The sequence below is a fragment of the Mycobacterium sp. NGS56 genome, from assembly GCF_059812425.1.
The window spans coordinates 55,406-111,403 of sequence record NZ_JCALCQ010000009.1; the positions used below are offsets into that span (position 1 = coordinate 55,406).

Annotated in this window: 53 protein-coding genes, 1 tRNA gene, 1 other RNA gene and 1 pseudogene (2 of these 56 only partly in view); 23 read left to right on the forward strand and 33 right to left on the reverse strand. The window is 67.4% G+C overall.

The genetic code is table 11. The features are described 5' to 3' along the window. The 3 genes from AC5Y4F_RS19555 to AC5Y4F_RS19565 form a co-directional block, all read right to left on the reverse strand. On the reverse strand, nucleotides 1-330 hold the 5' portion of the coding sequence (locus AC5Y4F_RS19555; RefSeq protein ID WP_499997936.1) for a malate dehydrogenase. The gene continues 84 nt to the left of window position 1, outside the view; 330 of the gene's 414 nt are visible here — the first part of the coding sequence; the start codon lies at nucleotides 328-330; its stop codon lies beyond the left edge, outside the window. Between the two features lie 187 nt (nucleotides 331-517). Next, entirely contained in the window at nucleotides 518-1,504 is a 987-nt protein-coding gene (locus AC5Y4F_RS19560) for an LLM class F420-dependent oxidoreductase (RefSeq protein ID WP_067933154.1), read from the reverse strand. A 260-nt stretch (nucleotides 1,505-1,764) separates the two neighbouring features. Beyond that, nucleotides 1,765-2,229: a GatB/YqeY domain-containing protein gene (locus AC5Y4F_RS19565; protein ID WP_067933105.1), complete on the reverse strand. Its 465-nt coding sequence runs from the start codon at nucleotides 2,227-2,229 to the stop codon at nucleotides 1,765-1,767. On the opposite strand from AC5Y4F_RS19565, the gene AC5Y4F_RS19570 reads away from it, so the two are divergent. Genes AC5Y4F_RS19570 through AC5Y4F_RS19590 form a run of 5 tightly spaced genes read left to right on the forward strand, consistent with a single transcriptional unit; the run spans nucleotide 2,228 to nucleotide 7,714 of the window. After that, complete coding sequence (locus AC5Y4F_RS19570; RefSeq protein ID WP_499997937.1) at nucleotides 2,228-3,601, forward strand: DUF7847 domain-containing protein; 1,374 nt, start codon at nucleotides 2,228-2,230, stop codon at nucleotides 3,599-3,601. The two genes, AC5Y4F_RS19565 and AC5Y4F_RS19570, sit on opposite strands and share 2 nt — an antisense overlap. A 24-nt stretch (nucleotides 3,602-3,625) precedes the next feature. Further along, on the forward strand, nucleotides 3,626-4,279 hold the full coding sequence (locus AC5Y4F_RS19575; protein WP_067933103.1) for a DUF4129 domain-containing protein: 654 nt from the start codon (nucleotides 3,626-3,628) through the stop codon (nucleotides 4,277-4,279). Further along, entirely contained in the window at nucleotides 4,279-5,418 is a 1,140-nt protein-coding gene (locus AC5Y4F_RS19580; RefSeq protein WP_067933152.1) for a DUF4350 domain-containing protein, read from the forward strand. The genes AC5Y4F_RS19575 and AC5Y4F_RS19580 overlap by 1 nt, the downstream gene beginning before the upstream one ends. After that, nucleotides 5,415-6,392, forward strand: a complete 978-nt coding sequence (locus AC5Y4F_RS19585; protein WP_067933100.1) for an AAA family ATPase — start codon at nucleotides 5,415-5,417, stop codon at nucleotides 6,390-6,392. Before AC5Y4F_RS19580 ends, AC5Y4F_RS19585 begins: the two co-directional genes overlap by 4 nt. Next, complete coding sequence (locus tag AC5Y4F_RS19590; RefSeq protein WP_067933098.1) at nucleotides 6,392-7,714, forward strand: DUF58 domain-containing protein; 1,323 nt, start codon at nucleotides 6,392-6,394, stop codon at nucleotides 7,712-7,714. The genes AC5Y4F_RS19585 and AC5Y4F_RS19590 overlap by 1 nt, the downstream gene beginning before the upstream one ends. 35 nt (nucleotides 7,715-7,749) lie before the next feature. On the opposite strand, the gene AC5Y4F_RS19595 is transcribed toward AC5Y4F_RS19590, so the two are convergent. Further along, complete coding sequence (locus AC5Y4F_RS19595) at nucleotides 7,750-8,742, reverse strand: stage II sporulation protein M (RefSeq protein ID WP_067933096.1); 993 nt, start codon at nucleotides 8,740-8,742, stop codon at nucleotides 7,750-7,752. 67 nt (nucleotides 8,743-8,809) lie between these two features. Here AC5Y4F_RS19595 and AC5Y4F_RS19600 point away from each other — a divergent pair, with 67 nt between their 5' ends. Next, nucleotides 8,810-9,757, forward strand: coding sequence for an RDD family protein (locus AC5Y4F_RS19600; protein ID WP_499997946.1), 948 nt, complete (start codon nucleotides 8,810-8,812; stop codon nucleotides 9,755-9,757). Between the two features lie 50 nt (nucleotides 9,758-9,807). Here the strand turns inward: AC5Y4F_RS19600 and AC5Y4F_RS19605 are convergent, their stop codons facing one another. Further along, complete coding sequence (locus AC5Y4F_RS19605; protein ID WP_067933091.1) at nucleotides 9,808-10,191, reverse strand: hypothetical protein; 384 nt, start codon at nucleotides 10,189-10,191, stop codon at nucleotides 9,808-9,810. Between the two features lie 203 nt (nucleotides 10,192-10,394). Here AC5Y4F_RS19605 and AC5Y4F_RS19610 point away from each other — a divergent pair, with 203 nt between their 5' ends. Further along, nucleotides 10,395-11,099, forward strand: a complete 705-nt coding sequence (locus tag AC5Y4F_RS19610; protein WP_499997949.1) for a PadR family transcriptional regulator — start codon at nucleotides 10,395-10,397, stop codon at nucleotides 11,097-11,099. A gap of 31 nt (nucleotides 11,100-11,130) precedes the next feature. Here AC5Y4F_RS19610 and glpK read toward each other — a convergent pair whose 3' ends face one another. After that, on the reverse strand, nucleotides 11,131-12,657 hold the full coding sequence (gene glpK, locus AC5Y4F_RS19615) for a glycerol kinase GlpK (RefSeq protein ID WP_499997951.1): 1,527 nt from the start codon (nucleotides 12,655-12,657) through the stop codon (nucleotides 11,131-11,133). A 134-nt stretch (nucleotides 12,658-12,791) separates the two neighbouring features. Here glpK and AC5Y4F_RS19620 point away from each other — a divergent pair, with 134 nt between their 5' ends. Both AC5Y4F_RS19620 and AC5Y4F_RS19625 read left to right on the forward strand, forming a co-directional pair. Then, entirely contained in the window at nucleotides 12,792-14,264 is a 1,473-nt protein-coding gene (locus AC5Y4F_RS19620) for a glutamate-cysteine ligase family protein (RefSeq protein WP_499997952.1), read from the forward strand. 10 nt (nucleotides 14,265-14,274) lie between these two features. Next, on the forward strand, nucleotides 14,275-14,952 hold the full coding sequence (locus AC5Y4F_RS19625; protein ID WP_499997954.1) for a class I SAM-dependent methyltransferase: 678 nt from the start codon (nucleotides 14,275-14,277) through the stop codon (nucleotides 14,950-14,952). On the opposite strand, the gene egtE is transcribed toward AC5Y4F_RS19625, so the two are convergent. The 9 genes from egtE to AC5Y4F_RS19670 form a co-directional block, all read right to left on the reverse strand. Continuing rightward, nucleotides 14,949-16,055, reverse strand: coding sequence for an ergothioneine biosynthesis PLP-dependent enzyme EgtE (gene egtE, locus AC5Y4F_RS19630; RefSeq protein WP_499998074.1), 1,107 nt, complete (start codon nucleotides 16,053-16,055; stop codon nucleotides 14,949-14,951). The genes AC5Y4F_RS19625 and egtE overlap by 4 nt on opposite strands. Before the next feature lie 47 nt (nucleotides 16,056-16,102). Further along, nucleotides 16,103-17,068, reverse strand: a complete 966-nt coding sequence (egtD, locus tag AC5Y4F_RS19635) for an L-histidine N(alpha)-methyltransferase (RefSeq protein ID WP_067933082.1) — start codon at nucleotides 17,066-17,068, stop codon at nucleotides 16,103-16,105. Continuing rightward, nucleotides 17,068-17,790, reverse strand: coding sequence for an ergothioneine biosynthesis protein EgtC (gene egtC / locus AC5Y4F_RS19640; RefSeq protein ID WP_067933080.1), 723 nt, complete (start codon nucleotides 17,788-17,790; stop codon nucleotides 17,068-17,070). The genes egtD and egtC overlap by 1 nt, the downstream gene beginning before the upstream one ends. Further along, nucleotides 17,790-19,106 (reverse strand): ergothioneine biosynthesis protein EgtB, encoded by a 1,317-nt coding sequence (gene egtB / locus AC5Y4F_RS19645; RefSeq protein WP_499998076.1) that lies wholly within the window; start codon nucleotides 19,104-19,106, stop codon nucleotides 17,790-17,792. The genes egtC and egtB overlap by 1 nt, the downstream gene beginning before the upstream one ends. A 44-nt stretch (nucleotides 19,107-19,150) precedes the next feature. Beyond that, entirely contained in the window at nucleotides 19,151-20,464 is a 1,314-nt protein-coding gene (egtA, locus tag AC5Y4F_RS19650; protein WP_067933077.1) for an ergothioneine biosynthesis glutamate--cysteine ligase EgtA, read from the reverse strand. A 179-nt stretch (nucleotides 20,465-20,643) separates the two neighbouring features. Further along, nucleotides 20,644-21,285, reverse strand: a complete 642-nt coding sequence (locus tag AC5Y4F_RS19655) for a sensor domain-containing protein (RefSeq protein WP_369829689.1) — start codon at nucleotides 21,283-21,285, stop codon at nucleotides 20,644-20,646. A 62-nt stretch (nucleotides 21,286-21,347) separates the two neighbouring features. Next, complete coding sequence (locus tag AC5Y4F_RS19660) at nucleotides 21,348-22,796, reverse strand: catalase (protein ID WP_067933073.1); 1,449 nt, start codon at nucleotides 22,794-22,796, stop codon at nucleotides 21,348-21,350. 227 nt (nucleotides 22,797-23,023) lie between these two features. Continuing rightward, nucleotides 23,024-23,560 (reverse strand): hypothetical protein, encoded by a 537-nt coding sequence (locus AC5Y4F_RS19665; RefSeq protein ID WP_499997956.1) that lies wholly within the window; start codon nucleotides 23,558-23,560, stop codon nucleotides 23,024-23,026. Nucleotides 23,561-23,714: 154 nt separating this feature from the next. Further along, on the reverse strand, nucleotides 23,715-24,158 hold the full coding sequence (locus tag AC5Y4F_RS19670) for a hypothetical protein (protein ID WP_499998080.1): 444 nt from the start codon (nucleotides 24,156-24,158) through the stop codon (nucleotides 23,715-23,717). A gap of 231 nt (nucleotides 24,159-24,389) precedes the next feature. On the opposite strand from AC5Y4F_RS19670, the gene AC5Y4F_RS19675 reads away from it, so the two are divergent. Continuing rightward, the gene (locus AC5Y4F_RS19675; protein ID WP_499997957.1) at nucleotides 24,390-27,062 is read left to right on the forward strand and encodes a winged helix-turn-helix domain-containing protein; all 2,673 of its coding nucleotides are present in this window, start codon (nucleotides 24,390-24,392) and stop codon (nucleotides 27,060-27,062) included. 80 nt (nucleotides 27,063-27,142) lie between these two features. Here AC5Y4F_RS19675 and AC5Y4F_RS19680 read toward each other — a convergent pair whose 3' ends face one another. From AC5Y4F_RS19680 to AC5Y4F_RS19695, 4 genes are all read right to left on the reverse strand, one after another. Further along, nucleotides 27,143-28,372, reverse strand: a complete 1,230-nt coding sequence (locus tag AC5Y4F_RS19680; protein WP_499997958.1) for a hypothetical protein — start codon at nucleotides 28,370-28,372, stop codon at nucleotides 27,143-27,145. A 162-nt stretch (nucleotides 28,373-28,534) separates the two neighbouring features. After that, entirely contained in the window at nucleotides 28,535-29,692 is a 1,158-nt protein-coding gene (locus AC5Y4F_RS19685) for a DUF4185 domain-containing protein (RefSeq protein ID WP_067932389.1), read from the reverse strand. A gap of 7 nt (nucleotides 29,693-29,699) precedes the next feature. Further along, complete coding sequence (locus tag AC5Y4F_RS19690) at nucleotides 29,700-30,743, reverse strand: aspartate-semialdehyde dehydrogenase (protein WP_499997960.1); 1,044 nt, start codon at nucleotides 30,741-30,743, stop codon at nucleotides 29,700-29,702. Then, nucleotides 30,744-32,009 carry an aspartate kinase gene (locus AC5Y4F_RS19695; protein ID WP_067932393.1) on the reverse strand — a complete coding sequence of 422 codons (1,266 nt, stop codon included), beginning with the start codon at nucleotides 32,007-32,009 and terminating at the stop codon, nucleotides 30,744-30,746. Nucleotides 32,010-32,300: 291 nt separating this feature from the next. On the opposite strand from AC5Y4F_RS19695, the gene leuA reads away from it, so the two are divergent. Beyond that, a complete protein-coding gene (gene leuA, locus AC5Y4F_RS19700) occupies nucleotides 32,301-34,166 on the forward strand; it encodes a 2-isopropylmalate synthase (RefSeq protein WP_067932395.1) in 1,866 nt (621 codons plus the stop codon). Here leuA and AC5Y4F_RS19705 read toward each other — a convergent pair whose 3' ends face one another. Then, complete coding sequence (locus AC5Y4F_RS19705) at nucleotides 34,167-35,159, reverse strand: DEDDh family exonuclease (protein WP_067932397.1); 993 nt, start codon at nucleotides 35,157-35,159, stop codon at nucleotides 34,167-34,169. A gap of 160 nt (nucleotides 35,160-35,319) precedes the next feature. On the opposite strand from AC5Y4F_RS19705, the gene AC5Y4F_RS19710 reads away from it, so the two are divergent. From AC5Y4F_RS19710 to AC5Y4F_RS19720, 3 genes are all read left to right on the forward strand, one after another. Further along, complete coding sequence (locus AC5Y4F_RS19710) at nucleotides 35,320-36,549, forward strand: Mur ligase family protein (protein WP_499997964.1); 1,230 nt, start codon at nucleotides 35,320-35,322, stop codon at nucleotides 36,547-36,549. Continuing rightward, the gene (locus tag AC5Y4F_RS19715; RefSeq protein WP_499997966.1) at nucleotides 36,542-37,249 is read left to right on the forward strand and encodes a type 1 glutamine amidotransferase; all 708 of its coding nucleotides are present in this window, start codon (nucleotides 36,542-36,544) and stop codon (nucleotides 37,247-37,249) included. The genes AC5Y4F_RS19710 and AC5Y4F_RS19715 overlap by 8 nt, the downstream gene beginning before the upstream one ends. 107 nt (nucleotides 37,250-37,356) lie before the next feature. Then, a complete protein-coding gene (locus AC5Y4F_RS19720) occupies nucleotides 37,357-38,676 on the forward strand; it encodes an MFS transporter (RefSeq protein ID WP_067932403.1) in 1,320 nt (439 codons plus the stop codon). Nucleotides 38,677-38,695: 19 nt separating this feature from the next. On the opposite strand, the gene recR is transcribed toward AC5Y4F_RS19720, so the two are convergent. Both recR and AC5Y4F_RS19730 read right to left on the reverse strand, forming a co-directional pair. Further along, nucleotides 38,696-39,307: a recombination mediator RecR gene (gene recR / locus AC5Y4F_RS19725; protein WP_067932405.1), complete on the reverse strand. Its 612-nt coding sequence runs from the start codon at nucleotides 39,305-39,307 to the stop codon at nucleotides 38,696-38,698. 14 nt (nucleotides 39,308-39,321) lie between these two features. After that, on the reverse strand, nucleotides 39,322-39,666 hold the full coding sequence (locus AC5Y4F_RS19730) for a YbaB/EbfC family nucleoid-associated protein (protein ID WP_067932407.1): 345 nt from the start codon (nucleotides 39,664-39,666) through the stop codon (nucleotides 39,322-39,324). A 98-nt stretch (nucleotides 39,667-39,764) separates the two neighbouring features. On the opposite strand from AC5Y4F_RS19730, the gene AC5Y4F_RS19735 reads away from it, so the two are divergent. Beyond that, the gene (locus AC5Y4F_RS19735; RefSeq protein ID WP_067932409.1) at nucleotides 39,765-40,526 is read left to right on the forward strand and encodes an Rv3717 family N-acetylmuramoyl-L-alanine amidase; all 762 of its coding nucleotides are present in this window, start codon (nucleotides 39,765-39,767) and stop codon (nucleotides 40,524-40,526) included. A gap of 15 nt (nucleotides 40,527-40,541) precedes the next feature. On the opposite strand, the gene AC5Y4F_RS19740 is transcribed toward AC5Y4F_RS19735, so the two are convergent. Then, entirely contained in the window at nucleotides 40,542-40,979 is a 438-nt protein-coding gene (locus AC5Y4F_RS19740) for an SRPBCC family protein (RefSeq protein WP_067932410.1), read from the reverse strand. 80 nt (nucleotides 40,980-41,059) lie between these two features. On the opposite strand from AC5Y4F_RS19740, the gene AC5Y4F_RS19745 reads away from it, so the two are divergent. Both AC5Y4F_RS19745 and AC5Y4F_RS19750 read left to right on the forward strand, forming a co-directional pair. Then, complete coding sequence (locus AC5Y4F_RS19745; RefSeq protein WP_197520505.1) at nucleotides 41,060-42,451, forward strand: FAD-binding oxidoreductase; 1,392 nt, start codon at nucleotides 41,060-41,062, stop codon at nucleotides 42,449-42,451. Then, a complete protein-coding gene (locus tag AC5Y4F_RS19750) occupies nucleotides 42,448-43,758 on the forward strand; it encodes a class I SAM-dependent methyltransferase (RefSeq protein WP_197520500.1) in 1,311 nt (436 codons plus the stop codon). Before AC5Y4F_RS19745 ends, AC5Y4F_RS19750 begins: the two co-directional genes overlap by 4 nt. 58 nt (nucleotides 43,759-43,816) lie before the next feature. Here the strand turns inward: AC5Y4F_RS19750 and AC5Y4F_RS19755 are convergent, their stop codons facing one another. The 3 genes from AC5Y4F_RS19755 to ffs form a co-directional block, all read right to left on the reverse strand. Beyond that, entirely contained in the window at nucleotides 43,817-45,679 is a 1,863-nt protein-coding gene (locus tag AC5Y4F_RS19755; protein ID WP_499997973.1) for a DNA polymerase III subunits gamma/tau, read from the reverse strand. 87 nt (nucleotides 45,680-45,766) lie between these two features. Continuing rightward, nucleotides 45,767-47,062: an aspartate aminotransferase type Ic gene (locus tag AC5Y4F_RS19760; protein WP_499997975.1), complete on the reverse strand. Its 1,296-nt coding sequence runs from the start codon at nucleotides 47,060-47,062 to the stop codon at nucleotides 45,767-45,769. Nucleotides 47,063-47,147: 85 nt separating this feature from the next. Further along, nucleotides 47,148-47,244: signal recognition particle sRNA small type (gene ffs, locus AC5Y4F_RS19765), an RNA gene on the reverse strand. A gap of 76 nt (nucleotides 47,245-47,320) precedes the next feature. Between ffs and AC5Y4F_RS19770 the strand changes: the two genes are divergently transcribed. After that, nucleotides 47,321-47,409, forward strand: a tRNA-Ser gene (locus tag AC5Y4F_RS19770). A gap of 88 nt (nucleotides 47,410-47,497) precedes the next feature. After that, nucleotides 47,498-48,397 carry a lipid uptake coordinator LucA gene (gene lucA, locus AC5Y4F_RS19775; RefSeq protein WP_499997978.1) on the forward strand — a complete coding sequence of 300 codons (900 nt, stop codon included), beginning with the start codon at nucleotides 47,498-47,500 and terminating at the stop codon, nucleotides 48,395-48,397. Here the strand turns inward: lucA and AC5Y4F_RS19780 are convergent, their stop codons facing one another. Continuing rightward, nucleotides 48,398-49,138 (reverse strand): enoyl-CoA hydratase/isomerase family protein, encoded by a 741-nt coding sequence (locus AC5Y4F_RS19780; RefSeq protein WP_499997979.1) that lies wholly within the window; start codon nucleotides 49,136-49,138, stop codon nucleotides 48,398-48,400. It lies immediately after the preceding gene. Between the two features lie 14 nt (nucleotides 49,139-49,152). After that, complete coding sequence (locus AC5Y4F_RS19785) at nucleotides 49,153-49,533, reverse strand: hypothetical protein (protein ID WP_067932422.1); 381 nt, start codon at nucleotides 49,531-49,533, stop codon at nucleotides 49,153-49,155. A gap of 146 nt (nucleotides 49,534-49,679) precedes the next feature. Between AC5Y4F_RS19785 and AC5Y4F_RS19790 the strand changes: the two genes are divergently transcribed. Next, nucleotides 49,680-50,738 (forward strand): NAD(P)H-dependent amine dehydrogenase family protein, encoded by a 1,059-nt coding sequence (locus tag AC5Y4F_RS19790; protein ID WP_067932423.1) that lies wholly within the window; start codon nucleotides 49,680-49,682, stop codon nucleotides 50,736-50,738. A gap of 5 nt (nucleotides 50,739-50,743) precedes the next feature. Here AC5Y4F_RS19790 and lipL read toward each other — a convergent pair whose 3' ends face one another. Continuing rightward, a complete protein-coding gene (gene lipL, locus AC5Y4F_RS19795) occupies nucleotides 50,744-52,045 on the reverse strand; it encodes an esterase/beta-lactamase LipL (protein WP_499997982.1) in 1,302 nt (433 codons plus the stop codon). Nucleotides 52,046-52,084: 39 nt separating this feature from the next. Beyond that, on the reverse strand, nucleotides 52,085-52,237 hold the full coding sequence (locus AC5Y4F_RS19800) for a hypothetical protein (RefSeq protein WP_499998093.1): 153 nt from the start codon (nucleotides 52,235-52,237) through the stop codon (nucleotides 52,085-52,087). Between the two features lie 60 nt (nucleotides 52,238-52,297). Between AC5Y4F_RS19800 and AC5Y4F_RS19805 the strand changes: the two genes are divergently transcribed. Genes AC5Y4F_RS19805 through AC5Y4F_RS19815 form a run of 3 tightly spaced genes read left to right on the forward strand, consistent with a single transcriptional unit; the run spans nucleotide 52,298 to nucleotide 54,206 of the window. Continuing rightward, a complete protein-coding gene (locus AC5Y4F_RS19805) occupies nucleotides 52,298-52,471 on the forward strand; it encodes a CsbD family protein (RefSeq protein ID WP_499997984.1) in 174 nt (57 codons plus the stop codon). Between the two features lie 12 nt (nucleotides 52,472-52,483). After that, on the forward strand, nucleotides 52,484-53,194 hold the full coding sequence (locus AC5Y4F_RS19810) for a cutinase family protein (RefSeq protein ID WP_499998082.1): 711 nt from the start codon (nucleotides 52,484-52,486) through the stop codon (nucleotides 53,192-53,194). A 25-nt stretch (nucleotides 53,195-53,219) separates the two neighbouring features. Beyond that, nucleotides 53,220-54,206, forward strand: coding sequence for an SDR family NAD(P)-dependent oxidoreductase (locus AC5Y4F_RS19815; RefSeq protein WP_499997986.1), 987 nt, complete (start codon nucleotides 53,220-53,222; stop codon nucleotides 54,204-54,206). 12 nt (nucleotides 54,207-54,218) lie between these two features. On the opposite strand, the gene AC5Y4F_RS19820 is transcribed toward AC5Y4F_RS19815, so the two are convergent. The 3 genes and pseudogenes from AC5Y4F_RS19820 to AC5Y4F_RS19830 form a co-directional block, all read right to left on the reverse strand. Further along, nucleotides 54,219-54,608 carry a PPOX class F420-dependent oxidoreductase gene (locus AC5Y4F_RS19820; RefSeq protein WP_067932432.1) on the reverse strand — a complete coding sequence of 130 codons (390 nt, stop codon included), beginning with the start codon at nucleotides 54,606-54,608 and terminating at the stop codon, nucleotides 54,219-54,221. 94 nt (nucleotides 54,609-54,702) lie between these two features. Further along, nucleotides 54,703-55,168: pseudogene (locus tag AC5Y4F_RS19825) on the reverse strand (aldehyde dehydrogenase family protein); the annotation flags it as partial. 404 nt (nucleotides 55,169-55,572) lie between these two features. Next, nucleotides 55,573-55,998, reverse strand: the 3' portion of a protein-coding gene (locus AC5Y4F_RS19830) for an SDR family NAD(P)-dependent oxidoreductase (RefSeq protein WP_067932570.1). Its footprint extends 279 nt past the window's final position; only the last 426 of its 705 coding nucleotides appear in the window; the start codon falls outside the window, past its right edge — the gene reads right to left on this strand; its stop codon occupies nucleotides 55,573-55,575.

Below are 55,998 nucleotides of genomic sequence, written 5' to 3' on the forward strand. Positions count from 1 at the left end.
TCCGGAAAGCAGTACCGCCGAAACCGTGCCCTGCTGCCGTCGGCCGGGCCCACGGGCAACGACGCTCGCGATCAACAGCGCCATGTCCAGGACGTCGCCGGCCACCCGCGTCCACACCAGCTTGGGGGGACCGCCCAGCAGCGCCGCGCCATGGCCGCATTCGCGCGCGCCGAGTCCGCGGATGACCCGCCGCGACCGGCTGGTGTCGTCCACGCCCGCAATAGCGGCGACCTTGCCCGGGGCAACCAGTTCCCCCACGCCCAGGCCGAAACTGGCGGCGGTGAGCGCCCTTACCAGAGTGGTTGTGGTGTCACCGTAGCCATCGCTCATGGTTCGCTCCCCCTGCTTAGCCGAAATGCGCATACCTGCGAGTCGGCTGGGCGGCAGCAGTTCGAATGGACCAACGCGCGCCGGAACGCCTGTTCACGTCCCAGCTCCACCGACGTCCGGCCGCGCGTTGGTTGGCTGCCCACGACTGCGACCCGGATACCCGGGCGCAACACGGTCAAACCTGCGATCAGTTCGCTGCGTCACGCAGCGCCGCCAGCAACGGCTCGGCGGCTTCGGAGAGGAACCTCTCCTGGGTGTCTCCCCCGATCTGGACGAGCGCGATGTCGGTGAAGCCGGCTTCCCAGTAGGGCCGGACGCCTTCGACAATGGCGTCCAGGTCAGGACCGCACGGGATCGTCTCGGCGACGTCTTCGGGCCGCACGTACTGGGTCGCGCCGGCGAAGCCGGCCGGCGTCGGTAGGTCGGCGTTGACCTTCCAGCCGCCGGCAAACCAGCGGAACTGGTCGTGCGCACGTTTGACCGCGGTGTCACGATCCGGATCCCAGGACACCGGTATCTGGCCGACCACCCGACCGCCGCCGGCGAGATTGGCCGCTTGGCGGGCGCCGTGCCAGGCGTCGACGAGTTCCTTCTTGGGTTCCACTGCGATGAGGTGGTCGGCCAGCTTGGCGAATTTATCGACCGCCTTGGTGCCCCCGATCGCCACCCCGATGCCCACCGGAATGTCCGGCACGTCCCACAAGCGCGCCGAGTCGACCCGGAAATAGTCGCCGGTGAAGTCGACCAATTGCCCGCCGAACAGCTCCCGGATGATTTTGATGGCTTCCCGCAGCATGTCCTGCCGGCGGGCGACGGCCGGCCAGCCTTTGCCGACGACGTGTTCGTTGAGGTTCTCCCCGCTGCCCAGGCCCAGGGTGAATCGGCCATCGGACAGAATCTGCACGGTAGCCGCCTGCTGGGCGACGATCGCCGGGTGATACCGCATCGTCGGACACGTCACATACGTGTAGAGGTCGACCCGCTCGGTGGCCTGAGCCACCGCACCCAGGACCGCCCAGGCGTTCGGGGCGTGTCCTTGCGAGATGAGCCACGGCGAGAAGTGGTCGCTGCACACGTGGAAATCGAAGCCCCGCTCTTCCGCCGAAACCGCGTACTGCACAAGGTCTTTGGGTCCACTCTGCTCGGTCATCAAAGTGTAGCCAAAATTCGTCATGCGTGACTGGGTACCCGACTGATCCGAGCGCAAACGACGCACCGGGCCCTGCACGCCCGCGGTGGTGATGGGTCCCGTGGCGACGGTGCCAAGCGCCATCGCGATCACGGCGGACAGTCTGATGTTGCGGCCCAACGTGTTTCGCCAGGTGACCTTGATGCCGACGCGTTCCGTGCGCCCCAGCCAGATGACCCGGGCTGAAGCTGGACCGGCGGCGAGCTGGCGGGGGGTGTCGCCGGGTCGCGGACCGACCCGCGCGGCTACAACCGCTCTTTGACGGCGGCCGCGAGCCGGGCGCCGTCGGCCTTGCCGGCGGCGATCGCCGTGGCGGCCTTCATCACCATGCCCATCTGTTTCGTCCCCGGTCGCTCACCGATTTCCTCGGCGACCTGCGCGATCGCGGTGTCGGCGACATCGGCCACCTCGGCCTCGGTGAGCGGGGTGGGCAGGTACTCGTCGATGATGCGCCCCTCGGCGTGCTCGTTGGCCGCGAGCTCCCCGCGCCCGTTCTGGGTGTAGATCTCCGCGGCTTCGCTCCGCTTGCGGGACTCCCTGGCCAGCACCTTGATGACATCCTCGTCAGTGAGGTCTTTTGCCTCCTTACCGGAGACTTCCTCGGTCTGGATAGCTGCCAACAGCATGCGCAGGGTGGCCGTTCGCAACTTGTCCTGGGCCTTCATCGCCGCCGTCAGGTCCGTCCGGATCCGGGATTTGAGTTCCGCCATGAGGAAGACGCTACGCGCCGGGGGTCGGGTCAACGTTGTGAAATGGGCCGACCGCCGACAGGATGGAGCCCATGACGATCGACGCGCCCGGCTGCAGGGCTGGTTTGACGGGCCGCTGCACTCGGTGAGCGCGCCGCCGCCTGGTTTTCCGGCTGGTCCGCCACCGGCATACGGCCCACAACCTCAATACGGTCCACCCGCCGCGTATGGCCCACCCTCGGCTTACGGCCAACCACCGCCATATGGCCCGCCACCCGGCTACCAGCCCCCGGCCGGCTACGGACCACCACCGGGATACGGGCCGCCTCCCGGGTATGGGCCGCCTCCCGGGTATGGGCCGCCACCCGGGTACGGGCCCGCGGCCGGCTACGGATCGGCGCCGCACTTCGGCGCGCCACGCTACGGAGCCGTCAAGCCGGGGATCATCCCGCTGCGGCCGCTGACCTTGGGCGACATCTTCAACGGCGCGGTCGGCTACGTCCGGGCTAACCCGAAGGCGACGCTGGGACTCACCGCCATCGTGGTGGTGATCATGCAGATCGTCACCAAGGTCGCGTTCTTCGGACCGCTGGCCGCGGCCGACAGGTTCACCAGCGATCGACCCGACGAACTGACTTCGAGCGTCATCGGCGCCTGGTCCGCGTCGCTGGTGGGCGGCATCCTGGTCAGCTGGCTGGGCGGCATGCTGCTGTCCGGCATGCTCACCGTCATCATCGGGCGGGCCGTGTTCGGGTCACCCATCACCATCGGCGAAACCTGGATCAAGATCCGCGGGCGACTGCTGGCACTGCTCGGCCTGGCTCTACTGGAAGCCGTCGTGGTGGCGGCTCTCGGCGGGTTGGTCGCGGTGATCATCGGCGTGCTGGCGGCGATAGGTAACGCCGCGGCGGCCGTGGTGTTGGGCATCCCGCTGGTGCTGATCGTCCTCGCGTTGCTGGTCTACCTGTACACGGTGGTGCTGTTCGCCCCCGTGCTGATCGTGCTGGAACGGCTGCCGGTCATGGACGCGATCACCCGATCGTTCAAACTGGTTCGCAACGGTTTCTGGCGGGTGCTGGGAATCAGGGTGCTCGCATTGCTGGTGACGTCGGTCGTCGCCAACGCCGTGGCGGTCCCGTTCAGCATCATCGGCCAATTTTTCCAGATCAGCTCGTCCCCCACAGCCTTCGTCGTCAGCGCGGCGGTTCTCTCGGTGGGGGCGGCGATCGGCGAAATCATTACCGCGCCGTTCACTGCGGGTGTCGTCGTCCTGCTCTACACCGACCGCCGGATGCGCGCCGAGGCATTCGACCTGGTGCTGCAAAGCGGCGCCGCCCAGGGGCCCTACGCGGCCGCGTCCACCGACAACCTCTGGCTGACACGGCCCCTGTAAGGGCCGGACGAGGACTAGCTGCGGATGCCTTCCATCGACATCGACCGCGATGCCGCGCATCGCGCCGCGCAGGACGAGCTCAACAAAGCGATCTATTCGAAGGGCTCGCCCGCGGATCGCCTCATCGACTGGATTCACGATCTGATTTACCGGCTGTTGCAGAAGATTTCTCTGGTTCCAGGTGGATGGCTCACGGCGACAGTACTTTTCACCCTGCTCGCGATCGCAGTGATTGTCGGCATCTACATTCTGCGGCGCACGATGCGCACCCGCCGCGGCGGTGACCACTCGCTGTTCGAAGCCGCCCAACTGACCGCCGCCCAGCATCGCGCGACCGCCGAAGGCTTCGCAGCCGAGGGCGATTGGGCTGCGGCGATTCGTCACCGGTTGCGCACCGTCGCCCGTCAGCTGGAGGAGACCGGGGTGCTGACACCGACCCCGGGCCGGACGGCCAACGAGCTGGCCCGCGATGCGGGTGCCACGTTGCCCCACCTGGTCAGTGAATTGGCGCAAGCGGCAACGGCTTTCAACGACGTCACCTACGGTGAACAACCCGGAACCCAGGACGCCTACCAATTGATCACCGACCTGGACGACCACCTGCGGTCGCGCTGGCAGGGCGGTCCGCTGGAGCCCAGCCGGCCCGCAGCAACCGAGTCATGGGCGCAGGTGCGGTGATGGCGACGATCACCGGTGCCCGTCCCGAAGCCGCGCCACGGCGTTGGCGCTTCTGGCGTTGGGTGCTCGTCACGCTGCTGGTGCTCGCCGTCATCGCCGGCGTCGATGCATATCTGAACGCACCGCGACCCGGCGCCCGCATGGACCCCGCGTCGACCAGCTCCGACGGAGCGCACGCGCTGGTCGAGTTGCTGCGCGGCGCCGGAGTCGACGTGGTCGTGGCCAAAAACATCGCCGACGTCGAACATGCGGCACGTCCGGACGCGCTTATCCTGGTGGCTCAGAGTCAATACCTCACCGACACGCTTCTAGACCGGCTGGACAACGTCCATTCGGACCTGCTGTTGGTGGAACCCACGGCACGGACCCGAGACGCGCTGCTGCCCGGCGTGCGGGTGTCCAGGGTCACCGGTTTTGACCTCGACCCCAATTGCACACTGCGCGAGGCTGTTCGGTCCGGCCCGGTCCGGTTCGGGGTGAGCAACACCTACGAGTCCGAAGACGGTCGCACGATGACGAGCTGCTATGACGGCGCGTTGATCCGCTTCCGCAACGACGGTCGCACCATCACAGCCGTCGGCAGCACCGACTTCATGACCAACGCAAGCCTGCTGCAAGCGGGAAACGCCGCGCTGGCGATGAACCTCGCGGGTGCCCGGCCCAGGCTAATCTGGTACGCACCCCACGAGGTGGAGGGTGAATCCTCGCCCAAGGCAACGCTCTTCCAGCTTCTTCCGCCCAAGTTGTTCTGGCTCGTCGGACAACTGGCGCTGGTGGTGCTGCTGGTCGCCATGTGGAAGGGCCGCCGGCCCGGACCCCTGGTGGCCGAGGAGCTGCCGGTGGTGGTGCGCGCGTCGGAGACCGTGGAGGGCCGCGGCCGGCTGTACCGGTCCCGACGGGCACGCGATCGCGCGGCCGCCGCACTGCGCACCGCCACCCTGGCGCGGCTGCTGCCGCGGCTCGGCCTGGGTGCGGGCGCTTCGCCTGCGGCCGTGGTGGCCACCGCGGCCGGGCGCATCGGAGCCGATCCGGCGTTCGTCTCCTACCATCTGTTCGGTCCGCCGCCGACGACCGACAACGACCTGTTACAACTTGCCCGTGCGCTCGACGAAATCGAAAGGCAGGTCGCACACCCGTGACACAACCCACTACCGCCCAGTCCCCCACCGCCGAATCGGCGCGCGAGGCGCTGCTGGCGTTGCGCGGCGAACTCGCCAAGGCTGTCGTCGGACAGGAAGGCGTGGTCAGCGGCCTGGTGATCGCGCTGCTGTGCCGCGGCCACGTGCTGTTGGAAGGCGTTCCGGGAGTGGCGAAGACGCTACTGGTCCGCGCGCTGTCCGCGGCGCTGCAGTTGGAGTTCAAGCGCGTGCAGTTCACGCCCGACCTGATGCCCGGCGACGTGACCGGTTCGCTGGTGTACGACGCACGCACCGCCGCGTTCGTCTTCCGGCCCGGTCCGGTGTTCACCAACCTGCTGCTGGCCGACGAGATCAACCGCACCCCGCCCAAGACGCAGGCCGCTCTGCTCGAGGCGATGGAAGAACGTCAGGTCAGCGTCGAGGGCGAACCGCAGCCGCTGCCCGACCCCTTCATCGTGGCCGCGACCCAGAACCCGGTCGAATACGAGGGCACCTACCAGTTGCCCGAGGCCCAGTTGGACCGCTTTTTGCTCAAGCTGAATGTGGCGCTCCCGCCCCGAGACGCCGAAATCGCCATCCTGCACCGGCACGCGCACGGCTTCGACCCGCGCGACCTATCGGCGATCAAGCCGGTGGCCGGACCCGCCGACCTCGCGGCCGGTCGCGACGCCGTGCGAAACGTGCTGGTTGCCGACGAGGTGCTGGGCTACATCGTGGACATCGTCGGAGCCACCCGCTCCTCCCCCGCGCTGCAGCTCGGTGTGTCGCCCCGCGGGGCAACCGCCCTGCTGGCCACGGCCCGCTCCTGGTCCTGGCTGTCCGGGCGCAACTATGTCACTCCCGACGACGTGAAGGCCATGGCCCGCCCGACGCTGCGCCACCGGGTGATGTTGCGGCCCGAGGCCGAGCTCGAAGGGGCCACACCAGACGGTGTGCTCGACGGGATTCTGGCGTCGGTTCCGGTGCCCCGCTAGTGGTCCTGACCGGACGAACCGGGCTGGTCGCACTTATCTGCGTCCTGCCTATCGCGCTGTCGCCTTGGCCGGCAACGACTTTCGTTGTCCTGCTGGTAGCGCTGGCGGCCATGGTGATCCTCGACGTGCTACTGGCGGCCGGCACCGCCAAATTGCGGTACGCGCGTTCGCCGGACCGCTCGGCCCGGCTGGGACAGCAGGTCAAGTGCGGGCTGTCGATCCACAACGAGGGCCCGCGCCGGTTCCGCGGCCAGATCCGCGACGCCTGGCCGCCCAGCGCCCAGGCGCGCCCGCGCATCCATCCCATCGACATCCCCGCCGGGCACGACCAGCACGTCCAGACGCAGCTTCGACCGGTTCGCCGCGGCGACCAGCGAGCGACGGTGGTGACCGCCCGATCGATCGGCCCGCTGGGGCTGGCGGGGCGGCAGGGCTCACGACCGGTGCCGGGGCAGCTGCGGGTGCTGCCGCCGTTCCTGGCCCGCAAACACCTGCCGTCGCGGCTCGCCAAGCTGCGAGAGATCGACGGCATGCTGCCCACGCTGGTGCGCGGTCAGGGAACCGAATTCGACTCGCTGCGAGAGTATGTCGTCGGCGACGACGTGCGCTCGATCGACTGGCGCGCCACCGCGCGACGCGCCGATGTGGTGGTGCGCACCTGGCGGCCCGAACGCGACCGGCGGGTGGTGATCGTGCTGGACACGGGCCGCACGGCCGCGGGGCGGGTCGGCGTCGATCCGACCGCGTCCGATCCCGCGGGCTGGCCGCGGCTGGATTGGTCGATGGACGCCGCGCTGTTGTTGGCGGCGCTGGCGTCGCGGGCCGGGGACCATGTCGACTTCCTCGCCCACGACCGGGTGAGTCGTGCCGGCGTGTTCGGCGCCTCGCGCACCGAACTGCTCGCCCAGCTGGTCAACGCGATGGCTCCACTGCAGCCGACGTTAGTCGAATCGGATTGGCGCGCAATGGTTTCCACGATCGCACTGCGCGCTCGCCGGCGGTCCCTGGTGGTGCTGCTGACCGATCTCAATGCGGCCGCCCTCGACGAGGGGCTGTTACCCGTGTTGCCGCAGCTGTCGGCCAAGCATCACCTGCTGCTGGCCGCCGTCGCCGACCCGCGCGTCGATCAGATGGCGGCGGGACGTTCGGATGCCGCGGCGGTGTACGACGCGGCGGCCGCCGAACGCTCCCGTAATGACCGCGTTGCGATCGCCACGCGGCTGCGCCGCAGCGGCGTGGAAGTCGTCGACGCGGCGCCCGCCGAACTGGCACCCGCGCTCGCCGATCACTATCTGGCGATGAAGGCGACCGGGCGTCTGTAGAACGCCGGGCCGCGTCAGCCGTCGGCGACGGCCGCTCAGCGAGTCGGCACGAAGTCCGGCGCCTCTTCCATATCACCGCTTTCGCCGGCCTTCACCCCGCGGCGGCCGAAGTAGACGATGTAGGACAAGAACGCCACCTCGGCGATGACACCGATGCCGACCCGTACGAAGGTCGGTAGCGGGGACGGCGTCACCAGCGCTTCGATCAACCCCGAGACCAGGAGCACCGCAACCAGACCCACGGCGACCGAGACGACGGCGCGACCCTGTTCGGCCAGCACCTGGCCGCGGGGCCGGTCTCCAGGCGAGATCACTGACCAACCCAGACGCATTCCCGTTGCGCCCGAAAGGAATACCGCCGTGAGTTCCAGCAGCCCATGCGGGGCAAGCAGGCCCAGCAACAGGGCACCCTTCCCGGCCGAAAACATCAGGCCCGCAGTGACCCCCAGGTTGGCGGCATTTTCCAGCAGCACCAGGGGGATCGGCAGGCCCAGCACCACCGACAGTGCGATGCATTTAGCCGAAACCAACGAGTTGTTCACCCAGATCTGCAGCGCGAACGCCGCGGCGGGATGTTCGCTGTAGTACGCCTCGACGTCGTGGTTCACCAATTGCTCTATGTCAGTGGGTGTTCCGATCAGCGACTGCACGTCCGGGTTTTTGGCCACCCACAGCGCGATGATCACGACTACCGAAAAGAACGCCGCAGCCGTGGCCAGCCACCACCGCCAGGTGCGGTAGGCAACCACCGGGAAAGACAATGTCCAGAACCTCCTGAACGCTCTGCTCAGTGGTGCATGGGCACCGGTCACCGCGGAACGGGCCCGCGCGACCAGGCTCGAGAGCCGACCGATCAACACCGAATCCGACGACGCCGAGCGCAGCATGGACAGATGGGTGGAGACCCGCTGGTAGAGGTCGACGAGTTCGTCGATCTCAGCGCCGGACAGCGACCGGCGCCGCCCGATCAATCGGTCTAGGCGGTCCCAGGTAGGGCGATGGGCCAGCACGAATGCATCGACATCCACCCTCGGCAGCCTAATCGCACCGCGGGCACGGCAAAGCGTGCCTGGGCCACCTGTACCGTTCGAAGTTATGTCGGAGGTGGTGACCGGGGACGCTGTGGTGCTCGATGTGCAGATAGCCCAGCTGCCGGTGCGGACATTGAGCGCGCTGATCGATATCGCGATCATGTTCATCGGCTACCTGCTCGGGCTGATGTTGTGGGCAGCCACCCTGACTCAATTCGATAAGGCACTGTCGAGCGCGATCCTGCTGATCTTTTTGGTACTGGTGATCGTGGGCTATCCCTTGATACTCGAAACAGCAACGCGGGGACGCTCGGTGGGCAAGATCGCGATGGGCCTGCGGGTCGTGTCCGACGACGGTGGCCCGGAACGCTTCCGTCAGGCGTTGTTTCGCGCCCTGGCGTCGTTGGTGGAGATCTGGATGCTGTTCGGGAGCCCCGCCGTCATCTGCAGCATCTTGTCCCCCAAGGCCAAACGGATTGGCGATATTTTCGCCGGCACGGTGGTGGTCAACGAACGCGGACCGCGACTGGGCCCCCCGCCGATGATGCCGCCCTCATTGGCGTGGTGGGCATCGTCGCTGCAGCTGTCGGGGCTGTCCGCAGGTCAGGTCGAGGTTGCCCGCCAATTCCTGTCCAGGGCACCGCAGCTCGACCGTCAGCTGCGCCTGCAGATGGGGTACCGGATCGCCGGCGACGTGGTGGCCCGCATCGCGCCGCCGCCACCGCCCGGCGCTCCGCCGGAACTCGTGCTGGCCGCGGTCCTCGCCGAGCGGCATCGCCGCGAACTGGCCCGGCTGCGGCCGGTCATGCCCACGGCCGGGCAACCGCCGATGGAACCGGCGCCGTGGCCACCGCCCGCCACCACGTACCACGGCCCGTCGGCCTGGCCCAGTCCACCGCCGGGCGTACCGCAACCGCCACCGCCAGCCATGGGATGGCCGGAACCGCAACCCGGTCGGTCCCGCGCGGGAGAAGAGGCCGATCCGCCCGACGGCTTCTCGCTGCCGAGCTAGACGGTATGGGGGCTGACTCGGGGCCGAAGGACTACATATCAGCTGTACTGCTAGCCGGCCACACTTGCCGCCATGAGTAGGACGTCGACGACCAGCAGCGCCCATCCGCACAGCGGAACCGCGATACCGCCGCGGCGTTTGGCGGTGAAAAACGAGATGATGATGACAACGACGGCGACTGCGGGCGCGCCGTAGAACGCGACGCCGAAGTTGATCCCGCCGTGGCCCAGGTTGGGACAGTTGCGATCGCTGCAGCCGTCGGTGCTCATTACGGCACCGAGCGCGAACAGCATCACCAGTGCGGCGGCGGGCAGTGTCGCCAGCGCCAGCCCCCAGTTGATCCACAGCCAGGTGTTGCGAGTCCGGGCACCATCGGGTCGCCAAGACGCGCCCGCGCCGCCGCCATCCACCTTCAGGTTGTTGTCGGGATCCATCCCGGTAGTTTCTACCCGCCGTTTGGCCCACGCAAACCGCCCTACCCGACGGATCGCGGGCCCCATCGGCTCGGGTTACCGCAGGTCAGACAGCCCCGCGCAATCTACTCGATGCCTTTCGTTGCATCACGTTAGTTTGCGATATATCGTGATGTTTCGTAACGCGCTACCGATGCGCGACTCACCGACGTAAGGACGGAAAAATGAGCAACCCATTCATTCCGGCCGGCGCACCTTTCGGCGGCCGGCCCGGCTTCGGATTCGGTTTCGGCTCGGGCCCGATTGACCGGCGCGCTTTGCACGAGGCACGGCGCCAAGCCCGGCGGGACTTCCGCGAGCATCTGCGCGATCATGCCGGCGGCCACGACGGGCCGCTCGGCTTTGGACCGCCGTTCGGCCCCGGCTTCGGGCCCGGCTTCGGCTTCGGGCCCGGTGGCCGGCGCGGCGGATGGCGCCGCGGTGGGCCGGGGCGCGGCAAACGCGGCGACGTGCGAGCGGCCATCCTGAAGCTGCTCGTCGAGCAGCCGATGCACGGCTACGAAATGATCCAGCAGATCGCCGAGCGCAGTAACGGGCTGTGGAAGCCGAGCCCCGGTTCGGTGTATCCGACGCTGCAGTTGCTCGACGACGAGGGCCTGATCACCGCCAGCGAAACCGAAGGCAGCAAGAAGCTTTTCGAGCTGACCGAGCAGGGCCGCGCCGCGGCCGACAAGATCGAGACCCCGCCGTGGGACGAGATCACCGAAGGCGCCGACCCCGGTCACATGAATCTGCGGGCCGCCGTGGGGCAATTGTTCGGCGCGGTCGCGCAGTCCGCCCACACCGCTTCCGCCGAGCAGCAGCAGCGCATCGTCGACATCCTCAACAATGCGCGGCGCGAAATCTACGGCATCCTCGGCGAAGACTGAGCGCCCGCAGCGGGCCCTGGGTCAGGTGATGTCACGTGACGTCGACCCAATTTAGGGTCCGCTGTACGGCTTTTCGCCAGCCCGCGTATCCCGTGGCGCGTTGGTCGCCGTTCCACTCCGGCGTCCAACGCTTGCCCTCTTGCCAGTTGGCACGCAGGTCTGCCGGATCGGCCCAGAACCCCACCGCCAGACCGGCCGCGTAGGCGGCGCCGAGTGCGGTCGTCTCGGCGACAACCGGCCTGACCACGTCCACCCCCAGCACGTCGGCCTGAATCTGCATGCACAGGTCATTACCGGTGATGCCGCCGTCGACCTTCAAGACCTCAAGGCGCACACCGGAATCCGCCGCCATGGCGTCCACCACGTCGCGGCTCTGGTAGCAGATCGCCTCCAGCGTCGCGCGCGCCAGATGCGCGTTCGTATTGAACCGCGAGAGCCCGACGATGGCGCCGCGCGCATCGGATCTCCAGTAGGGCGCAAACAATCCGGAAAACGCGGGGACGAAATAGACTCCACCGTTGTCGTCGACCTGGCGTGCCAACGATTCGCTTTGCGCGGCACCGCTGATGATGCCCAGCTGATCGCGCAGCCACTGCACGGCCGCACCGGTCACCGCGATCGAACCCTCGAGCGCGTACACGGGTTTGGCGTCAGCGAACTGGTAGCACACGGTGGTAAGCAACCCGTTGTCCGACCGCACGATCGTCTCGCCGGTGTTGAGCAGCAGGAAATTCCCGGTGCCGTAGGTGTTTTTGGCTTCCCCCTGCGACAGACACACCTGGCCCACCATCGCCGCGTGCTGATCGCCAAGCATCCCGGTGATCGATACCTCGCCGCCGGCCGGCCCCGTTTCCGAGGTCACGCCGTAGGGCTGCGGCGACGACGACGGCCCGATCGTCGGCAGCATCGCACGGGGAATGGAGAAGAGTGACAGCAGCTCGTCATCCCAATCCAGGGTCTCCAGGTTCATCAACATGGTCCGGCTGGCGTTGGTCACGTCAGTGGTGTGTACGCCGCCCCGCGGCCCCCCGGTCAGGTTCCACAAAACCCACGTGTCGGGAGTACCGAACAACGCGTCGCCGCTTTCGGCGGCCGCACGCACCCCGTCGACGTTCTCCAGGATCCATTGCAGCTTGGCCCCGGAGAAGTAGGTGGCCGGAGGCAGGCCGGCCTTGCCGCGGATGACGTCACCGCGACCGTCGCGGTCCAGCGCCGACGCGATCCGGTCGGTGCGGGTGTCCTGCCAGACGATCGCGTTGTAGTAGGGGCGCCCCGTCTTACGGTTCCACACCAGCGTCGTCTCGCGTTGATTCGTAATGCCCAGCGCGGCGATGTTTTTCGAACTCAGATTGGCCCGGTTCATTACCGATGTCAGCACCGAGGAGGTGCGCTCCCAGACCTCGACCGGGTCGTGCTCCACCCAGCCGGCCCGGGGCAGGATCTGTTCGTGCTCGAGTTGATGGCGGGCCACTTCGGCACCATCGTGATCGAAGATCATGCAGCGGGTGCTGGTGGTCCCCTGGTCGATGGCTGCGACGAATTCGGCGAACTCGGCCAACTGGTCTCCTCCACCCGTAAGTCGGAACACTTAACGTCAAAGTCCATCATGGTCTACCCGCGGCGACGGCCGGGACCGGGACTGCGACTCGCGGGAGCTTGCGTTACGGGCGGTAACCCTGTTGCATCTGCGTTGTGGGCGAAGAGGTCAAGCGCACCACGTACGACAGCGCGCAACGGCGGGAATACCGGCGCAAGGTACAGCTGTGCCTGGACGCGTTGGAGACGATGCTCGCCCGGTCATGCTTTGATTCCGAGCAGCCGCTGACCGGCATGGAGATCGAATGCAACCTCGTCGATGCCGACTACCAGCCGGCCATGTCTAATCGCCACGTGCTCGACGCCATCGGCGATCCGGCGTATCAAACCGAATTGGGGGCCTACAACATCGAATTCAACGTTCCGCCGCACGCGCTGCCCGGACACACCGCGCTGGATCTCGAGGCCGAGGTGCGGGCCAGCCTGAACGACGCCGAGAAGAAGGCCAGCGCCGCGGGCGGCGCCCACATCGTCATGATCGGCATCCTGCCCACGCTGATGTCCGAACACCTCGACCACGGGTGGATGAGCGAGTCGACGCGATACGCCGCACTCAACGACTCGATCTTCACCGCCCGCGGCGAAGACATTCCCATCGACATTTCCGGCCCCGAACCGCTGAGTTGGCACACCGCCACGATCGCGCCCGAATCCGCCTGTACCAGCATGCAATTGCATCTGCAATTAGCGCCGGAGATTTTCGCGGCCAACTGGAATGCGGCCCAGATCGTGGCCGGCCCGCAATTGGCGCTGGGCGCCAACTCGCCGTTCTTCTTCGGCCACCTGCTGTGGGCCGAGACGCGTATCGAGCTGTTCACCCAGTCCACCGACACCAGGCCCGAGGAACTGAAAACCCAAGGCGTGCGCCCGCGGGTATGGTTCGGCGAGCAGTGGATCAACTCGGTCCTCGATCTCTACCAGGAGAACATCCGCTACTTCCCGTCCCTGCTGCCGGAGGTGTCCGACGAGGACCCGGTCGCCGAGCTCGCCGCCGGGCGCATCCCGCAGCTTTCCGAACTGCGCCTGCACAGCGGGACCGTCTACCGGTGGAACCGTCCGGTGTACGACGTGGTCGACGATCGCCCCCATCTGCGCCTGGAGAACCGGGTGCTGCCGGCCGGGCCGACCGTCGTCGACATGCTGGCGAATTCGGCCTTCTTCTACGGCGCGCTGCGCGGTCTGTCCGAATCGGAGCACCCGCTGTGGGAGAACATGGAATTCGGTGCGGCAGAAGCCAATTTCTTGGCGGCGGCCCGCCACGGCATCGATGCACGGCAGCGCTGGCCCGGGATGGGCGAGGTGAGCGCACGCGAATTGGTGCTCGACACGCTGCTGCCGATCGCCGACGAAGGCTTGCAGCGCTGGGGCGTCGACGCCGAGGTGCGCAACCGGTTCCTCGGGGTCATCGAGGGCCGGGCCCGGGCCGGACGCAACGGCGCCAGCTGGCAGATGTCCACCGTGCGGGCACTGCAGGACGGCGGCCTGAGCAGGCCCGCGGCGCTGGCAGAGATGCTGCACCGATACTGCGACCACATGCACGCCAACGAACCGGTCCACACCTGGGAGTAGCTTGAAAACCATGTCTGATGAAGTGATGGACTGGGACAGTGCGTATCGCGAGCAGGCCCACTTCGAGGGTCCACCGCCGTGGAATATCGGAGAGCCGCAACCCGAACTGGCGGCGCTGGTCGCGGCCGGCAAATTCCGCAGCGACGTGCTGGACGCCGGATGCGGCTTCGCCGAGCTGTCGCTGACACTGGCCGACCAGGGCTACACCGTCGTCGGTGTCGACCTGACACCGACGGCCATCGCGGCGGCGACCAAGTCCGCCCGGGAGCGCGGCCTGACCACGGCCAGTTTCGTCCAGGCAGACATCACGTCGTTCTCCGGCCACGACGGACGGTTCTCCACCGTCGTGGACAGCACCTTGTTCCACTCGCTTCCTGTCGAGGGCCGCGATGGCTATCTGAAGTCGGTACACCGTGCGGCCGCTCCGGGCGCCAGCTTCTTCGTCCTGGTGTTCGCCAAGGGCGCTTTTCCGGCCGAGATGCAACCCAAACCCAACGAGGTCGACGAGGACGAGTTGCGCGCCGCGGTGGGCAAGTACTGGGAGATCGATGAGATTCGCCCTTCGTACATCCTGTCGAACGTCGTCAAAATCCCCGATGCGCCTTTCGAATTCCCACCGCACGACCTCGACGAGAAGGGCCGGATGAAGATGCCGGCCTACTTGTTGACCGCGCACAAAACCGGTTAGCCGGCCGCGGTCGCCGCGGTGGCGGCGATGAGCGCCTCGGCGAACGTCTCCAAATCGTCGGCCGTGGTATCCACGTGAGGCGAGATCCGCAGCACCGGTTCCGTCATCTCCAGGGGCGCCCTCTGCACCCCCGCGAATGTGGTCAGGATCCGCCGCTCGGCCAGCAGCCAGGCCCGCACCGCCCGCGGGTCGGCGCCGTCGGCCGGGGCCAAAGTGGTGATGGCACTGGGCTCGTCGACCTCTTCGATCACCGTCCAGCCCGCCACATCGGCCAGAACCGTGCGGCTCAGGCTGCCCAGCTCAGCCAGTCGTGCGCACACCGTCTGTGGGCCGTAGGCCAGATGCTCGCCCAGTGCCAGCGAAAACCCAACGCGCGCAGCGACATTGGCCTCGCCGAATTCCAGCTGTTCGGCGACTGTTGGCGAACCGTCTTTCCTGGCCCAGTCCGGCACCGCCAGCCTTGGGTGCAGCGATTTCAACAGCTCGCGGCGTATGCCGAGCATCCCGACACCGCGCGGCCCGGCGATCCACTTGCGCGACGAGGAATAGGTCGCGTCGGCGCCCACCGCGCAGTCCACCTGGCCAAGCGCCTGCGCCGCGTCGACGACAAGCGGCAGCCCCAATTCCCGGCAGAGCCGGGCGATCATTGAAACCGGCTGCACCACACCGCAATGGCTACCCACCGCGGTCAGGTGCACCAGGTCCGGCGGATCGGTCTGTAACGCCAGCGCCGCGTCGTCGAGCGCGACCCGGCCGTCTTCCATAGTCGGCAGCAGCCGTCGTTCAAATCCGTGCGCTGCCAGCAGTGCCAAGTTGGGCCCGTACTCGCCGGGCAGGCAAGCTACCGTTCGGCGCTCCGCGGGCCAGCCACCCAACAACAGATCCAGAGCGTTCAGCGAGCCCGTGGTGAAAACCATTTCGGCATCCGACATTCCGGTCAGCGCGGCGAACGCGACACGCCCGGCATCGAGCACCGGTGTGGCCGCTTCCGCCGCGACATAGCCGCCGACCTCGGACTCGTTGCGGGCGTGCTGCGCGGCCGCCTCGATCACTGCCAGGCTCTGGCGCGAACAGGCCGCGTTGTCCAGGTGTAGCCCGGCCATCGGCGGGCGGACTGACCGCCATCGGCGGGCCAGCGCGTTGCCGTCGGTCACTTCACGGCCAACGACAACCCGAAGTCGCCCGCCTCGTCGGTCCACCACCGGATACGGCGCAGCCCCGCGGCAGCCAATTCGTCAGTCACCTTGTCGGGATGGAACTTGCACGACACCTCGGTGAGCATTTCCTCGCCGGCATCGAAGTCGACGGTCAGTTCGAGCGCGCCGACCCGCACTTGCTGGCGACGGTCGGACCGCAGCCACATCTCGATGCGATCTTCCGCCGCGTTCCACCGGGCCACGTGCCGGTAGGCTGCGACGTCGAAGTCGGCGTCGAGTTCCCGGTTCACCACCGCGAGCACATTGCGATTGAACGCAGCCGTCACCCCCGCGGCGTCGTCGTAGGCACGCACGAGTCGCTCGGTGTCCTTGACCAGGTCCGTGCCCAGCAACAAACTGTCGCCGGGCCGCATCTGAGCGGACAGTGCGGCAAGGAAATCCGCACGCGGTCCAGGTGTGAGATTGCCAATGGTCGACCCCAAGAACACGAAGAGCCGTCGCCCGCCTTCGGGGATCTCGGTCAGATGCTCTTCGAAATCGCCGCAGACGGCCCTGATCTCGACCCCCTGGTAGTCCCGTTGGATGGCCGCGGCCGAGGTCGACAGGATGCTGGCGTCGACGTCGAACGGAACAAACCTGCGCAGCGAATCCCGCGCGCGCAGCGCGTCGAGCAACAGCCGCGTCTTCTCCGACGTGCCGCTGCCCAATTCCACCAGGGTGTCGGCCTCGCTGGCCGATGCGACTTCGGTCGCGCGGGCGCGCAAGATCTCAGCTTCGGCCCGCGTCGGATAGTACTCAGGCAACCGGGTGATCTGGTCGAACAGATCACTACCCACCGAATCGTAGAACCATTTGGGCGGCAATGTCTTTGGTGTCTTCTGCAGGCCATCCAGCACGTCGCGGCGCAACGCGTGGTACGCCGAGTCGGCGGCCAGGTGGTTCGACAGCGACAGTGTCATCAGGATCCTCTCGACTGGTCCAGCGGCGTCAGCGTGACACCTTGCGCGGTGACTTCGACGAGGTGGCGGTCCGGCACGTCTTCCCAGTCCGAGTCGTTGTCATACGGTTCGCTGGCCAGCACCACGCCGTCCGGACGGCGCAGGACGGACAGCGTGTCGCCCCAGGCCGTCGCCAGCATGCGAGAGCCGTTGGCCGCCAATATGTTCAGCCGAGCACCCGGGTCGGCCGAAGCTATCTCGACGATGGTGTCCCCCAGCGCGTCGAGGCCGCGGTCGAAGATGACGGCCGCCAGTATCGCACTGTCACAGACGGATTCGGCCTGCGACGTCATCGGCAGCACGGCTCGATCGACGATGCCGTTGTGCGACAACAACCAACGCCCATCGGTGAACGGCGCGGTCGCGCTGACCTCGATCGGCATGCCGACGGTGGCCGAGCGGACGGCGGCCACCACGCAGTGGCTGCGCAAGGCGGGCGCGATGGAATCGAACGACACATCGCCCCACAGCGGCGCCTGACTGCGCCAGCGCCGTGGCACCCCGGCCTCCGGGGAGCCCTGCGATGGGGTGTCGAAAAACCCGACGCCCCAACCGTCGGCGTTGAGCAGGCAGTGCTTTTGGCGGCGGGGTGCGTAGGACTGCACGCGCAGCCCGAACGGCGGGTCGAGTACCAGAGAGGAAACCGTGACGCCGGTGCCCAGCCAGCCCAGGTGCCGGCACATCAGGCCGGATCCCCGGCGTCGGAGACGTCCCATGCCAACCGGACGCCGGAGAAGATCTGGCGACGGTAGGGGTGATCCCAGTTGCGGAAACTCGGCCGCATGATGCTTTCCGCCACGGCCCACGAGCCGCCGCGCAACACCCGGTAATCACCGTCGAAGAACGGCTGCGAATACCGCTCGTACAGCATTGGGACGAACCCGGGCCAGGGCCGCAGCGGCGAGGCGGTCCACTCCCAGACATCGCCCAGCATCTGCTCGGCCCCGTACGCCGAAGCGCCACCGGGGTAGGCGCCCACCGGCGCCGGCCGCAGCGCCGTGCCGCCCAGGTTGGCCAGCGTGTTGTCCGGTTTGCGGTCTCCCCATGGGTAGCGGCGCCGGGCGTTGGTGACCGGATCCCAGGCGCAGGCCTTCTCCCATTCCATCTCGGTGGGCAACCGGGCACCGGCCCAGGCCGCGTACGCCTGGGCCTCGAAATAGCTGACGTGCTGGACGGGTTCGTCGGCCGCGATGACCCCGACGTGGCCGAACCGGGTGCGGGTGGTGCCATCGGAGCTCCAGAACTGCGGCGCGGTCACGCCCGCGGCCTGGCGGTGCTGCCAGCCACGCTTCGACCACCAGCGCGGCTGGTCGTAGCCGCCGTCGTCGACGAACTGGCGCCATTCGCCGTTGGTGACCGGAACCCGTCCGATGCGGAACGCGGGCAGGTCGACGACGTGGGCCGGACGCTCGTTGTCCAGCGAGGACGGTTCGTCAGCGGCGTCCACACCGAGCACGAACTCGCCGCCGGGCACCAGCACCGACGTGCCGGTCAACCCTGCCCGACCGCGCGGCAGCCCCGGGGCGTCGCGCAAGAGCGGTGCGCCGGTGCGCAAGTTCAAAGCCTGCAGCATCGTCTCGTCGTGCTGGTTTTCGTGGCTGACCACCATCGCGTACACGAAGGCGGCCTCGTCGCCGGCGGGATTGACGGGCAGCACGTCAAGCGCGTCGAGCACCGCGGACCGCACAGTCTGGCAATATGCGCGCGCTCTGTCCGGCGACAGCAGCGGCAGGTCGACCCGGCTGGCGCGGGAATGCACGAAGGCGTCATAGAGCCCGTCGACCGCCGGGGGCAACATCCCGGGCCGCGAACAGTCACCACCCCGCAACAGCCACAACTCCTCCTGCTGACCGATGTGCGCCAGGTCCCACACCAAGGGACTCATCAGCGGGTCGTACTGCCGGCAGAGTTCCGCGTCGTCGAACTCGACCAGGCGCAACGTCCGCGCCCGCGCCCGCGCTAACTCGTTGGCGAGGCCCTCCCGGCATGACGACGGCAAGCGCGGCGCGGCCGGGCGCAGCGGGTCGGAATCGCCAGGAGACGTCACAGCTCCCCCTGCGCCAGTCGCGCCACTGTGGGCGCGAGGCCGTGCTCGATCACCTGGTCGGAGAACTCGTCGCCGGGACAGCGGCCTTGTTCGACGAGGCGGACCAACCGCTGCATCGAATCACCGATTTCGGCCGGGGCTTTGGCGGCGGCGACGGCCAGGCACGCGTTGGCAGCCAAGTACAGTCGCCGATCCCGCAGCCCCACCCGGGCCGCGGTGTCCCAGGCGGTGGCAACCGGTTCGACCGCCTCGGCCGCGGTGTCGGCGGCGGCCGGATCATCGAGCAGGACCGCCATGGTGAACGCCACCGCGGGCCACAGCCCATTGGGCACGCTGTCGAGGTAACGGATCTCCAGCCACTGCCTGGGTCGCACCGGCGGGAACAACGTGGTCAGGTGGTACTCCAGGTCAGCGACGCTGGGTCGGCGATCCCCGAGCAACACGCGGCCGTCGACCCAGTCGGCAAACGGCACCCAGTGCGTGACCGCCTCGGCGTCGGGGTTGTGCACCAGCATCACCGGGGCCTTGAGCGCATACCGGGCCCAGTCGGTGCCAGGGTCGTCTCCGCTGGCGCCCAGGATGGGTCCGCAGCGTGCCGAGTCCATCTGACCCCACACTCGCTGCCGGCTCGACACCCAGCCCGTGAATTCACCGCACAGCATCGGCGAGTTCGCCGTTATCGCGATCATGGTGGGCCCCAGCGCATGTGCGAGGCGCACCCGCGCCGCCCAGCCGTCCCGCGGCCCGGCGTCCACGTTGACTTGAATCGATGCGGTGGACGTCATCATCGCCGCTCCCGCTTCCCCCGATTGGCTGGTGGCGAAGAACCGCTCCATGGCGCGATACCGGGCACCGGGATTGATGCGCCTGGGCGGGCGCAGCGGGTCGGCGCCAAGAAATACCAGGCCCAGCCCGGCCTCAGCAAACGCGGGCTGCAGCGCGGCCTGGTCCCGGCGCATGGCGTCGATAGCGGGCACTACGCCGTCGGCCGGCGGCCCGGACAGTTCGACGGCACCCCCCGGCTCGACGGTGATCCTGCTGCCCCCGGGCAACGCGGGCAGCGCGTCGAGCACGTCGGCGATCTCGCCCCAGCTCGGCCTGCGATACGGGTCGGCCCGGTCGTGGCAATGGGCCTCCAACTCCAGACCGATACGGCCCAGCGGGGCGTCCACCAGACACCCCTCGGCGATGTACTGCGCCACGGCCGCGGAATCGGCCAGCTCGGCGATGTCCAGCTCCGGGGCAGGGTCAGCGCCGGCCACCCGCGACTCGGACTGCGAAGCCGCGGGGGTGATCGGCGCGAACGTCATATCACGATCCCTTCGGGTCCGGGCGAGCCTGCACATAGCCCTGCGGACCGCTTCCCTGCGGCAGCTAATCGAACGATAATCGGACTACTTCGTCTAGTGCTTCATCTATCAGATGCCCCCGACATATTCCCTTCCCCGCGGTCTGCGTGCACGGGGAAAACGGGTACCCCATCGCCCGATTATTGACCCAGGGCGTTCTGCATCGCCCCGGCGAGCACGTTCACCGCGGGCCCGGCGTTGCCGGATTGGCACACTTTCGCCTGCAGCAACACGTTTTCGCGCAGCCTGGTTTGATTGAAGCACCGGCGATCGGTGCCCGCCTCCTGCTTGGTCCAGTTCTCGTCGGCGGGACCGGCCGGCCCGCCGTCGAACGACCAGACCTGGGTGCTGCCGTTGTCCAGATGCAGCGCGGTGGTCTGTCCCGAACACCCCACCGTGCGATCCACCACCCGATGAAAAGCCCGGCCTGCGGCGTCATTGGTGGCGAACACGCCGACGGCCTGTTTGACCAGATGTGTCTGGTCGGTGGCCGACGTCTGGGTCAGGGCTGCGTTGAACGACGCCAGATCCGGATCGTTGTAGACCTCGGGCAAACCAATGTCGGCCCAGTTGTTGCACTCCGGGAGGTCCACCCAGTCGCCTTGCCCGGGCTGGGTGAACACCGCCTCCCACCCCATCGGTCCGCCAACGATGTTGCCGACCGAGCCTTTGCCCAGGACCGCGTAGTTCACCACGCCCGGCTCCGACGGGTGCGCGGCGGCCGAGGGCGCCACGACGGTTCCGGCCAGGGCCAAGCCGATGGCCATCACAGCGCCCCGCATCTGGGCAGCCTGCGTAACCCGCATGGTCATGCAGCGATCATGCCAGGCGCACGGACGTGCGGTCAGCCCCCGTTGCCCCGGACGCCTTCCTCGACCTTCTTTCCCAGGTCGGGATCGACGTTGCGCCAGTACTCGAACACCCGCGACAGCACCGGCTCCTTGACGCCTTGGGACACGTGGCCAATGATGTTGTGCGCCAAGCGTTCCCTGGCCGCATCGTCGAGCACTTGGCGGACCATGGTGCCGGCCTGCCCCCAGTCGTTGTCCTCGGCGTGCAACGTGTACGCCGACCGGACCATGTCGCCGTCGGCATGCCAGCGGATCTCTGCGGCGCGTGCCGGGTCGGCGTGTGGCCCACCGTAGGAGTTGGGCGCATACACGGGGTCGGAGACGTTGTTGATGCGCATGGCCCCGTCTTTGGAGTAGCTGTTCACCTCGACTCTGGGGGTGTTGACCGGGATCTGCCGGTAGTTGGTCCCCAGCCGGGCACGATGCGCGTCCGAATACGAAAAGCCCCGCGCCTGCAGCATTTTGTCCGGGCTCAAGCCGGTGCCGGGCACGGTGTTGTTCGGCTCGAACGCCGCCTGCTCGATCTCCGCGTGATAGTCGGTGACGTTGCGGTTCAGCGTCATCCTGCCGACGTCGATCAGCGGGTAGTCGCCGTGCGGCCACACCTTGGTCAGATCGAACGGGTTGAACCGGTAATCCTTGGCTTCCTCGTACGGCATGATCTGCATCTTCAGCGTCCAGCTCGGGTGATCCCCGCGTTCGATCGACTCGAACAGGTCGCGCTGGTGATAGTCGCCGTCTTCGCCGGCCAGCCGGTCGGCGTCCTCCTGGGTCAGGAACTCGATGCCCTGATCGGTGATGAAGTGGTACTTCACCCAGAAGATCTCGCCGGCGGCGTTGATCCAGCTGTAGGTGTGGCTGCTGTAGCCGTTCATGTTCCGCCAGGTTTTGGGAATTCCCCGGTCGCCCATCAACCAGGTCACTTGATGCGCCGACTCCGGGGAGAGACTCCAAAAGTCCCACTGCATGTTGTGGTCACGCACATTGCTTGCCTGCAAGCGCTTCTGGGACCGGATGAAGTGCTGGAACTTCAACGGATCACGCATGAAGAAGACCGGGGTGTTGTTGCCGACGAGGTCGAAATTGCCTTCGCTGGTGTAAAACTTCAGCGCGAAGCCACGCGGGTCGCGCCACGTGTCTGGGCTGCCCCGCTCTCCGGCGACGGTGGAAAACCTGGCCAGCATGTCGGTTTTGGTGCCGGGCTGGAAGACCGCGGCCCTGGTGTACTGGCTGACATCGTTGGTCACTTCGAAATGACCAAACGCGCCACCACCTTTGGCGTGCGGCTGACGTTCCGGGATGCGCTCGCGATTGAACATCGCCATCTGTTCAATCAGGTAATGGTCCTGCAACAGGATCGGGCCGTCTGGGCCGATCGTCAGCGACTGATCGTCGCTCGGCGCAGCGATACCGGCGTCATTGGTCGTGAAACGCTCCGTCATTACGCTCTACTCCTCGTCACGGGGGCCGCAGCATCCGAGGTCGCATGCCCGGGTACCGAATCCGCTTTCCTTCAGGCAATTTCAGCACGGCGGTGAGCCCCCCGGATCCTCCGGCCGCAACCGAGTGTTCTCCTCATCTTGATCTGGTCCAACAAATGCGGGCGACTCGCGATCGGTTGCCCACTACGGGTTAGTACCCATTTCGGGCGCTGCTTAAGTGAGCGCTATCAGGGACGTGGCGCGGGCGCGCCGGGGGGCGGGCTCGCAGGCGGCTGACCGGGGCCGCTGACGCCCGGGCCGGCATGCGGTCCGCCGGGGCCGCCCGGACCGCTCGGGGGCATGGGAACGATCAGCCCGGGTCCGCCGGGCCCGTATCCCCACGGTCCGTTGTCTGGCCCCGGACCACCAGGCCCGCCGTACCACGGGCCGTAGCCGCCGCCGGGGCCGCCGTACTGCCCCGGCCCATTGCCGGGTCCCGGGCCACCGGGGCCCCATGGCCCGTTGCCCGGTCCGGGCCCGCCGGGATGAAACATGCCGTGGTGGTGGTGGTTGCAGTAGTAGTTGTGCTTCCAAATGAAGGCGCCGACAAAGAACAGCGACGTGAGGATGAAGACGACGCCGGCGACGATCACCACCCAGGCAGCCGCGGTGTAGAGGCGCGGCGGTTGCACCCGGTGCGGGGTGGGTGGCGGTGGCTCGGCGACTGAGGGGGCCGGCGTCGGCTCGGCGGTCGGCTCAACTGGTGGTTCGGGTGTCTCGCTCATGCCTTGCCATATTGCCCCGCATGCCTGGTGCCCAACAGGGGCTGGCGTCAAAAATGTCGCCAATCGAGATGCTGCGGTTAGGCGCCGGTGACCGCCAACGACAAGGGGCCCGGCGCTCGCATCGAACGCCGGGCCGCTGGTTGATGGGGGTTTTTCAGTTGGCCAGGACGATGACGCTCGGCGCCTGTCCCGGCGCGCCATGAGCGGTGGCAGCCGAGTGGAACACCGACGCCGGGAGCTGACCCGGGGCCATGCCACTGGGACGCACGCCCGACGACGGGGCCGGAGCAGTGGTGGTGGCTCCGGGGCCGTTTTGTCCGCCCTGTCCACCCTGGCCGCCGGGTGCGCCCGGGCCACCGAAGTTGCCGGGGCCGCCAGGGCCGCGGTGGTGCATCATCGCGTGGTGGTGGTGCTTGTGGTGGTGGCCGTGATGGCCGCCGCGGTGGCCGAGGATGAAGCCGGTGAAGAAGATGACCGCGAGGATGAACACGATCCCGGCGACGATGGCGACCCACGCGGCGATTTGGAAGACCCGCGGGGCTCGGTAGGCCGCAACCGCTTCCGCGGCGGCCGGTGCAGTTGCGGTGGAGTGCCGCACAGTGGGGGTTTCAGGTGTTTCACTCATGAGACAAATGATGAAGCCGTTAACAGTAGTGGCCGCTATGCGCTACTTATGTAGAAGCTGTGAAGTAAAGGCCCCGCTCAGCGGGTGAAAACGCCTCCGCGCGCCCGGTGTATCGCGGCCCTTGGCTGGATGGCATACGAGAGTCTGGAAACGTCCGTCGCAGTTTGCTGGATGGTCGGGCGCCCGGTGTGACATTCTGTGCGGGTGTCCGCAGCGGGACCGCCTTCTGATGTGGTGACGTTCCTGTTCACCGACGTCGAGGGTTCGACCCGTCGGTGGGAAGCCGACGCCGAGGGGATGCGCTCGGCGCTGGTTGCCCACGACGAGGTATTGCGTAACGCTGTGGCCGCGCACGCCGGGTTCCTTTTCAAGCACACCGGTGACGGTGTGTGTGCGGCATTCAGCTCCCCGAAGGCAGCGGTGGACGCCGCGGTGACCGCGCAGCGGGTGCTGGAATTGCCGGTGCGGATGGGGATTGCGACCGGCGAGGCCGAGTTGAGGGAGGGCGATTATTTCGGCGCGGTGCTCAACCGCGCCGCGCGGGTGATGGCGGCCGGGCACGGCGGTCAGATCCTGTTGGCCGAGTCGACTGCCGGTCTGCTCAGCGACGCTGATCTCATCGATCTGGGAGCGCGACGGCTCCGGGACCTGCCAACCCCGGTCGGGGTGTTTCAGGTCCGCGCACCCGGCCTGCGGACCGACTTTCCGCCCTTGCGGGTGCTGGACGCGAGTCCGGGGAATCTGCGTTTGGCGACCAGCAGCTTCATCGGACGCGAAGCCGAACTCGACGAGGTGCAAGCGGCGGTGAAAGCGCATCGGCTTGTCACGTTGACCGGCGTGGGCGGGGTCGGCAAGACACGGTTGGCACTGGAGGTTGCGAGACATCTGGTCGACGAATTCCCGGACGGGATATGGGTTTTCGAGTTGGCCGCCGTCACCGATCCGGCGGCGGTGCCCGACGCCGTCGCGGGCGTGCTGGGCATTGCCCAGCAGCCGGGAAAAAGCATGAGCGACTCGCTGGCCGCCGCTATGGACGGCACGATCCGATTGTTGGTGATCGACAACTGCGAGCATCTGCGTGAGGCTGCGGCCGATCTCGTCGAGACGATCTTGGCGCAATCGGCGACGGTGAAAGTTTTGGCGACCAGCCGCGAAGGGCTACGCGTTGCCGATGAGCGGGCGTGGTTGGTGCCCTCGTTGGATGTCGGTGCCGGCACCGACTCTGCCGCGGTGGCGCTGTTCGTCGACCGAGCGCAAGGCGAGGCCTGGCAGTTCTCGGTGACTACACGTGACGACGCGGCGGCGGTGGTGGAGATCTGCCGCCGCCTGGACGGGATCCCGTTGGCCATCGAGCTCGCGGCTTCGCGGATGGCCTCGATGACTGCCGGCGAGGTGCGGGATCGCCTCGACCAGCGGTTTCGTCTGCTGGTGGGCTCGCGGCGCGCGCTGGAACGTCACCACACCCTGCGCCACGCCGTCGCATGGTCGTTCGAGCTCCTCGACGATGCCGAAAAGGGGCTACTCGAGCGGTGTTCGGTGTTCACCGGCGGATTCGATCTGCAAAGCGCTTGCGCGGTAGGGGGATACGACGACAGAGACGACCTTGCCGTCCTCGACCTGCTTGAAGCGTTGGTGCGCAAGTCGTTGCTGATCGTCGACCAGTCAGTGGGACGGACCCGGTATTCGATGCTGGAGACCATCCGCCAGTTCGCCGAGGAACAACTCGTGGCCCGCGGTGAAGCATTCGAGGCCCGAGCCGCCCATTCGCGGTACTACGCCGGCCGGGAACCCGACATCATGGCGCTATGGGACAGCCCCCGACAACGCGAGGCCTACGACTGGTTCACCACCGAGTTACCCAACCTGCGCACCGCATTTCGCTGGGCCGCCGACCAAGGCGACGTCGACAGCGCGGCGTCGCTCGCCGTCTGCGCGACACTGCTCGGCCTGATGACCGAACAGTACGAGCCCGTCGGATGGGCCGAGGAGATGATCGAACCTGCACGAAGGGCGAACCATCGGCGGCTCGCGCACCTGTACGTGGTCGCCGCGCAGTGCCACGCGGCGGGGCGGTCAGACGACGCCGTCCGTTATCTCGACGCCAGCCGCCCGTTAACGGACAACGGTGGTTTCGACGAGACTTTCTACGAAGTGCAAATCTCGACCGGAATTGTGTACACCCACGCCGGGCAGAGCGAGCGTTGGGTTGAGATGTGCCGCAGTGCGATTGGTCGATACGGAGGCCCGCAAACCGTGGCCCGCGCATCTCTGGTGATGGCGTACTACTTCTTAGGCCGAGGCGATGAAGCGAGGGTCGCAGCGCGGGGATTGCTCGCCGCCGCAGACGCGGCGCGCAGCCCGAGTACGGCCTGCTTCGCGCTGTTGTCCCACGGCCTTGCCTATCACGATGCCGACCCCGCGGGGGCTTACGACGCGCTACGCCGATCGCTGACCATCGCGCAGGAGAGCCGCAACCGACAGATGGAATCGGCGTCGGCGTCGACGGTATTACTCGTTGCGGCTCAACGTGATCCCAGTGGAACGTTCGAGACTCTGATGGTATTGATCGGCCGCTATTACGAGATCGGCAACGCCGCCCTGATAAAGAACCCGCTGGCAATACTCGTCTCGCTACTGGACCGACTCGGACACCACGAACAGGCCGCGATCATCAGCGGGTTCGCGGCAAGTCTCTTTTCGCGTGCAAGTTATCCCCAACTGAACACGGCGATTACCCACCTCCGCGATGTCCTCGGCGACCAGGGCTACGAACCGCTTGCCCGCAAGGGCCAGACGATGACCACGGCCGAGATGGTGACGTATGCATGCGACCAGATCGACCAGGCCCGGGCAAACCTGAACGCCGCCCCGAAATAGGCGACGTATGGGTGTCTTAAAACTTCGTATCCGACTCCGTCGAAGTTCGCAGGCGCGTGTTAAGCGGCGAAACGGATCGATCAACCATGAGGCACGACGCCAGGGTGCGCTGGTGAACTTGCGGAGGAGACGTGGGCACGACCTCGCCCCGCCTCGTCCGTCTTCCGGCAGATGATGAGGGCCTCGACGTAGTCCCAGCGGTAGCGGTCGGGGGCGTCCGTGACGCGCTCCTCGAGCTCTGCGAGGAAGTCGGCGAGAAGACCGGCAGCGCACGCCTCGCCCTCGTGCACGAACGCACGGAGGAGGAGCGGCCCTCCCCATGCGGCCACGCTCTGCACGTATTCCCGCGCGAACACCGCGGGATCGTCGTGCCAGTAGGGATTGTCGAGACGAAACAGCTCGGCACTCTCGAGCTCGAGGCCGGCGAAGCGCCCGCCGCCCGCCTTGAAGGGCGCCCCGAACTCGTCGAGCGTGCGAGACCAGACCGGGACAACGGCCGCCTCGACGGTGGCGCTGCCGATGCGCCCCGCGCGGCGCCAATCGGCGAGCAGCCGGTTCATGTCTCCGATGATCTCGACGTAGAGCCCCGTCCTGTCCGGGCACGGCTTGGGGGAGGCCGGGATGGCGGCGATGAAATACCCTCCGGGGGTCAACTCCGCCGCGCGCATCTCGAGCAGTCGCTCCCAGTGCCGCTCCGCGGCCACGCGCCAGGCACGTCGCTCGTCCTCGTCCACGTGGTCCGGGTAGCCGGGGAAGACCGAGCCGCTCGAGGGCAAGCCGGCGGCGTCGGCGACCCAGTGCATGCACGTCCCGGTCACCGCGAGGTGAACTGTGCCCGGTGGAAAGGAGGGCGCCTGGTGCAGCGGGATTCCGGCCATCGAGACGACCGTAGCGGGGGCCGGGTCGCGATCGAGCGCTCGCCGGCAGGCCTCGCTGTTGGCCTCCGGCAGTGCGTAGTGGGCGCCCGTGCCCGTGTCGGCGACCCCGGGGCCGGCCTCGCCTGACGCAGGTATCACGACGATCGGGCTTTCGTCCGCCGCAGTGGCGAAGGCATCCCGCAAATGGGCGGCGGCGACCCGCCAAGCGTTTGTCGGGAGATCAACGAGCGCGTAGATCAGCGCCCGGCCGGCGCGCTGCGCCACGAGAGCGCGGATGAGGCCGTGAGAGTTGACGCCGTCGGCGGCGCCCAGGTCCGACACGCGGAGCACCGGCTCGTTCGCAAGCCGCTCCGCTGCGGCCAGCACGGCCGGGTGGGTCGCCTCGAAGCATGCGCACTGCGAGAGGGCGTGCCGCGAGTAGTCGTCCGCCATGCTCGAGAGCTCGTGGCGACGTGGCGGCGTGGTGCTTGCCTCCCGCACAGTTCCTCCGTGGTCCGGACGCCATAACAGGGCTTATCGTCCCACCGGGCACCGGGTCCGCCAAGCGCGACAAGAGCAGGGCCACTGTTTGGAAATAGACCAAGTCTCGAACGCCTAGACGTCGGGCCGCAGCGGGTTGACCGCGAACTGGATCACCCGGTACGGCGCGGCAACGCGTGCCCGAGTGTCCCACTGGCTCACGAAGATTCGCAGCTCGTCAAGCGTCGAACCGGGCGAGATGTAACCGCCATACGGTTGCGCGAGCCGGTTGTCGTAGGGCGCCGGCAGGCTCTCGGCCGGCTCCGGCCACTCGTCGTGCTGCACCACCGTGGTGACCGGCGCGTCGCCCAGCGACGTCGGGTCGTTGGCCACCCGGACCTCCATGTTGCCGGTGACGGCATTGAAGTAGGACAGCACCGCCTTGCCGTCGATCTGCCGGATGCACAATTCGCCCACCGCGTCCGGCCACAGCGGCGTCGGCGGCTTGCCCCAGCCCCCGCCCGGGCCCGCCGCCCAACCCTGCCACTTCGACCGGTCGGTGAACGCCTGCGGCGTCGCCCGATACAGCAGCACCGGGTCCCTGCGGGTGAAACTGTCGGCGACCATGTACACCCACCCGCCCGGTGAGTCCGGGGTCGGGATCGGGTCGTAGTAGCCGCTGATCTGGGTCTGCGAGCCGCCCTGGTACGACGCGGGTCGCTTGGATCCCGGGATGGTCTGCCAGCCCGAGCGCGCCGGTTCGGCGGTCACCAGCCGGGAGGTTTGCGGCTCGAGGTTCTTGGTCGTCGTCACCATCAGGTAGTTGCGCCGGTTGATCTGCACGACCCCGGCGGGCAGCTGCGAGGTTCCGGGCGGGGTGGGATCGGCCAGCAGCGGTTTGCTGACGCCGGTGACCCCGGTGTAGCGGACTCCGCCGGGGTCGTCGACGGAGGAGGTGTCGACGCGCAACGCGACCGGTGCGTACCAACCGCCGAATCCGACCCCCTCACCGGCGAAGCTGTCACCGCACACTTGGAGCAACTCGGCGGGAAACTCGATGAACTCGCACAGGTCCGTCGCGCCGATGCCGTAGTCCACGGTCGGCGTGCCGGTTCCGGCGCTGGGACCGATGCGCAGCACCTGACCGGGCGCCAGCGGCTGCAGCACGGGCTCGGGGGCCGGTGCCGCCGGGTCGGCGCACGCGACGCTCATCCACTGCGGCAGAACCAAACAGACGGCCGACGCGGCGAACAGTGAGCACCGCGCGACCAAGCGAGTGTGGGTGATGCTCACCCGCTTGTCACAGCTGGGCGGCCAGCAGCTCGGCGATCTGGATGGTGTTCAGCGCCGCCCCCTTGCGCAAGTTGTCACCGGAGATGAACAGTGCCAGGCCGCGGCCGTCGGGTACCCCGGGGTCGTGCCGGATCCGGCCGACCAAGGATTCGTCCACGCCGGCGGCCGCCAGCGGGGTCGGCACGTCGACCACCTTGACGCCCGGCGCAGCCTCGAGCAGCTCGCGAGCCCGCTGTGGTGAGAGCGCCCGGGCGAATTCGGCGTTGATCGACAGCGAGTGCCCGGTGAACACCGGGACCCGCACACAGGTGCCGCTGACGGCCAGGTCGGGAATGCCGAGGATCTTGCGGCTTTCGTGGCGCAGCTTCTGGTCCTCGTCGGTCTCACCCGAGTCGTCGTCCACCAGCGATCCGGCCAGCGGCACCACGTTGAAGGCGATCGGCGCCACATAGGTCTGGGGCGCCGGGAACTGCACCGCGCTGCCGTCGTGCACCAGCTGCTCGGCACCGTCGATGACCGCGCGCGCCTGGGAGGCCAGCTCCTCGACCCCGGCGACCCCGCTGCCGGATACCGCCTGATAGCTGGACACCACCAGGCGTTGTAGCCCGGCTTCCTCGTGCAGCACCTTCAACGCGGGCATCGCGGCCATCGTGGTGCAGTTCGGGTTGGCGATGATGCCCTTGGCCAGCGAGCGCGCATCCCCAACGTCCCGGTCGAAGTTCACCTCGGATACCACCAACGGCACTTCCGGGTCCTTGCGCCAGGCCGACGAGTTGTCGATCACCGTCACCCCGGCCGCGGCGAATCGCGGCGCCTGCACCAGCGACATCGTCTTGCCGGCGGAGAACAGCGCGATGTCCAGGCCGCTTGGGTCGGCCGCCGCCGCGTCTTCGACCTCGATCTCCTGGCCGCGAAATCCCAGCTTGCGGCCTAGGGAGCGCGATGACGCAAAAAACCGAACCGACGTCGCGGGGAAGTCCCGCTCGTCGAGCAACCGGCGCATCACCTGGCCGACCTGACCGGTGGCGCCCACAACTCCAATGGCAACCATCTATCTACCCGTCCCCGCATACACCGTCGCCGACTCCTCGCCGCCGAGCCCGAACGCCTCGTGCAACGCCACGACGGCCTTATCTAGTTCGGTGTCGCGGCACAGCACCGAGATGCGGATCTCGGACGTCGATATCAGCTCGATGTTGACGCCCACCTCGGCCAGGGACTCACAGAAGGTGGCGGTGACCCCGGGGTGGCTGCGCATGCCCGCGCCGATCAGCGACACCTTGCCGACGTGGTCGTCGTAGAGCAGCTGGCTGAAGCCGATCTCTTCCCGGAGGGCGTCCAGCCTGGCAACCGCGGTGGGGCCGCTGTCGCGCGAGCAGGTGAAGGTGATGTCGGTCTTGCCGTCCTCGACCTTGGAGACGTTCTGCAACACCATGTCGATGTTCACGTCGGCATCGGCGAGCGCCCGGAAAACCCGAGCGGCATATCCGGGGATGTCGGGAATGCCGACGACGGTCACCTTGGCCTCGCTGCGGTCGTGCGCGACTCCGGTCAGAATGGGGTCTTCCATGGGTATGTCCTTGATCGATCCGACGACGATGGTGCCCGGGTTTTCCGAATAGGAGGACCGGACGTGCACCGGAATGTTGTAGCGGCGTGCATATTCCACGCAGCGCAGCATGAGAACTTTGGCGCCGCAAGCCGCCATCTCGAGCATTTCCTCGAAGGTGACCGTGTCCAGCTTGCGGGCGTTGTGCACGATCCTCGGGTCGGCGCTGAAGATGCCGTCGACGTCGGTGTAGATCTCGCAGACGTCGGCGGATAGCGCCGCGGCCAGGGCCACCGCCGTGGTGTCCGAACCTCCGCGGCCCAGCGTGGTCACGTCCCGGGTGTCCTGGCTGACGCCCTGGAATCCGGCCACCAACACGATGCGCCCCTCGTCGAGCGCGGTCTGCAGCCGTCCCGGAGTGACCTCGATGATCTTGGCGTTGCCATGCGTTCCGGTGGTGATCACCCCGGCCTGCGAGCCGGTGAACGAGCGGGCCTCCGCACCCATCGATTCGATCGCCATTGCGACCAATGCGTTGGAGATCCGCTCGCCGGACGTCAGCAGCATGTCAAGCTCCCGCGGTGGCGGCGCCGGACACACCTGGTGGGCCAGGTCCATCAAATCGTCGGTGGTGTCGCCCATCGCGGAGACGACGACTACTACGTCGTTGCCCTGCTTCTTGGTAGCGACGATGCGCTCGGCCACCCGCCGGATCCGGTCGGCGTTCGCCACTGAGGATCCGCCGTACTTTTGCACGACGAGCGCCACGTTATTCCTGCCTCTCCGGCCTGAGCATTTGGTTTCGGCTATAAGTCCACAACAGAATACGTGTCGGTGCATGGTGATTTACGTCGCGATACCGCCCACCCGCGCCCCTGCATTCGCTGCGGTCTAGGCGCAATTTTTGCCTAAGCGCCAAAAGCGGTAAAGTTTTCAACGTGCAGCGGGTGCTCCTCCTCGGACGCCGCGACGGGGTCTGATCCAGACCGGCTTCCCGTCGCGGGTGTTCGCGATGCGCCGGTCTGAAGTTTCCCTTCTGAAATCCCCGGAGCAATCACCGTGACTTCCAATCCCGACGCATTCCGCTCGACACGAACCATCGTTCGCCCGGCCGGCCCACCGGCCGCCGGGCAGCCCGCCTGGAATCCGCAGCGGGGCTCGTCGATGCCGGTCAACCGGTACCGGCCGTTCGCCGACGAGGTCGAGCCCGTCCGACTGCCCGACCGCACTTGGCCCGACCGCGTCATCACTCATGCACCGCTGTGGTGTGCGGTGGATCTGCGCGACGGCAACCAGGCGTTGATCGACCCCATGAGCCCGGCGCGTAAGCGCCGCATGTTCGATTTGCTGGTCCGCATGGGCTACAAGGAAATCGAGGTGGGATTCCCGTCGGCCAGCCAGACCGACTTCGACTTCGTCCGCGAAATCATCACCGACGGCGCCATCCCCGACGACGTCACCATCCAGGTGCTGACCCAGTGCCGGCCAGAGCTGATCGAGCGCACCTTCGAGGCGTGCGCCGGTGCGCCGCAGGCCATCGTGCACTTCTACAACTCGACGTCAATCCTGCAGCGCCGCGTTGTTTTTCGTGCCGACCGGGCCGCCGTACAGGCCATCGCGACCGATGGCGCGCGCAAGTGCGTCGAGGAGGCCGCCAAGCGTCCGGGCACGCGGTGGCGGTTCGAGTATTCGCCGGAGTCCTACACCGGCACGGAACTGGAGTACGCCAAGCAGGTGTGTGACGCCGTCGGCGAGATCATCGCACCGACGCCGGACAACCCGATCATCTTCAACCTGCCCGCCACCGTCGAGATGGCCACGCCCAACATCTACGCCGACTCGATCGAGTGGATGAGCCGCAACCTGGCCAACCGGGAATCGGTCATCCTGAGCCTGCATCCGCACAACGACCGCGGAACCGCCGTTGCCGCAGCGGAGTTGGGCTTTTCTGCCGGTGCCGACCGCATCGAGGGCTGCCTGTTCGGCAACGGCGAGCGCACCGGCAACGTCTGCCTGGTGACACTGGGGCTCAACCTGTTCTCCCGCGGCGTGGACCCGCAGATCGACTTCTCCAACATCGACGAGATCCGCCGCACGGTCGAATACTGCAACCAGCTGCCCGTGCCCGAGCGTCACCCCTACGGCGGCGACCTGGTCTATACCGCGTTCTCCGGCAGCCATCAGGATGCCATCAACAAGGGCCTGGACCAGATGAAGGTCGACGCGGACGCCGCGGACACCGACGTCGAAGACATGCTGTGGCAGGTGCCGTATCTGCCGATTGACCCCAAGGACGTCGGACGCACCTACGAGGCCGTGATCCGGGTCAACTCGCAGTCCGGCAAGGGCGGGGTGGCCTACATCATGAAGGCCGATTACGGCCTGTCGCTGCCGCGGCGACTGCAGATCGAGTTCTCCCAGGTGATCCAAAAGATCGCAGAGGGCACAGCAGGGGAAGGCGGCGAGGTCAGTCCCAAGGAGATGTGGGACGCGTTCTTTGAGGAGTACCTGGCCCCGGTGTTACCACTGGAGCGGATCAAACAGCGCGTCGACGCTTCCGAGGAGGACAGCGGCGTCACCCGCATCACCGCGACCGTCAAGATCAACGGCGCGGAGACCGAGATCAGCGGGGAGGGCAACGGCCCCCTTGCCGCGTTCGTCCACGCGCTGGGCCGTGTCGGTTTCGACGTGGCCGTCCTGGACTATTCCGAGCACGCGATGAGCGCCGGTGACGACGCGCAGGCCGCTGCCTATGTGGAGGCGTCGGTGGACGTGCCGATCGCGAGCGCGGAGCAGCCGGGCGAAGCGGGTGGGCACGCGTCCAGCGAGCGCCGCACGGTGTGGGGAGTCGGCATCGCGCCGTCGATCACCGCCGCGTCGCTGCGTGCGGTCGTGTCGGCGGTCAACCGCGCCGCTCGCGGCTGATCAAAACAGCGCCAGCTGCTGGTCCAGCGTGCTGGCGTCGGTGAATTCGTCCATGCTGGTGCCCCCGATGACGGCGCCGACGTAGTCCATGAACTCCGCATCGCAGATCACCGGCACCCCCAGTTGCCGGGCGAGGTAGCCCTTGCCCTGCTCGGCAGCGGGATCGTTGCAGACGACTAGCGAGGTCTCCCGGTCGACGGCCTCGGTGTAGGCCAGCCCGGCATGCAGGATGCGTTCCACGAGTTCCTCGTGGGTGCGGCCAACCTCGGCCGCGAGCGCCACGCGCATGCCCTGCACAAGCGGTCGGCCGCCCACGTAGGGGCCGGGGTTGAGATACGGACACGGCATCCGGGACGCCAGCACCTTGAGTGGTCGCAGCTCGTCATGGGTGACCCGGCCGTTCGGCCAGCGACGCCGGGTCACCGGATGTATCGGCAACCAGATGTCGCTTTCGCGGGCCAGCTTGAGTGCCGAGGCCAGCACGCCGGTCAGCACCATCGCATCGTCGAAGGCGTCGTGCGGCCGCTCCTGGGTGACGCCCCAGTGCGCGGCGAGCGTCTCCAGCCGCAGGTTGTCGATGCCGAGGTCCAGCCGTCTGGCCAGCTCGACGGTGCACATCACACTGTCGACCGGCAGCTCGGTCTCGGCCAGTTCTGCTTCGGCGGCAAGAAACGCGTAGTCGAACGCCACGTTGTGGGCGACCAATGTGCGACCGCGCAGCACCTCGGCCACGTCGCCGACGATGTCGGCGAACTGGGGCTGGTCTTCCAGCATGGCGGAGGTCAAGCCGTGCACGTGGGTGGGACCCGGGTCCACGCCGGGGTTGAGCAGGCTCACCACCGAATGTTCGACGTTGCCGTCGGCGTCCAGGCCGAGCGCCGCGACGCTGATGATCCGTGCCTGACCCGGCCGAAAGCCCGAGGTCTCGACATCGACGACGGCCCAGCCCCCGTCCGGCTCGCTGGCCGGCCGTCCCCAGGACACCCCGCTCATGCACTGAGGATGGCACGGGCGACCGACATCGCCTGTTCGTTGCGCGCCGTGTCGGGCGATGGAATTACGCCGGGCGACCCGCCGCGCCCGGCGACAACCGCCGCGCTTGCGATCGCCCTGGAATTCGAAACCGGTGGGGGCGCGCATTTAAACTTCCCGGGTGGTTACCACCCGTGCCCGTCTGGCCCTCGCCGCAGGAGCGAGTGCGCGCTGGGCGTCGCGGGTGACCGGGCGCGGGGCCGGGGCGATGATCGGCGGCCTCATCGCGCTGGCGCTGGACCGCTCGGTGCTCCGGCAACTCGCCGTCGGACGGCGCACCATCATCGTCACCGGCACCAACGGCAAATCCACCACCACGAGGATGACGTCGGCCGCCCTGGCGACGCTGGGTGCGGTCGCCACCAACGCCGAGGGCGCCAACATGGACGCCGGCCTGGTCGCGGCGCTGGCCGGCAGCCGCGATGCATCCCTGGCGGCCCTCGAAGTCGACGAAATGCACGTCCCGCACGTATCCGACGCCGTCGAACCCAGCGTCGTCGTACTGCTCAACCTTTCACGCGACCAGCTGGACCGGGTCGGCGAGATCAACGTCATCGAGCGGACCCTGCGCGCCGGGCTGGCCCGGCACCCCACGGCGGTGGTCGTCGCCAACTGCGACGACGTGCTGATGACGTCGGCGGCGTACGACAGTGCCAACGTGATTTGGGTGGCCGCGGGCGGTTCGTGGTCGAACGACTCGGTCAGCTGCCCGCGCAGCGGCGAGATCATCGTTCGCGACCGGGGTCACTGGTATTCCACCGGCGCGGACTTCAAACGGCCCAGCCCGCAATGGTGGTTCGACGACGACACCCTCTACGGGCCCGACGGCCTGGCCCTGCCGATGCGGCTGGCGCTGCCCGGCGCGGTCAATCGGGGCAACGCCGCCCAGGCCGTCGCGGCCGCGGTCGCATTGGGCGCCGATCCCGCATCGGCGGTGGCGGCCGTGTCGGCTGTCGACGAGGTCTCGGGCCGTTATCGGACCGTCCGCGTCGGCGCGCACGAGGTGCGCGTCCTGCTGGCCAAAAACCCGGCGGGCTGGCAGGAGGCGCTGTCGATGGTGGACAAGCATGTTGCCGGGGTGGTCATCTCGGTCAACGGCCAGGTGCCCGACGGAGAAGATTTGTCGTGGCTCTGGGATGTGCGATTCGAGCACTTCGATGAAACCGAAGTCGTAGCCGCCGGCGAGCGCGGCACCGACTTGGCGGTGCGTCTGGCATACGCGGGCGTCGAGCACACCCTGGTGCACGACACGGTCGCCGCGATCGCGTCGTGCCCGCCCGGGCGGGTGGAGGTCGTCGCCAACTACACCGCGTTCCTGCAGCTGCAACGAGCATTGGCGCACCATGGCTGACTCGACGGTGCGGATCGGGTTGGTGCTGCCCGACGTCATGGGCACCTATGGCGACGGCGGCAACGCGCTGGTCTTGCGGCAACGACTTCGGCTGCGCGGGATCGCCGCCGAGATCGTCGAGATCACGCTGGCCGACGCGGTGCCCGAGTCGTTGGATCTCTACACGCTGGGCGGAGCCGAGGACTACGCGCAACGCCTGGCCACCCGGCACCTGGTCAAGCACCCGGGCCTGCAGCGCGCTGCCGAAAGGGGTGCTCCGGTGCTGGCGATCTGTGCGGCCGTGCAGGTGCTCGGGCACTGGTATGAAACGTCGGCCGGGGAACGCGTCGACGGCGTGGGCATGCTGGACGCGACGACGTCACCGCAAGAGGCGCGCACCATCGGCGAGCTGGCGACCAAACCGCTGCTGGCGGGCCTGACCGAGCGTCTCACCGGTTTCGAAAACCACCGAGGGGGCACCGTGCTGGGTCCGGCGGCGTCGCCGCTGGGCGCGGTTGTCAAGGGCGTGGGCAACCGGGCAGGCGACGGCTTCGACGGCGCGGTGCAGGGCAGCGTCGTTGCGACATACATGCACGGGCCCTGCCTGGCCCGCAACCCGGAGCTGGCCGATCTGCTGCTCAGCAAGGTGGTCGGCGGGCTGGCTCCGCTAAAACTTCCCGAGGTGGACTTGCTGCGCCGCGAGCGGTTAGCCGCGCGCTGAGGCACGACCGGTTCCGTGCAGCAACGTTGTGGGTACGCGACGTGTCAATGAGCATCCGACGCGTCCGGCACGGCACAGGCACTGACTCCCGGGGCACCGGTTCGACGATGCGCCGGGACACACTGGCGACTGCCATCGGCAATTTCATGGAGTGGTACGACTTCGGCGTCTACGGCTACATCGCGACCACCATTGCGCAGGTCTTCTATCCCGGCAATAGCGTCAGCGCGGTCCATCTCATCGCGACCTTCAGCACGCTGGCGGCGGCGTATGTGGTGCGCCCGCTCGGCGGGTTCGTCCTCGGCCCGCTCGGGGATCGCGTCGGGCGCAAGCGGGTTCTGGTGATCACAATCCTGCTGATGGCGGTGGGTACCACCATGACCGGCTTGCTGCCCGGCTACAGCACCATCGGCATCTGGGCGCCGATCCTCCTGCTGGTCGCGCGGATCTTTCAAGGCCTGTCTACCGGCGGCGAGTTTGTCGGCGCCATGACCTATCTGGTCGAGCGGGCCCCCGACCGCAAGCGGGGCATGATGGTCGGGTTCCTTCCGCTGGGCAACCTGGTCGGCTTCGTGCTCGCCGGCCTGCTGGTGACCGCATTGCAGGCCTCGCTGCCAAGCCACTCGATGCTGGTGTGGGGCTGGCGGATTCCGCTGTTGCTGGGAGCGCCCTTGGGGGTCCTCGCTCTCTACTTGCGGCTGCGGATCGAGGAGTCACCCGCCTACAAACTGGTGAGCGACAACACCGATACGCCAGTTGAGCGCGGCTGGCAGCAGATTCGCAGCACAGTGGTGGAGCAGTGGAGGCCGATGGTGGTCTGCGCGGCAATTGTGGTGGCCTCACAGGTGCCCGACTTCATGCTCACCGGCTACTTACCGACATACCTCAAAGTGGTTGTGCACGTGGGTAATACGCCCAGCCTGGTGATAATCGTCGCAACGTTGGCGATCCTGATGGCCGCAGTGGTGTTCGTCGCCATGTTGTCCGACCGTATCGGCGTCAAACCGATCATGTGGACTGGCTGCGGATTGCTCGTTTTGGCGTCGGTCCCGGCATTCTTGCTGATGCGCTTCGGCGGTGTCTTTCCGTTGATCTTCATCGGCGTGCTGCTCGTCGGGCTGATGGAGCTATGTTTCGACAGCACCACCCCCGCGGCGCTGCCCGCGCTGTTCCCGACCAGGGTGCGCAATGGAGCCCTGGCAATTTCGTACAACATCGCACTGTCAACCGTGGGCGGAACCACCCCGGTGATCGCTCAAGCGCTGATATCCCGCACCGGCAGCGCCATGGTGCCGGCCTACATGCTGATCTTGGCGGGCCTGGTGGGGACGGTCGCCGTTCGATTCATGCCGGAAGTCGCCGGCAAACCGCTGCCGGGATCGGGGCCCGCAGTCGAAAGCGACGCCGGCGAGTTGGCCGGCGCGTGAGAGCTTGCGAGCCGGTGTTCTAAACCATGGCCCGGCGGCCGGCGAGCGCACGGCCTAGCGTCAGTTCGTCAGCGAACTCCAAGTCACCGCCCATCGGCAGCCCCGATGCGATCCGAGTCACGGTCAGGCCGGGGATGTCGCGCAGCATCCGCACCAGGTAGGTGGCCGTCGCTTCGCCTTCGGTGTTCGGGTCGGTGGCAATGATCACCTCGGTGATGTCGACGTCGTCGACCCGCTCCCCGATCCGGCTCAGCAGCTCGCGGATCCGCAGCTGATCGGGTCCCACGCCGGATAACGGATCGAGCGCACCGCCCAGCACGTGGTAGCGGCCACGGAATTCGCGGGTGCGCTCGACGGCCTGAACGTCTTTGGGCTCCTCGACGACGCACACCTGCGAGCCGTCCCGGCGGGGATCCGCGCAGATCCGGCAGCGCTCGTTGTCCGAGACGTTGCCGCACACCACACAGAACCGCACCCCGTCACGGACCTTCGCCAGCACCGCGGTCAGCCGGTCGATATCCGGCGGTTCAACCGACAACAGGTGAAAGGCGATGCGCTGGGCGCTCTTGGGCCCGATGCCCGGCAGCCTGCCGAGCTCGTCGATCAAATCCTGAACGGGTCCTTCGAACATGTTGGTCGCGCGGCCTAGAGTCCCTGCGTCGGGGCGGGCGGTTGTCCTGTCGGCGGGCCGAAGCCGCCCGCCAGCGACCCCAGCCGTTCCTGGGCCATCCGGGTGACCTGTTTGGACGCATCACCCATGGCGCCGACGATCAGGTCCTGCAAGGTCTCGACGTCAGACGGGTCGACGACGGAGGGATCGATCTTCACCGCGACCACTTCGCCGCTGCCCTTGACGACGACCTCGACCAAGCCTCCACCGGCCTGACCATGCACCTCGGCGTTCGCCAGTTGTTGCTGCGCCTCCATGAGCTTTTGCTGCATCTGCTGCGCCTGGGCCAGCAGCGCCGACATATCGCCTCCGGGTTGCATGACAATCCCCTCGCATCTTGGTCTCGAGTTGGTTTCGCTCGTGAGTCTCCGGCGATTCGAAACTCCCAGCGTAGACCGCGCGGCGTTAGCTTTGCGCCGTGGACCTACGACTGAGCAGACGTGTCGGGATCAAATTGGCGGCCGGTGTGCTCGCCGCTGCTTCGACGGCGATCATGCCGACCGCGACGGCGGTCCCATCCAACATCGCCGGCATGGTGGTCTTCATCGATCCGGGACACAACGGCTCCAACGATGGCTCCATCAACCGCCAGGTGCCCACCGGTCGCGGTGGCACCAAAGACTGCCAGACCAGCGGGACGGCCACCAACAGCGGCTTTATGGAGCACACCTTCACCTGGGACACCGCGCTGCGCGTGCGCGCCGCGTTGAACGCCCTGGGCGTGCGTACCGCTCTGTCCCGCGCCAACGACAACGGCCTGGGACCATGTGTCGACGAACGCGCTAATGCGGCCAACGCGCTGCATCCCAACGCGGTCCTGTCCATCCACGCCGACGGTGGGCCGCCATCCGGCCGGGGATTCCACGTCAACTACTCGGCGCCGCCGCTCAATCAGGTGCAGGCGGGCCCATCGGTGCAGTACGCGCGGATCATGCGCGACCAGATGCAGGCCTCGGGGATCCCGCCGGCCAACTACATCGGCCAGAACGGTCTTTACGGCCGCTCGGACCTGACCGGCCTGAATCTGGCGCAGTACCCGTCGATCCTGGTCGAGTGCGGCAACATGAAGAATCCCGCGGACTCGACGCTGATGGAGTCCGCGGAGGGCCGGCAGAAGTACGCCGACGCGCTGGTCCGCGGTGTCGCGGGCTTCCTCGCCTCACAGGGCCAGGCTCGCTGACTGCGCGGCGCTAACTCAGCCTTCCAGTTCCTTCTTCAAATTGGCCAGCACCTCGCCCTGAATCCTCTTGAGCCCCAACGGTGCAAAGGTCTTCTCGAAGAAGCCCTTCACACCGCCGGCACCGGTCCACGTGGTCTTCACAGTGACGCTGGAGCCGGGTCCGGCCGGAGCGACCGTCCAGTTGATCACCATCGACGAGTTCGCATCCTTTTCGATCACGGTATGTCCAGCCACATCGACGTTGACCTGCACGTCGCGCACCCGCGATTTGGTGGCCTGCAGCTTCCACTTGGCGACGGTGCCGGACCCCTGCCCACCCTGCAGTACCTGGTAGTCGCTGTACTGCGGGGAGAGGATCTTGGGACGGACAGTCTGATAGTCCGCGACGGCGGCCAGGGTTGCCGCAGGCTCCGCGTTGATCAAGATGGTGCTGTCTGCGCTCACCTGTGCCAAGGCGACCCCTCCTCATGATGTTTTCCCCGGCGCTCCCCTTTCGGCGGGTGCACGGGCTGTTGTCGAAGACTAGGGTATATCTGGTGCCTGTCCTTGGATCTGCACTCTCGGCCCACAAGTCCGGCGTTGACCGGCTGCTGGCAAGCTATCGATCCATCCCCCCGACATCCGCCGTCCGGCTGGCCAAGCCGACCTCAAATCTGTTCCGCGCCCGCACCAAACGCGACGCGCCCGGCCTGGACACGTCCGGGCTGACCGGCGTGCTGAGCGTGGATCCCGAATCCCGCACCGCCGACGTGGCCGGCATGTGTACATACGAGGACCTGGTTGCCGCGACACTGCCGTACGGGCTTTCACCGCTGGTCGTGCCGCAGCTGAAGACCATCACCCTCGGCGGTGCGGTCAGCGGCCTGGGCATCGAGTCGTCGTCGTTCCGCAACGGTCTGCCGCATGAATCGGTGCTCGAGATGGACATCCTCACCGGCGCTGGCGATTTGCTCACCACCTCACGCACCCAACACCCCGACCTCTTCCGCTCCTTCCCGAATTCGTATGGAACGCTTGGGTATTCAACTCGGCTTCGGATCGAGCTGGAATCCGTCACCCCGTTCGTGGCGCTGCGGCACATCCGATTCCGCTCGCTGCGCGATCTGGTGGCGGCCATGGAACGCATCATCGACACCGGTGGCCACGGTGGGACGCCGGTCGACTACCTCGACGGCGTCGTCTTCAGCGCCGACGAAAGCTACTTGTGCGTCGGTCGGCGGACCACCACGCCCGGCCCGGTCAGCGACTACACCGGCCAAAACATTTACTACCAGTCCATCCGGCACGACACTTCCGGGGTCGAAGCCACCAAGGATGACCGGCTGACCATGCACGACTACTTTTGGCGCTGGGACACCGATTGGTTCTGGTGCTCACGCGCGTTCGGCGCGCAGAACCCGCGGCTGCGACGCTGGTGGCCGCGCCGCTATCGGCGCAGCAGCGTCTACTCGAAGCTGATCTCCCTGGATCGGCGCTTCGGGGTGTCCGACCGTATCGAGGCGCGCAGCGGCCGGCCGGCCCGCGAACGGGTGGTGCAAGACATCGAGGTACCGGTCGAACGGACCTGCGACTTCCTCCAGTGGTTCTTAGACAGCGTGCCGATCACGCCAATCTGGTTGTGCCCGTTGCGTTTACGCGATAACCACGGCTGGCCCTTGTACCCGATTCGGCCGGATCACACCTACGTCAACGTCGGCTTCTGGTCGTCGGTGCCGGCCGGCGCCACCGAAGGTGCCACCAACCGGATGATCGAAGCCAAGGTAGCCGAGCTCGGCGGCCACAAGTCGCTGTATTCCGAATCCTTCTACTCCCGTGAGGACTTCGACGAGTTGTACGGCGGCGAGGCCTACAACACCGTCAAGAAAACCTATGACCCCGATTCTCGTTTACTCGACCTCTACGCGAAGGCGGTGCAACGACGATGACGACGACAAAAGAACCCCACCGCTCGCCGACCGGCAAACTGAGCATGGCCGAGATCCTGGAGGTCTTCGCCGCAACCGGGCGACATCCGCTGAAGTTCACCGCCTATGACGGCAGCACGGCCGGAAGCGAAGACGCCGAACTGGGTCTGGACCTTCGGACGCCCCGCGGCGCCACCTACCTGGCGACCGCGCCCGGCGAACTCGGTCTGGCCCGCGCCTACGTGTCGGGCGACCTGCAGGCGTACGGCGTGCATCCGGGTGATCCGTACCAACTGCTCAAGACGCTGACCGACCGGGTCGAATTCAAGCGGCCACCCGCGCGCGTACTGGCCAACGTCGTCCGTTCGATGGGCTTCGAGCGGTTGTTGCCGGTGCCACCGCCACCCCAGGAAACCCGGCCCCGGTGGCGCCGGATCACCGAAGGGCTGATGCACACCAAGACCCGCGACGCGGAGGCCATCCATCACCACTACGACGTCTCCAACACCTTCTACGAATTGGTGTTGGGTCCCTCGATGACGTACACCTGTGCGGTGTATCCCGACCCCCAGTCAACGCTGGAGGATGCGCAGCAAAACAAGTACCGGCTGATCTTCGAAAAGTTGCGGTTGCAGCCGGGCGACCGGTTGCTCGACGTCGGCTGCGGTTGGGGTGGCATGGTGCGTTACGCCGCGCGGCGCGGCGTCCGTGCGATCGGTGCCACCCTGTCGGCCGAGCAGGCGAAGTGGGCGCAGCGAGCGATCGCCGACGAGGGGCTGTCGGAGATGGCCGAGGTGCGGCACTCCGACTACCGCGACGTGAGCGAGACGAAGTTCGACGCCGTCTCCTCGATCGGGCTGACCGAGCACATCGGCGTCAAGAACTACCCGACCTACTTCGGGTTTTTAAAGTCGAAGCTGCGCACCGGCGGTCTGCTGCTCAACCACTGCATCACCCGCCGCGACAACACCGCGACCTCGTTCGCCGGCGGATTCACCGATCGCTACGTCTTCCCCGACGGAGAGCTCACCGGCTCGGGCCGCATCACCAGTGCGGTCCAGGACGTGGGCTTAGAGGTGTTGCACGCGGAGAACTTCCGCCATCACTACGCGATGACATTGCGCGACTGGTGCCACAACCTGGTCGAGCACTGGGACGTGGCCGTGGCCGAGGTCGGCTTGCCGACCGCCAAGGTGTGGGGCTTGTATATGGCGGCTTCTCGGGTGGCGTTCGAGCAGAACAACCTTCAGCTCCATCACGTGCTGGCGGCCAATACCGACTCGCGGGGCGACGACGACCTGCCGCTGCGGCCGTGGTGGACGGCCTGACGCCCTAGCCGTTGGTGGCGACCCGTTACGCCCGGCTACGCCGCGCTTACGGTCGCCACTAGCCGTTGTCGATGCGACGGGCGCCCAGCTCGTTCTGCAGCAGTTCGAGCGCGACCTCTTCGGGGTCGCGGCGCGGCGCCGACGGCTCGTCGCGGACCGCCTCGGCGAGCATGTGTTCCTCTTCGTCGCGGCGCGCGGAATCCACGTCGGCTGCGGGCTCGGCCGCGTCGGGAACCGCTGGACGGGCTTCCCCGGCGGCGGGTGTGGGTGGCGCGGCCGGCGCCGGTGCGCCGGCCTCGCAGCGCACCCGCCAATCGACACCCAGCGCGTCTTTGAGCGCCTCGGCGATGACATCGGCGTTGCGTTGCTCGCAGAGCCTCTTGGCCAGCGGCGCCGATTCATGGCTGAGCACCAATGTGTTGCCCTCGATGGCCCGGACGGTCGCCCCGGCCAACATCACCTCGGTGGTACGGCTGCGCTGACGCACTTTCTCGCGCACCGTGGGCCACATGCTGCGCACCGCCGCGGTGTTGAGTTCACCTGGCGCAGAAGCCGATTCGGTTACAGGCGCCGGAGCCGGTTCGGGGGGCGCCGCCGCTGCCGGTTCGGCGACCGGAGCCGGCTTGGGCTCAGGCTTCGGCTCGCGCTTGGGTTCGGGGTCGGCGGCGGGGGCCGCGGACGCCCGGGTGAACCGGACGGATTGCTCGGGTTGCGGCCGCGCCGGTGCGCTGCGCGGCGCCGCGGCGGCTTCGGAGCCGGGAATGGACATGTCGAGCCGGGTCTCGATTCTCTCGACGCGTTGCAGCAGCGCCGATTCGGTGTCGCTGGCCGAGGGCAGCAGCAACCGCGCACACACGACTTCGAGCAGCAGACGCGTCGCCGTCGCTCCGCGCATCTCGCCCAGCCCCGCCTGCACCACCTCGGCGTAGCGGGTCAGGGTCGCCGGCCCGATCCGGGTCGCTTGCTCACGCATCCGCTCCAGCACGTCCTCCGGCGCATCCACCACGCCACGGCTGGCGGCATCCGGTACGGCCTGCAGCAGGATCAGGTCGCGAAACCGCTCGAGCAGATCGGTGGCGAAACGCCGTGGGTCGTGGCCGGCATCGATCACCGATTCCACCGCCCCGAACAGCGCCGCGGCATCGGCAGCGGCAAGTGAGTCCACGGCGTCGTCGATCAGCGCGATATCGGTGGCCCCCAAAAGACCCAGCGCCCGCTGATATGTCACATGGGCGCCCTCGGCGCCGGCAACCAGCTGGTCCAGCACCGACAGGGTGTCGCGAGGCGAGCCGCCGCCGGCGCGGATCACCAGCGGGTAGACGGCGTCGTCAACCACGACGCCCTCCTGCTCGCAGATCCGCGCGATCAACGCCCGCATGGTCTTCGGCGGCAACAGCCGGAACGGATAGTGATGCGTGCGCGATCGAATGGTCGGCAGCACCTTCTCGGGCTCGGTGGTGGCGAAGATGAAGATGAGGTGCTCGGGGGGCTCCTCGACGATCTTGAGCAGCGCGTTGAACCCCGCCGTGGTGACCATGTGCGCCTCGTCGACGATGAACACCCGGTAGCGCGACTGGGCGGGCGCATAGAACGCGCGGTCGCGCAGCTCGCGGGTGTCATCCACGCCGCCGTGGCTGGCGGCGTCGAGTTCGACCACGTCGATGCTGCCGGGCGCGTTGGGCGCCAGCGCCTGGCACGAGTCGCAGACTCCGCACGGGGTGGCCGTCGGGCCCTGAACGCAGTTCAGCGAGCGGGCCAGGATGCGCGCCGACGACGTCTTCCCGCAGCCCCGCGGGCCCGAGAACAGATACGCGTGGTTGATCCGGCCCGCTTCCAGGGCGATCGACAGGGGTTCGGTGACGTGCTCCTGCCCCACCACTTCGGCGAAGGTTGCCGGTCGGTACTTGCGGTAGAGGGCCACGGTCAGCAGGCTACCGGCGCCCGCTGACGAGGGCCCGCGGGGCGGCGAATGTGAACGTAGGGCGGGATTTCGGCGATTTTTCCGCCGTCAGTTCACGCTGGACGCGGACGACGCCAGCAGCGACTCGGATGCCGCCAGCAGCGCGCAGGTGGCCAGGCCGTCTACGGCGTCGCGCAGATCCGGCAGCGACGGAAAGGTGGGCGCGATGCGGATGTTCTTGTCCTCGGGGTCCCGGCGGTACGGGAACGACGCACCCGCCTCGGTGACCGCGATGCCGGCGTCCTTGGCCAGCGCGACGGTCCGCTTCGCCGTGCCGGGCAGGACGTCCAGGCTGATGAAGTAGCCGCCCTTGGGGTCGGTCCACGACGCGATCTTGGAGTCGCTGAGCCGCTGATCCAGGATCTCGGCGGCCAACGCGAACTTCGGCGCCAGGATCTGCTGGTGCCGCAGCATGTGCAGCCGCACGCCGTCGGCGTCGCGGAAGAAGCGCAGGTGCCGCAGCTGGTTGAGCTTGTCGGGTCCGATCGACTTCTTACCCGCGTACTGCAGGTACCAGGCGATGTTGCCCAACGATCCGCCCAGGAAGCTCACGCCGGCACCGGCGAAGGTGATCTTCGAGGTGGACGCGAATACGTAGGGCCGGTGGGGGTTCCCGGCCGCGGCCGCCAGCCCGAGCACGTCGACCTGCCGGACGAAGTCATGCGTCAGCGTGTGCACCGCGTATGCGTTGTCCCAGAACAGCCGGAAGTCAGGCGCCGCGGTCCGCATCTGGACGAGCCGCAGAACCGTGTCCCAGGAATAGGTGACCCCGGTGGGATTGCCGAACACCGGGACCGTCCACATGCCCCTGATGGCCGGGTCGGCGGCGACCAGCTCTTCGATCAGGTCGACATCCGGCCCGTCGGACAGCATCGGGACGGGGATCATCTCGATCCCCATCGTCTCGGTGATGGCGAAGTGCCGGTCGTAGCCGGGGGCCGGGCATAAGAACTTGATGCTCGGTTCGTCCTTCCACGGCCGCTGCGAGTCCACGCCGCCGTACAGCATCGAGAAGGCGACGATGTCGTGCATCAGCTCCAGGCTGGAGTTGTTGCCCGCGATCAGGTTCTGCACCGGGATGCCCAGCAGCTCCCCGAAGATGGCCCGTAGCTCTGGCAGGCCGTGCAGGCCACCGTAGTTGCGGGTGTCGGTGCCCTCGCTGTCGCGGAAGTCGTCCCCTGGCAGGCTCAGCAGTGGGTTGGACAGGTCTAGCTGCGCGGGAGCCGGTTTGCCTCTTGTCAGGTCCAGGGCGAGCTTCTTGGCTTGCAGGTCGGTGTAAGCCTGCTGATGACGATTGTTCGCGGCCGCGAGCTCGGCGTGGGTGAGGGACTCCAGCGACACCATGGATCCTTTCGCTTTCGAAGGCGGGAAACCCCTAGTGGCGATCGCAAGCGCGCCGAAGCCGGGCGAAGCGGATCGCGACTCACGGAGATAGGGGACCCCGCGCACCCGACAGAGCCCATTGACCCTTGCTGCCTTCCGGCCCTGGGGGAGTTCACAGGATAGACGCCGCGCGGGGTCCAGCGACGAGTCTAATACCTGGCCCGAAGTCGACGGCGAGCAACTGGCGGGGGCCGCCGGGCCCTCGGTTACCATGGCCACGGAGGATTCGCCTAGTGGCCTATGGCGCTCGCCTGGAACGCGGGTTGGGTTAACAGCCCTCGCGGGTTCAAATCCCGCATCCTCCGCCATCGTCCGCAAAGCGGACACGTACGAATTGATATGGATTCGGGTCGGCCGCCTTTAGGCTGGCCTGAATTCACCAGCACGAGGAGGGGTATGGGGCGCAAGGTCGCCATCCCGTGGCACGCGCTATTTTCGATCGCTGCCGGCTTCCTCTACTTCTTCTTCGTGTTGCCCCGCTGGCCTGAGCTGATGGGCGAGACCGCGCATACGTTGGGGACGGCGCTGCGCATCGCGACGGGTGCGCTCATCGCGCTCGCGGCGCTGCCCGTGGTGTTCACCCTGCTGCGCACCCGCAAGCCCGAGTTGGGGACGCCGCAGCTGGCCCTGTCCATCAGGGTCTGGTCGATAGCGGCCCACGTGCTGGCCGGTGTGCTGATCATCGGGACGGCGATGAGCGAGATCTGGCTGAGCCTGGACGCCGCCGGACGGTGGTTGTTCGGAATCTACGGGGCGGCCGCCGCGATCGCGTTGCTCGGCATTTTCGCGTTCTACCTCTCCTTCGTCGCCGAGCTTCCCCCACCGCCGCCTAAACCGATCAAGGCGAAGAAACCCAAGGAGCGTCGCGTGCGGCGCAAGAAAGGCGCCGACGCCGCGGAAGCTGAAGAAGCCGACGCCGAAGAACCCGAGGAAGCCGAAGACACCCAACAGGCCGAGGCCGCTGAAACTGACGCGGACGCGACGGGCGAGGCGGAAACCGCCCCGGCGGAAGCCGAAGAGACCACGGAAGTTGAGGCTGCGGAGCCGGCGGCGGCCCCCAGCGAAATCACCGCAGAAACCGCGGAAACCGTCGACTCTGAGGCGGCAGCGGAGTCGGCGACCGACGCGTCACCCGTCGCAGACACCACCCAGACGTCCGAGGCGACCGGTGATGCGGGCGACGAGTCGAAGGCCAAATTGCGCAACCGACGCCCGACCGGCAAGGGGTCGCACCGGATGCGACGCAGGCGCACGCGTGCAGGCGTGGCGCTGGACGAAAGCGCCGACGAGAACTAATCAGCGGCGCCGCAGCCGCTCCACGTAGGCCGCTATGCGTTGCAGCGTCTCGTCGGTGCCCCACATCCGCCGAACCTCGCCATCAACGCCGCGGGCCTCGCGGATCCGCGCCATGGTCGGGGCGTGCAACTGGTTCTTCGTCTGCCGGTAGGCGTCGGCCGGGATGCTGCCCAGGTCCGACGCCTCCGCCACGGCCGCCGCGACGAGCTCGTCGGCGACGACGCGGTGGGCCAGTCCCCGCGCCACGGCCTCCGCGCCCCGATAGTTGCCGCCGCCCAGCAGCACCTCATCGGCGTGCCTCCCGCAGGCGTAACGCATGACCTCCAACGCCGGGACCGGAAACGGCACCCCAACGCGCACCTCGGCCGCGCCGATCTGCGCCTCGGGGCTGATCAAGCGGCGGTCGCAGGCGCATGCAAGGACGCAGCCGCCCGCGATGGCAGCGCCGTTGATCGCGGCGACGGTCGGTCCCGGATAGCTGAACATCGCCTCGAACGCCACGGACAGCGCGGGTACCAGCCGATCGGTGTAGCCCGTGCCGCCCTGCACCACGCGATTGAGGTCGACGCCGGCGCTGAAGGCACGCCCGGCACCCGTGACAACCAGCGCGCCGGCGCCCGAACGTGCCAGCTCGCGCACCGCCGAAACCAGCTCCTCGAGAAGCTCGACATCCTGCGCGTTGACTGGGCCCGACGAAAGGGTCAGCACCCGTACGGTTCCCACGGTGCTGATGTCGATCATGATCATTTCTCCGATCAGCGGCTGACGGCCGCGAGGACCACGGGAATGGGTGTGTTCTCGTCGGTGTGATAGCTCGCGCAGACGCGGTGGTAACCGTCGGCGATCTGCAACGCAACCCCGCTCGTGAAGTCGCCGCGCACCAGCAGGATGGGCGACAGCGGCAAGCCTTTTTCGACCTTGGTCAGGTCCGCGGCGACATGGGGATTGTCCGCCGGCAGCAGGCTCAGCTGCGCCGCCCGCAGAATGTCCTTGGCCTTCCTGTGTGTCACGGTGCCCGATTTCAGCTTCTTGATCACCTTCTTCACGGTCTGTCCGTGCGCAACCATGGTGAGGTAGTCCGCCGCCGCCGGAAAGTCATGAGACTCAGGCTTTTCCAACCATTTCACGCTCAGCATCGCGATACTCCCTTCGGCGGCTCCGACATCGACGCAGCCTACCGGCTCGTCCCCGACCGAATTTGGGATCTTTTCGCCGAAGTATTGGCCTCGGAATCTGCCTATTAGGCCTACTAAGAACCCGGGCCATTCCCTATGCTGAGCGAGTGCCAAACACCTTTCGCGTCGTTCAGTGGAATACCGGAAACGTCGGCAAGAGCTCACTGAAATCGATCGTCACCAACCCCACCCTGGAATTGGTCGGCTGCTACGCCTGGTCGCCGGAGAAGGCCGGGCGCGACGCCGGCGAACTCGTCGGGATCCCGCCGCTTGGGATCACGGCCACCAACGACATCGACGAGTTGCTGGCCCTCAAGCCGGACTGCGTGGTCTACAACCCGATGTGGATCAACGTCGACGAACTGGTCCGCATCCTGTCCGCGGGCGTCAACGTGGTGACCACGGCCTCGTTCATCACCGGGCACAACCTCGGCGACGGCCGCGACCGCATCTTGGCGGCCTGCGAGAAGGGCGGGTCCACGATCTTCGGGTCGGGTGTCAGCCCGGGTTTCGCCGAACTGTTGGCCATCGTGTCGGCCATGGTTTGCAACCGGATCGACAAGGTCACCGTCAACGAGGCCGCCGACACCACCTTCTACGACTCGCCGGAGACCGAGAAGCCCGTCGGCTTCGGCCAGCCGATCGACCACCCCGACCTGCCGGCGATGGCCGCGAAGGGCACGGCCATCTTCGGCGAGGCCGTCCGGCTGGTGGGCGACGCGCTCGGCGTCGAGCTGGACGAAGTGAAGTGTGTCGCCGAGTTCGCCCAGACCACCGAGGATCTCGTCATGGCTTCCTGGACCATCCCCGCGGGACACGTCGCGGGGACCTACATCAGCTGGCAGGGCATCGTCAACGGCAAGACGCTGATCGACCTCAACGTCCGCTGGAAGAAGGGCCAGACCCTGGAGCCCGACTGGAAGATCGAGCAGGACGGCTGGGTCATCCAGGTCGACGGGCAACCGACGGTCACCACCAAGGTCGGCTTCCTGCCACCGCCGTACTTCGAGGCCACCACGCTCGAGGAATTCATGGACCTCGGCCACATCATGACGGCCGTGCCGGCCATCAACGGGATCGCCGCCGTGGTCGCCGCGGCGCCGGGAATTGCCACCTACGCCGATCTTCCGCTGACGCTGCCGCGCGGCAACGCGTATCTCGGGTAGCCGGATCAGCCCTCGCCCGCCGCCACGGCCTCGCGGACATTAGCCCGTCGCCGAGCGGGTTTGGCGTAGCGGGCACCCAGCGGCGGCACCGCGAGCGGGCCCTGGTCACGGACCGCCTCGATGGCGTTGCGCAGCGGACGGGCAAGGCCCGCAAAGGATCCCATGTCGAACAGCAGCGGTGTCAGCAGTCGGTTGTGAATGAAACCGAAGGCGCTGCCGGTCTCGGGGTCGGCCCAGCCGAGCGTTCCGCCCAGACCGACGTGACCGAAACCGCGGAGTAAACCGGGAACCGGCGACTCATGGTAGCCCAAGTGAAAAGGCATGGGCACCACCATGTTCGCATCGGGCCACTTGCGGCGCGCCTGCCCGGCCAGTCCGTGCGCCAGATCTTCGGACAGGAACTTTTTTCCATCGATGCGGCCGTCGTTGGCCAGCGCGCCGAACATTTTGGCGAGCGCGCGGCCGGTGACCACGCCGTTGGCCGCGGGGACCTCGCCGTCCAAAAACGCGGTGTCGCCCTTGATCAGGGAGATGACGCCGGGGAAGTACATCGCGCCCAGCGCACCGGAGAATGGCAGACCGGCCACCCTCGGTGCGATGAAGTTGAACACCGGTGCGCGCAGCCTGCCCTGCGGTATCAGGATTTGCGCCGGTGTGGTCGGTGAGCCCTGCGGTGGGCGGCCCAGATGCAACCCGTCGGTGTTGAGCGGGCGGGCCACCTCCTGGCGGATCAGTTCCCGCATGCCCTTGCCGGTCACCGCCCGGGCCAGACCGGACAGCAGCCAGCCGAAGGTGAGCGCGTGGTAGGCCTGCACGCCGCGCAGGTGGTCGACCGGCGCCGCGGCCAGCCGCTCCTCCATGAGCAGGTGATCCATCAACTCCGTCTTGGTGACTCCGCGCAGGTGTGACAACCCGGAACGGTGCCGCAGGACGTCGCGGACCGTGATCTCGCCCTTTCCATTGGCGCCGAACTCGGGCCAATATTCGGCGACCGGCGCGTCGTAGGACAGCAGGCCGCGGTCGGCGAGCCGGTGAATCACCGTCGCCGCGACCCCCTTGGTCGCCGAGAACACCATGGCGCCGGTGTCCGCGGTCCAGCGCTGCGTGCCGGCCCGGTCCGACCACCCGGTCCACACGTCCACGACGGGAATCCCCCCGACATACACACTCAGCGCCCCGCCACCGAAGCGACGACCGGGAAACAGCTGGGAGAACATCCTGATGGCGCTCGCGAAGCGCGGGTCTGCAGCGCCGGACACACCGCGTGGCAAGCCAGCGTCGGTGACCAGCAGAGTCGACGGCGTCACCGCGTCGCGACGCCTCGATCGTTCACGAACTTGAAGCTATCAGCCCTCCGGTGGCTCAGGTTTCGAACCGGGGGCTTGCTCGGGGGGCAAGTCTCCCAAATAGCGCTTGAGCCGCACCAGTTGGTTGACCACCATGCCGATGCCGAGCAGCATCAGCACCACCACTACCGCCACCACAATTGCGGTACTCACCGGTCCATGATGACAGGGTGGGCGTTTTGATAACTCTCATTGCTGGGTAGCCACAGCGGCATGAGCAACGAAGACAAGCTGAAGAACAAGGTCGAGGACCTGGGCGGCCGGGCCAAAGAGGCCATCGGCAAGGCCACCGGAGACGCCGACACCCGGGACGAGGGCAAGGCGGACCAAGCGAAATCCAGCCTGAAGGACGCCGGCGAAAAGGTGAAGGACGCCTTCAAAAAGTAAATGAACAACCGCATGGAGTTGGCCGTGATGTCGGTGCGCCGGTTGGTCGTGTCCGCGCTGTCGGTGGCGGCGGCGGCCGGTTCAGTGGTGTGGAGCGCATCCGTTCCGTCCGCGGCGGCCGAGCCGTGTCCCGACGTCGAAGTCGTTTTCGCCCGAGGATCCGGCGAAGCACCAGGTGTCGGCGGAATAGGTCAGACATTCATCGATTCGTTGCGCTCACAGGTCGGTGACAAATCGCTGACCGTGTATCCAGTCAATTACCCTGCCAGCACTGATTTTTCGAGCCCCGACTTCCCGTTGACCGTCATCGACGGCATCCGGGACGCCAGTTCGCACATCGAGTCGATGGCCGCGAATTGCCCCAACACCAAAGAGGTGCTCGGCGGCTACTCGCAGGGCGCGGCGGTGGCCGGCTACACCACCTCGGCCGCCGTGCCCCCGGGCGTGCCCGCGTCGGCGGTGCCCCCACCGATGCCGCCTGACGTCGCAAAGCACGTCGCCGCCGTGACGTTGTTCGGTACGCCGTCGGGCCAGTTCCTGCGGAAGTACAACGCACCGCCGCTGATTATCGGCCCGTCGTATCAGGCCAAGACGCTCGAGTTGTGCGCGCAGGGCGACCCGATCTGCGGCAACGCCGACGGCAACGACCTCGCCGCGCACACGTCGTATCCGCTTAACGGGATGACCAGTCAAGCTGCCAACTTCGCTTCCAGCCACCTCTGATATTGCGGTCTTGCAGAATGAGCCAATGCGGGTTCTGATCACGGGCGGCACCGGATTCGTCGGCGGATGGACCGCCAAGGCGATCTCCGATGCGGGGCACGCGGTCAGGTTCCTGGTCCGAAACCCCGACAAGCTGCACACCACCGTCGCCAAGCTGAGTGTCGACGTCTCGGACTTCGCCGTCGCCGATATCACCGACCGCGTAGCGGTGCGAGCGGCGTTGCAGGGATGCGACGCCGTTGTGCACAGCGCCGCGCTGGTCGCGACCGATCCGCGCCAGACGCCCGAGATGCTCGCCACCAACATGCAGGGGGCCCAGAACGTGCTGGGCCAGTCGGTCGAACTCGGCCTGGATCCCATCGTCCACGTCTCCAGCTTCACCGCGCTGTTTCATCCGGACCTGGAGACGCTGACGGCGGACCTGCCGGTGGTCGGCGGGGCAGACGGATACGGAACGTCCAAGGCGCAGGTCGAGATCTATGCCCGGGGGCTGCAGGACGCAGGTGCGCCGGTCAACATCACGTACCCCGGCATGGTGCTCGGTCCGCCGGTCGGCGACCAATTCGGTGAGGCCGGCGAGGGTGTGCGGGCGGCCGTGCAGATGCACGCGATCCCCGGTCGCAGCGCCGCGTGGCTGATAGTCGACGCCCGCGATCTGGCCGCGCTGCACGCGGCGTTGCTTGAGCCCGGGCGCGGGCCACGCCGCTACACCGCCGGTGGTCATCGCGTGCCCGCGGCCGACCTCGCGGATCTGCTCGGCGAAGTCGCCGGGACGCCGATGGTCGCCGTCCCGATCCCGGACACCGCGCTGCGCGTTGCGGGCGCGGTGCTGGATCGGGCGAACCGTTTCCTGCCCTTCGATACGCCGTTCACCTGGGCCGGAATGCAGTACTACACGCAGATGCCGGCGTCCGACGATTCCCCGAGCGAACGCGACCTCGGCATCACGTATCGCGACCCCAAACAGACTGTGGCGGACACCTTCGAGGCCATGCGTGCCGGCGGCGGTTAGCCGCCGCGCGATTCAGCTGGCGGGCTTGATTTCCAGGCCGACGTGCACCTTGTCGATGCCGCCCCGGACGATTGAGTGCACGTAGAACCACGGCGCGTGATACCAGTACCGCTTGAGGACGGCGTTGTAGACACGTCGGGTCTCGGACTTCGGCAGCACGCGGGCCTTCGCTTCGACCTCTTCGCTCTTGGGCTTGCCCAGCACCCCACTCCTGGCGATCGTCACCCTGGGAGTGTTGTTGATCCGCTTGGTTTTCCACGAACCGTCGTCGGTGATCACCAACAGCGTGTCGTCGCCGTCGGGCACGCCCCAGATCGGTGTCGGCTTAGGACGCCCGTCCTTGGTGAATGTCGTCAGCAGCAAATACTTGGATTCGATAACGTCTTTGAAGCTGGGGGCCACGCGTGTTCCCTATCTGTGAGTGGATTTGCCCCATCATTCCCCAATCGTGACGTTCCCAATCATCGAGACCGGCGTCGAAACTTCCGCCGAGGCGTCAATTGGTTGCCGCGGCCGAAATGGATTGGCTCACCGTATAACTGTCGATGCCTTCGGTACCGAGGTCCCGGCCGTACCCACTGTCCTTGACCCCGCCGAAAGGTGCCGCCGGATCCATGATGTAGCCCTCGTTGACGGCCGAAGGTGCCCGACCGCACCCTGGCCGCCACGCCGTAACCGCGCTCGACGTCGGCGGTGAACACCGATCCCGCCAGCCCGTACTCGGAGTCGTTGGCGATTCGAACCGCCTCGTCCTCGTCCCGGTAGGAGATGACGGTCAGCACCGGGCCAAAGATCTCCTCGCGGGCGACCCGCATGCCATTGGTGGCGTCGCTGAACAGCGTCGGCCTTACGTACCAACCGGTTTCGAGGCCATCAGGCATCTCGCTGCCGCCGGTCACCAGGCGCGCCCCTTCGCTGCTGCCCTCTTCGATGTAGCCGCGAACCCGCTCCTGCTGCCGTTGGTAATTCGCTGCCATGCCGCAGAACGCCGCGATCATGATCAGCGGCAGGCGGACCTGCGCCATCTTGGCGAACGTGATGCGAGCGCCGATCTCGGCCGAGATCAAGGCGGCCATATCGGCTGGGCGCTCCTTGTAGACGCCGGCCAGGCGGGTGAGCGCCTCGATCCGTTCCGCCGGTTGCATGCGCGGCCACGGCCCGGTGTGAAAGCCGTGCGCGCCGCGCCGACGGCGCGGTTCACATCCTGGGGTCCCGCGGCAACCGCGTGACCGATCACCGCCTCGCTGTGCGGCGATATCACCGAAATGACGGTGTCGTGTCCAGAGGCTGGCGCCCTGCACTCCCCACGATGAAGAGCCGGTCCCTTTCGTACATCGATCTCCTTGCGGCTCTGCGTGTTCAGCGATCAGGTGTTGCGCCCGCCATTGACCCCGAGTATCTGGCCGGTGATGTAGCCGGCTTCCTCGGAGACAAAGAACGCGCATGCTGCGGCGATGTCCTCCGGCTTGCCGACGCGGCGTACCGGGGTGCGCTGTATGTGGTCCTCCACCGTGCCACCGAGCAGGTGCCGCCGCTCGGCGCTGCGCAGCATGGGTGTATCGATGAACCCCGGCGGCACCGCGTTGACGGTGATCCCGGCTGGTCCGTATTCGAGGGCCAGCGACTTGGTCAGGCCGTTCACCGCGGACTTCGCGGCCACGTAGTGGGCCATGTACGGCTGGCCGGAGTGGGTGCTCGACGACGAGATGTTGACGATCCGCCCCCATCCCGCCTCGACCATGTCGGGCAGCACCGCCTGGATGGTGTGAAAGACCCCGTGCAGGTTCACGTC

Coding starts and splice junctions, on each gene's coding strand:
- egtE (WP_499998074.1), bottom strand. CDS start 16,055: ATGGCCGGGCTACACCTGGACAACGCGGCCTGTTCGCGCCAGAGCCTG.
- AC5Y4F_RS19730 (WP_067932407.1), bottom strand. CDS start 39,666: ATGCAACCCGGAGGCGATATGTCGGCGCTGCTGGCCCAGGCGCAGCAG.
- AC5Y4F_RS19750 (WP_197520500.1), top strand. CDS start 42,448: ATGACGACGACAAAAGAACCCCACCGCTCGCCGACCGGCAAACTGAGC.
- recR (WP_067932405.1), bottom strand. CDS start 39,307: ATGTTCGAAGGACCCGTTCAGGATTTGATCGACGAGCTCGGCAGGCTG.
- lucA (WP_499997978.1), top strand. CDS start 47,498: ATGGGGCGCAAGGTCGCCATCCCGTGGCACGCGCTATTTTCGATCGCT.
- AC5Y4F_RS19810 (WP_499998082.1), top strand. CDS start 52,484: ATGGAGTTGGCCGTGATGTCGGTGCGCCGGTTGGTCGTGTCCGCGCTG.
- AC5Y4F_RS19625 (WP_499997954.1), top strand. CDS start 14,275: ATGTCTGATGAAGTGATGGACTGGGACAGTGCGTATCGCGAGCAGGCC.
- AC5Y4F_RS19690 (WP_499997960.1), bottom strand. CDS start 30,743: ATGGTTGCCATTGGAGTTGTGGGCGCCACCGGTCAGGTCGGCCAGGTG.
- AC5Y4F_RS19785 (WP_067932422.1), bottom strand. CDS start 49,533: ATGCTGAGCGTGAAATGGTTGGAAAAGCCTGAGTCTCATGACTTTCCG.
- AC5Y4F_RS19565 (WP_067933105.1), bottom strand. CDS start 2,229: ATGGCGGAACTCAAATCCCGGATCCGGACGGACCTGACGGCGGCGATG.
- AC5Y4F_RS19760 (WP_499997975.1), bottom strand. CDS start 47,062: ATGGTGTCGCTGGAGTCCCTCACCCACGCCGAGCTCGCGGCCGCGAAC.
- AC5Y4F_RS19610 (WP_499997949.1), top strand. CDS start 10,395: ATGAGCAACCCATTCATTCCGGCCGGCGCACCTTTCGGCGGCCGGCCC.
- egtC (WP_067933080.1), bottom strand. CDS start 17,790: ATGTGCCGGCACCTGGGCTGGCTGGGCACCGGCGTCACGGTTTCCTCT.
- AC5Y4F_RS19780 (WP_499997979.1), bottom strand. CDS start 49,138: ATGATCGACATCAGCACCGTGGGAACCGTACGGGTGCTGACCCTTTCG.
- AC5Y4F_RS19705 (WP_067932397.1), bottom strand. CDS start 35,159: ATGAGCGGGGTGTCCTGGGGACGGCCGGCCAGCGAGCCGGACGGGGGC.
- AC5Y4F_RS19570 (WP_499997937.1), top strand. CDS start 2,228: ATGAGGAAGACGCTACGCGCCGGGGGTCGGGTCAACGTTGTGAAATGG.
- egtD (WP_067933082.1), bottom strand. CDS start 17,068: ATGACACTGTCGCTGTCGAACCACCTGGCCGCCGACTCGGCGTACCAC.
- AC5Y4F_RS19560 (WP_067933154.1), bottom strand. CDS start 1,504: ATGACGAATTTTGGCTACACTTTGATGACCGAGCAGAGTGGACCCAAA.
- AC5Y4F_RS19715 (WP_499997966.1), top strand. CDS start 36,542: ATGGCTGACTCGACGGTGCGGATCGGGTTGGTGCTGCCCGACGTCATG.
- AC5Y4F_RS19660 (WP_067933073.1), bottom strand. CDS start 22,796: ATGACGGAGCGTTTCACGACCAATGACGCCGGTATCGCTGCGCCGAGC.
- AC5Y4F_RS19600 (WP_499997946.1), top strand. CDS start 8,810: ATGTCGGAGGTGGTGACCGGGGACGCTGTGGTGCTCGATGTGCAGATA.
- AC5Y4F_RS19655 (WP_369829689.1), bottom strand. CDS start 21,285: ATGCGGGGCGCTGTGATGGCCATCGGCTTGGCCCTGGCCGGAACCGTC.
- AC5Y4F_RS19665 (WP_499997956.1), bottom strand. CDS start 23,560: ATGAGCGAGACACCCGAACCACCAGTTGAGCCGACCGCCGAGCCGACG.
- AC5Y4F_RS19575 (WP_067933103.1), top strand. CDS start 3,626: ATGCCTTCCATCGACATCGACCGCGATGCCGCGCATCGCGCCGCGCAG.
- AC5Y4F_RS19580 (WP_067933152.1), top strand. CDS start 4,279: ATGGCGACGATCACCGGTGCCCGTCCCGAAGCCGCGCCACGGCGTTGG.
- AC5Y4F_RS19605 (WP_067933091.1), bottom strand. CDS start 10,191: ATGGATCCCGACAACAACCTGAAGGTGGATGGCGGCGGCGCGGGCGCG.
- AC5Y4F_RS19680 (WP_499997958.1), bottom strand. CDS start 28,372: ATGGCGGACGACTACTCGCGGCACGCCCTCTCGCAGTGCGCATGCTTC.
- AC5Y4F_RS19805 (WP_499997984.1), top strand. CDS start 52,298: ATGAGCAACGAAGACAAGCTGAAGAACAAGGTCGAGGACCTGGGCGGC.
- egtA (WP_067933077.1), bottom strand. CDS start 20,464: ATGACGTTCGCGCCGATCACCCCCGCGGCTTCGCAGTCCGAGTCGCGG.
- AC5Y4F_RS19720 (WP_067932403.1), top strand. CDS start 37,357: ATGCGCCGGGACACACTGGCGACTGCCATCGGCAATTTCATGGAGTGG.
- AC5Y4F_RS19815 (WP_499997986.1), top strand. CDS start 53,220: ATGCGGGTTCTGATCACGGGCGGCACCGGATTCGTCGGCGGATGGACC.